The sequence below is a fragment of the Mesobacillus sp. genome (assembly GCF_047739415.1).
Taxonomy (GTDB): Bacteria; Bacillota; Bacilli; order Bacillales; family Cytobacillaceae; genus Mesobacillus.
Genome location: NZ_JBIQOE010000215.1, coordinates 1 through 43,494, shown reverse-complemented (window position 1 = coordinate 43,494; position 43,494 = coordinate 1). Strand labels below are relative to the sequence as shown.

Here is a 43,494-nt window from a genome sequence, read left to right as displayed (position 1 = left end):
TAAAATCGCGGCAGGGACGGCTTCCCATGGAAGGAAGTTTGCCCCAATTGGACTCAATCCAATCACGACAAATATGATTGAATCCAGCAGGCCGCCAACTAATCCGCTATAGAATACTCTCCAGCTCATTGGAAGCTTAAGTCTTGTGTAAATTTCAGTATCGGTTGTCTCAGCAATAGCGAAGCTCAATGCCGAAGCAAAGACGATCGTAAGTGTATCTCCAAGAATATATGAAACGATAGCTGAAAGAACGAGTGCTAAACCGATGAACATATAAGTTCTCGTACGGCCGTACTTATTCTGCACAAGGTCACGGAAAATGAAGGTGGCCCCTATCAGTAATGTTCCCATGGGCACAATGAACATGCCAAATTGCAGCGGTGCAAACGCCGCAGTAATCACGTTGGCAGTAACAATTGAAATTAAGTATAAAAAGATTCTCATGATCTTACCTCCTGTTAGTCTAAACCCCTCTTTTATTTCCCCAAACATAGACATGAAGCTGCGGAAGGACTCTTACATTGTGCATTTCCACGTCACACATAACCTTATTAATCAGCCATTCATATTTCTCGACCAACAATGACATTAACTTCATCTGGTCTTCTGTTGCAATGTCGTCATTTCCTACCTGTAAAAAAAACGCCAAGTCTGGATAACGCTGATGTACCCGTTTGGCAAATTCATAGTCAATTTCATCAAATACGACTATTTTCAGGCTGGCGTTTTTTATAGAGCCGTTCTCTTCCAGACCTTCTACGATTTGGTCCAAAACTTCAAAATCCGTTTTCATTCCTGAACTTGGCGGTTTGGGTGAAAGGGTCAGTGCGTCAATTTTCAAAAACCAATCCTGCCATTTGCTTCCCTGCGTCTCCAGGCAAATGCTGATCTGGTTTTCCTTTAATAATTCAACCAATCCAGAAAGATTTTTAATGAGAGCAGGATTTCCACCTGAGATAGTGACATATGAAAAACCCTCTCCCCCCGATGCTCTCAGTTCACTCCAGATTTCATCAGCATCCATTTGCCTGACCAAGTCCTTTCCAGATCCATCCCATGTAAAGGATGAGTCACACCAGGCACAGGAATAGTCACACCCTGCCGTACGAACAAACATTGTCTTTTGCCCGATGACCATTCCCTCTCCCTGAATCGTCGGTCCGAAAATCTCCATCACAGGAATCTTAGTCAATCTCCATCCACTCCCTTTTTGCTTCAGCATAACTAGTTGGAGTTTCATAGAGTTTCACAAACTCAACCCTTGCACCCTGGTATAAATGCTGTCTATTTGCCAACGCTTCAGCCATTTTTTCATAAATCCAAGCTACCATGTTTTCAGCAGTTGTATTCATCGGCGGCAAAGTTCCATTCAAGTATCTATGATCTAGATATATTTCTATTTCTGATTTCCAAATATCCTTTATGTCACCAAAATCAATCATCAATCCACGGGCATCGACAAAACCACTTAAGCCGAATATGACTCTATAAGTATGGCCGTGGAGGTTTTTACATTTGCCCTCATATTCATGGAGGTGATGCGCGGCATCAAAGGTAAATTCCTTACTGACAAGCACACGCTTAGAATGATATTTTAATTGCTCTCTCTGAATATCTTTATCTATTTTCTGAAGCTGGTCGACGATCCTGAATTCGTACATCAAGAAACATCTCCTTCCAGGTACTCATCCAGACCTCTTTTTCGCAACTTGCAGGCTGGGCAAATTCCACATCCATCTGCAATGATTCCGTTATAGCAAGTCAATGTCCTGGATCGGACAAATTCAAAAGCGTCCAGATCATCAGCCATCTTCCAGGTTTGTGCCTTATTCAGCCACATTAATGGTGTATGGATGACAAAGTTCTGGTCCATTGATAGGTTAAGAGTTACATTTAATGATTTTATGAACACGTCACGGCAATCTGGATAGCCGCTAAAGTCGGTTTCGCATACACCTGTTACGATGTGCTTTGCATTCACTTGACTTGCAAGCACTCCAGCAAAGGATAAAAACAATAGATTTCTCCCCGGTACAAAGGTTGAAGGCAGCTCTCCTTCTTCCCCATCCCGTACCTCGATATCTTTTCGGGTGAGTGCATTAGGCGCAAGTTGGTTAAGCAGACTCATATCGAGAACATGGTGCTTGATTCCAAGCTCGCTTGCGATTTCTTCTGCGCATTGTATTTCTGTCCGATGCCGCTGGTTATAATCGAAAGTGACTGCTTCAACTTCTCCAAATTCCTTCATGGCCCAAAACAAGCACGTCGTACTATCCTGTCCGCCGCTGAACACGACAACAGCTTTTTCGTTTTTCATAACAAATACTCCTTTGCAACAGAAAAAACAGTACCACTAAGACAGCAGTACTGTTTTCCCTTAGTTTTTTTGAGAGGGTAGCTAGAACCTCTTCCGTCAGAACGGAATATGTAATTTTGACTTTTCTATTTTACCATACATTTTATAAAAGGAAAGATTATTATATGCATCACTTTTTAAATTTTACTAGGTCCTGATGCCTGAACCTGAGAGCTGACCATTTTTCGTCCATGGAGACATTGCTGACGGCTCTATAGTCAGATAGTTCCTGAACCAGACTAAATAATGTGTCGCGATTAATGTCTGTTTTAACTTTTGAACTTTTCTTTGGGAAGGCAATCCAGAAGATAGCACCTTCTTTCAGAACCGAAAGGGCCTTCGGAAACCAATTCTTAACTTCCTCACTGCTGTTCACGAACAAAAGCAAAAATTCCATTTTATCGCTCTCACTGTCTGACTCTTCAATTAGAGACTGGTATTCGTCCGGGGCATTCATGACAATGGCAGGATCCTGTTTATATCGCAATTTCTTTAGTAATTCATTCATATTATCCTTCCTATCTCGACTTTTATTTTTTCCGCAATTGGAAATAGCCAAACCAATATAATTACTCCTTATTATAGAATACTTTACATGTTGAAGTTTACCAACAGGGCATCTTACTCATTCGAAAATCTTTTTCCGGAATAAAATAAATACAGGCACCTATTTCACGAAACTAAAAAGGAGGATACAAATGGATATTGGGGCTTATTTTTCAAGAAGCCAAGATTACTTTGAACAGAATTCTCATGAATTCCATGACTGCGACCATCCACATTGCCAGGATGTTGAGTCAGCCTTTTCATTTGGCTCACAAGCAGATTGCCCAACCTTGGAAGAGATGGAATCAAGTTCGCATCATGGATATTGCCATAGCTATAAAGATGATTGTGTCCCGGTTATTTTCGACCGTCGCTATAATTTCGCTGATCGAGATTTATGCAGCAGGCATTTCAGCGTCCGCCTGGGCGGTTTGCGTCACAAAATGGCAGCTGTATTGCGAGGATATATCGGATGCAAAGTTATCATTGGGACAGAATGTGACAGTAGGTTTAAAAAAATCAATGGAAGGATTTCCTTTGTTGGAACAGATTTTGTGGAAGTAGTCATCCACAAGAGCAGACAAAACCACTCAAAAAAGAAATATAAGATGATCCCGTTTGACACGATCAACTGGTTTGAAAAGGTTCAAGAAGAAAACGCCTAAGCTCAATATCAGGCGTTTTTTGATTGATGATCAAGTTTTTTTCAGATAGCAGAAGAAAGTTAAGGGTATACTTCTAACCGTCCCTTCCTGGTTGTCTAGATTGACATTCCCATTTTCATAGCCTTTTAATATACCTTTTTCCTTTCCTGAACTTGTATAAATCGTTAATTTTTCATCAGCAATGGTTTTCAGGTACATTGATAACTTAATCCTGAAAAAAATCTGGATCAGTTCAGGGTCATGAGCGACTGTTTCTCCAAAATTAAAGGTCAGGTCCCTCCGGAAACATGAATCGATATCGAGTAAAGGTGCTGTAGTTCTAGGTGGGTGATACGGCTTTTTAGATAAAACCAGACAAATTTTATTGAAAGGTATAATGAATGTCTCTCTGTTTTTCTCAAGCTGGACAAAATCACTGCCAACTAACTTTACAAATCCCTCCAGGAAATTTTTGCCCAACTTCTTCTTTTTATACCTATGCTTGCGCTTCTTCTTGGCAAGCCGTTTCTTTTTGGAACGCTTTTTCCTCTCTGTCTTCTTGTTTATTACTTCCTCAATTGGATCTGCTAGACTAGCTTCTGAATTGGTCTCATCATGATCTGAACAGTTTATTTTAATCTTCACCATTTGCCCTGCCAGGCCATCGAATAAAATCCTCCGGCCAAGTTCAGATTGCTCATTTGATAGACCGAGATCCAATAGCATGCGATTGGCCCCATCGATTTTTTCTTCAAGTTCGTGCAACCGACCTTCAGGCATACAAGATGTCGGCGAAGGGATTTTTGGAGTTTCGATTCTTTCAGGACAATCATCAGGGAAACAGAAATCATCTTCTGGGCTGTTTGCTGAGGAGGAACTGCTTTCCATCAACTCATGGCTTGAAGACTCCTCAACTGGCATTTCAATTTTATGCCTTTTTTTCATCGTCCCACTCCCCTTTAACTTCCTCAAGCCGTGGCAGATTTTGCTTCGTATCCTTGTGAACACGGAAGATCCCCCACATACCCAATTCTATGTCCCAACGGATATTGCCGGACCGGTACAAGTAATCACCAGGGAAATTGAAAACTCCTCCTGCGCCACCAATCAAGCGCAAGTCATCAGTATGGCCAGTAACCATATGGCCTATAAATGACTGAATACGAGAATCAAGATCTTTACTGTCGAATTTCCAATAATGTCCGTGAAGGTGGAAAGTATGAGATCTTCGCCTTTCTGCTGGAGTGGTAATCCGTATAACCACTGCCTCGCCCGGATAAGCTTCGAATAAAGGTGTCGCAGGATCCCCGAAAATTTCTGATGAAAACAGCTCGTGCAATACCGGGTGATCCTTGTAACGATTGATCAACCTCTCACTCCGGTAGTTAAATCCCCTTGAACCATAATCATACGTATCGACCTCTTCTAGCACCTCAGTATCTGGTATAACCCCATCCATCGGGTCAATGATTACCTTTCCAGCTTTGTCCTCCAGTCTTACACCATCGTGCAATATGAGGACGAATTCTCTTGTAGCAGGTAGCAAAGGGTGACGAAGGATCACATTTTCGCCTGTATTTACTTTTTCCAGGCTGTGAGGGTCCAGGTATGTTGTAAACCTGGATTCGGCAATAAAAGCACCAAATGTTCCAAACGAACGGTGATTTCGCAAATCGGCCATGTCCCACATAGAACACATTCCAAACTGGCCATCAACAAACCATCTATAAGTGATTGTCTCACCGGGACCGACAGTCTGGTCCGGATTGAAACCTACTGTATCTCCACTGGATGTCTTTACATCATAATTCAGCAGGCTAGTATGGAGTGATATCCTTAGTGAAGGCGGATAAAAAGATTGTTCTTTTACCGGAGGGTAAGGATGAATTCCATCTTCAAATGGAAAGAGTTCTTTTTTCAGCTCACTTGTCAGCGTTACCTCTACAAGATCACCGACATTTGCCCTTAAGATTAGTGGCACCGGATTCTTTTTTCCAGAGAGAATGTCTTCTATATCCTCTTTTAAAGCGAAAATAATTCCATATGGGTCATGATCGCCATAAGAATTATATTGAATCGGTGTCTGAAAGGCGACTACCTCGAACTTCTTAACTGGTGAACCCTTATAAGCTCCTGGCGGAAGACTGGCAAGAGGATTTGCTTTTTCAGGCGGTTTGCCTGTTGGCTTTGGTGTTTCAGCGGATCCTTGCGGCAGAGCTTCTCGGTCAGCCAATACGATTAAATCATCCATTTTTGAGTTATACGCCCGGATTAAACCCCATGTCCCAAGCCATACATCCTCTTCATCTTCAAAAGCCCAAAGATAATCCCCGGAGGCAGGTATCTCAGTCTCAAAAGTAAACGACTCAGAAATCCCGATATGCTGCTGCGCTTTCATGGATGAGCCAAGATCTGGACGTTCTTCTTTCCACCTTAAACCATGGATATTAAAGCTGTGCGATTCCTCATGCGCTCCCTGCAAGAGCCTGATTCTGATCGGATCTCCTTCATAGGCTTTTAGTATTGGTGTTACAGGGTCACCATGTACATAGGAACTGAAGGAATAGGCGGGATCACTATCTTCACCAAGCCTGAACTTCAAAGGTTCACATTTATAATTGACACCAAAAACACCTGGGTCATCCTCGGATCCAGGATACCTTGGCGGCTGGATTGGGAGGCCGTTCTTATCGAATAGAAGGGCAAAATCATGGACGAAAAGAGTCTGGTCACGATAATCCGGGATTAACGGGTGTTCTACTGAAATCTGCGTTCCATGGTCCACCTCATCACCTGTTCTCGAATCAAAGAATTTTGAGAATCGCGGCTGAATCACGCCTGCTCCGAAAACGCCATGCTGCTGGTGCGAGTTAGCAAATAGATGGTCATGGAAGAAAAACGCTTTTAATTCGGTTTCCGCATACCACTCATAGCGAATGGTCTGGCCAGGAAGAACAGCACTGTCATAATTCCAGCCTACATTTCCTCCATCGCAGGCAAGGACATCAAATTTTACAAAGTGAATGTGAAAACCATTTTCATACGTCCTTGTCACAAGCTGGAATGCATCACCGTCTAAAATATGAGGCATACGATTTGTATAGTTCATCCTTATACATGTACCGGCTGGAACATGGAAGACTAGCGGCTCAGGTTCTTTTTTTCCAGAAAGAATATCATCCAGATCTTCATCCATCACATAAAATCTTGCCTTCGGATCATGCCAGCCCTGTTTGTTATAGACTACGGGCATCTCAATAGCCGATACATTGAATTCGACTACCACTGGATCCTGGTCTAGGCAAGGGTCAACAAAAACTGCTCCCGGACGGGGATTTGGAATCGCTGCATTCCGTTCCAGTTCAGTCATCTCCCGGCCTCCAACAATGCCTAGTGGCGGCCTTGGAGCTTTGTAACCGACTTTTCCTGGTATGAAATTAGGGAATCCTGGCTTTTCAGGAGTTGGCTTTGGTGGTGCAGGACGGTCTGGCAGAGGTTTTAGAGCATCAATACGAACACCATTCGGATAACATTGGCTTCCATCCTGTAGTGTATTAAAAACCCTGTTGATTCCCCACATGCCTATGCCGAAATGTGGGTACAGGTGGCAATGGATGATGGAATCTCCAATGGCACCATGCAGGCTCCCTAATCCGTAAAGCGGCTGAATTGAATAATGTGTTTGCGGGCTAATGGATTGGGCATCTAGAATTTCCGCATTAATATTGCTGGAATCACCCAGCCATTGATGGACATGGTAGTGAAATACATGAGTTTCTTTTACCCCTCCATGAATCAGCCTGATGACTGCCGGGTCCCCTACATACCCCCTTAATATTGGAGTGGCGGGATCACCAAACACCCATGAGTCATGGTGGACTTCTTCTGAATCACAATCCGGGCATACAACTCCCGCCTCGATCAATCTTTTTCGGTTTGTCATAGGCTCATAGCGAAGATTCACTCCATGGAAGGATTCAGCTTCCTGATTGGTCATTGGGTTGAATGGTCGATTCCCCGTCAGATCCTTAATTTCCATTTCATCATTGAAGAACCAGGCGTACTCTCTGAATGATGGCAGAAAAGGATGGTGTATGTCAGCATACACACCACTATCGATTGGACCGCCCGTAACAGGATCAGTCCAGCTAGAGCCCCTTTTTTGGACAAGCAGCGCACCGAATAATCCCTGGACACTTGACCCTTGTTCCGTGCTTGAAACATTTCCGAGGTCGGTGAAGAAGTAGATACCTTCCTGACTAGCATTAATCCGGTAAACAATCTTCCCTCCTGGTTCTACCGTTGTATCTGGGTTATAACCTGCATCCGCTCCGTCGGATGACAGAACATTATAATCAGCTTCCTGGAAGTGCATTCCTGCTGAAAAAGGAAGCTGGTTTTCAAAAAGTATTTCAACTATATCCCCTTCGTTGGCACGAATAGCTAACGGTTGAACTAAATCAATTGGCTTATAAGGGTTCTTTCGAACGAGGTCTTTAAGCTTTGACTCATTTTCCTTCAAGACATATATTCTTCCATTAGGATTGTGATCACCGAACGTATTCACTACTATTCTCGTTGAAATTCCGACAACATGATATTTTCGTAACATGTATTTCCCCCCTTCATAGGTATCTAATAGTCCTCGAGCTTTGGTATTTTAGGCGCACCTGGCCTTTCAATATAGAAAACTTCAATATTATGAATGTGAATGTACCATTCGCGGTTTTCTAATTGAGCAAAGTGTGTGGTCTCAACATCAATCATTACAGTATTACCGATCAATTCCTTGATTATGCCAACGAACATATACGGATAGGATGGAGAAATTACCAGCGTTTTGTGGCCAATTCCATTTCTGAAGTGTTCCAAAATGGCTGAGTCATGGATTTGATTTACATCTGTCATTTTTGAATAGTCTACGGACATAAGAAATCACGCCTCCTTACCTTTATATTCAAACTAACGGTATTCTCATAGAACAATCGACATCAGTTGTAAAATGGGCAATTTTTTCAAAAGGAATAGATATTGGAATTGGAAATTTATGAAACGGTGCATTCAAGATTTTGATTGTTACGGGTATGAGCGTTAAATGGCCAGGTTCAACTTCAGCTATCTTTCCGCAAAAAATCGGCCTGAATGTTTGCCCCAATATATTTAGTTGTGATGATTCCGTAATAACCAGAATTTGCTTGCCCATATGCTTGTAAAAAAAATCAAATAAAGGGTCATTGACTTTAGCGGCATTTGAAACAGGCGATAATGATTTTATTTGAAAGTCATGCATTTTTTTCACCCTTTCTCGTAAATCAGAGGTGTTATGAAATAGGGACCTTATCGGAATAAAGTTGTTAACACGTTCTTTCCCATTAAAAGTACCCGGTTAAAAAGGCGGACAGAAATGAGATGTGATAAATCATCGAAAGCAATTTGTCTATTTGAGCTACCAGATTGTAATAAAACACTTTCTTCAGTTACCGAGACGATTTTACCCCAGACCGTTTCTTCTGGAGTAACAGCTTTGACCCATACTCCTTTCCATCTCTCAAGGTTGCCCCTAAGGGATTCTTCGAGAAATTGGTGGATTAATACATCCCGTTTGGCAACTGTTTCACCAAAATTCGTAGTCAGTTTTCGTTTTAAGTCATTATCATAGATGAAATTTTGATGGGCATTTTCATAGGTCGGCACTCCGGATGGAGAATTTGCTGATAATATCGTTTTATATGGGATCCAGATCCGGTCCTTTAAATTCGTCAGTATGACAAAATCTCTTCCAATCGCATTGACCTTCCCTGAGGTTTCCTTAGTAGTACCTTGATGTTCAATATAGACTACTACTTCTTGATTCCGTTTCATCTTAAAGAATTTCTTTAAAATCAAAGTCTTCTTAAATTCAGGAACAGCATTCGCCAGTGTGTGAAGGTTTTTTTGTTCCAGGTATTCGGCTATGATTTTATTCTCTTCTAGTGGTGTTGCACTTGGTGGAGAAGTGATTTGATTTCCGACTTCATGAATAGGATCAATGTGCCTGACTTCATTCCTTCTGTCCTCTAACAGATTTTTCAAATAATCCGAATGACGCATACCTGTTCTCAACAAATTGCCCCCTTTCGAACGAATTTTCCCATTATCATATGAGGCAAATATCATAAACGTCAAAGTAATTGGCAAAAAATTCAAACACCTCATCTTCAGTTATGAATACATTGAACAGGAGAGGTGATGTGTCATGCCGGAATGGATTGTGATTTTTTATCCAATTAATTTCTTGTCCGCATACGTTCTATATATCTTTCTCTACCATCGTAGAAAACGAATCGGATTTCATTTAGGAATGAACATAACCATGGTGGTTGCTGGAGGGGTGGCTCTCGGGACAGGGATTATTTTTATTAACTTGTATCCTTTTTACTTTTTGGAAGCGACCTTGATTTCGGTGATCATAGGTGCTATTTCAGGAATCTTGTTTGGCAACCTCTTTGACTATCAAACTTTATTGTCTGGTTATATAACTGGGCTAATGATGGGAATCATGGCGCCTATGGTCGGAGCTGCCGCATATGAAGGGGTTATGTTCTTAATCATGATCGAGATTTTCATTCTCAGCTCTTTTTGCATAGCGGCCTCCTCGGTCTACAAAACCTGATTCAGTAATCTGGAGGGGATGTCTTATGCAGATTTTATTAATCTCCATAACCTTCATCAATTTATTAATTGGAGCCTCGCTTTATTATGTAATTCTTAAATCGAGATTGCTGTTTAGTGACAGGTTCGGATATACAGTTTCCTATTTTGCCAGCAGCACACTGGGACTAGTTGCTTCACTAAATCTCATATTACTTTTCCCTAACCATTTAGAAATTGTTGGTGTGCTTAACATTTTACTGGGTCTCACGATCGGTTTTTTATTTGGCTCAATGTTGAATGCGCAATCATTGATTGCAGGGATTTATAACGGGGGCATAAGCGCAATTATGGGAACGATGCTGGGAGTGGTGGTAAAAAACCCAGCTATTTGCGGTCTTCCTGGTACCATTGCCTCAGAACAAGAAACGATGATCTTCTTTGCCCTTTTCAGTCTGTGTATCCAGGGAATATCTGCTATATTGCTCCTATTTTCTTTTAAGGCATGAATGATTAAGGGCACATTCAAGATCTTTAAGTCGCCCTTGTTGGAAGTGAAAATCCCTAGTAAAGGATAAAAGCAGCCTCAATTTAGGCTGCTTTTGTCTACTTTACAGAAAAGCCATCAAATAACCTTCCCCCGAAGGGTTCTAAGACCATTTCGGCCATTTCTACGACCAACTTTTTGTTACCTGTTCTGTAATACTGTGAAAATGCTTCTACAAATTTTCCAGAAAAAACGGGGTCATAGTGATTTAATTCCCTTACTACCCATTTTGATTTACCGACCCAACATTTGTTTGTCCTTAAAACAAATTCCTGCAACTGTTCAGCCAGTGTGCCTGCAATGAAGAGTTCTTCCGCCTCGTTGGTCGATCCAATGAAATCATCAAGCGTATCGGTAATAAAATATCGTTTAAACTCGATCTCTTTCTTGTTCCACACCTCTGGTCCTTGCTCGATTATCCTTTTAGCTTCACCAATTAATTCCGGCAAGAAATCGCTTTTCTTTATAACAGTTCCTTCTGCAACCATTCGCGGCAAGCTTGGTCTCGCCCTTTTTACATCACTCTCAAAAAAAAGCTTATAGGACTGTAAATTATGGACGAAAACCTCAATCGGCCATCCATAAGCAATTAATGACTCTCTGTACGCTGAAGGGATATCCTTACCGAATATCACGATATCCAAGTCAGATGTAACAGTTGCTTCTCCCCTGGTTACACTTCCCGCCAGCAGTGCTGCGTCACAGTCCGGGAAGCGCTCCTCCACAAACTTTTGTGCTCCTTCAAAAGCTGATAATCTAGCATGCATGTTCATGTGCAAAGTCCTCCATAAACTATTCATAAGGTTATTATTGGTTATAACACAAAATTTGTCGACACTATTGCGAATGTTTTATAAGACAACTTCAGTGGTATCCTACAGTATAAAAGCAGTTGAATCAGGAGGATATACTTATGTCATTTTCATTAAATAAATTGTTTATACCTGCAGGATTGGCAGTTTTGCTCATCACTGGCTGCAACAGTGATGAGGCAGAACAAGGTGCAAAAGAGTTAGAAGAGGAAACAAAGAATGCTGCTCAAGCGACGGAGAAAAAATCAAAAGAAGTAGTGGATAAAGTGAAAGAAGAGGCTCCGGGAATCATTCAGAACATGAAAGATACGTATAAAGAAAGTGAACAAGAAGTTAAAGACAACACTCTCCAGGCCGGCGATCAGGCTACTGTACAAAAAGATGCCTACCTCGCACTTACACCGGAAGCATATGATGAGCTCTATCAATTGATTGAAATTAACGATGTAGAAGGTGTGGACAAGATCGTACAGGATAATAAAGTTAAAGAAATCAAGCAAGGCAGTGAAGCAGAAATTTTAGAAAGAGAGATTAGACGAACCAAGGTAAAGATGAAAGATTCCAGTGAGGAAGGATACCTGCCTACCACAATGCTTGAACCTGTTAAGTAACAAGATCAAGACCCTGACTGATATCAGGGTCTTTTTTTAAGACTTTTATTTTGCTGTAAATGTATCTGGCATTACAACAGCGATAATTTCTCCTTTAGCACACAGTGTTTCCCCGGCATACACTTCTGTTTCGACTCGATATTTTTTGGGATGAATCTCATGTACAGTCCCTATTGCTTTTAATGCTGTTCCCTGAGGAGTCGGCTTCATAAAATCGACATGCAAGGATGCTGTTACAAATCTTGGCGGTTCTGCCCCGTCTCCTGGTTCATATCCATTTTTCCGATGTAGGTAGAGTGCAGCCGAACCGGTGCCGTGGCAATCAACAAAAGAGCCAATGACTCCGCCGTAGACGAAACCAGGCAGAGCCATATGTTCTTTTTTGGGATTGTAGATTGATATAGTCTTGTCCCCATCCCAGCCTGTCCGGAAATGATGCCCGTGCTCATTCATCCTCCCGCATCCATAACACCACGCAAAATCCTCAGGATATTCATCCTGGATGGCTTTCAACACTTTTTCTTCCATTGCGTTTCCCCCTTGTCAATGCGTAATCTATAATATTTTCTTCGACCAGTGTTTGAATTCCTCTAAAATAATTCGATTTCCTTGTTTTGTATAATCAATACTTGTATTTGTGCAACATAGTTTTGTTCAAAACGTACAAGTGTTAAGATAGACGTAAAATATTTTAGGGGTGATGGAATGAAGTACAGACGCTTAGGCAATACAAACCTTGATATATCTGTAGTTGGAATCGGAACCTGGCAGTATGGCGGTGAATGGGGAAAGGATTTCGGACAATATGAGGTCGATGCGATCCTGGACAAAGCAAATGAAAAAGGAATCAACTTCCTCGATACAGCCGAATGTTATGGTGATCATTTATCTGAAAGTCTTATTGGAGATTATCTGAGCCGGAACAATCGTGAGGACTGGATTGTGGCAACTAAATTCGGTCATCATTTTCATAGTAATTTTGAAAGGACACGTCACTGGAGTGCAAATGAAGTACTAAAGCAGCTGGATGCTTCTTTGAAGGCACTAAGCACTGAATACATAGATTTATATCAGGCTCATTCATGCACAGATGAGGAATTCAACAACGACGAACTATGGACAATGCTCGATAAACAAGTGGAAAAAGGAAAAATCCGCAACCTGGGAATCTCACTGCGTTCGAATGAAGAAAGTTACCAAACTGACCACGCTTCTGACGTGAACGCAGGTGCAATCCAGGTCGTCTACAACCGACTTGACCGTAAGCCTGAGGAAAACATATTCCCTTCTAGCCAAAATCAAAATCTGGGAGTACTAGCACGGGTTCCGCTGGCAAGCGGATATTTAAGCGGTAAATATAAACCAGGTGCGACCTTCAATACTGATGATGTTCGCTCCAAACATGACAGCGAAGAAACAGCGAAACTACTCAAACAAGTCGAAGAAATCCATCAAAACGAAGTCCCAGAAGGTGTTTCAATGGCCACGTGGGCATTATCATGGGTATTGAAACACCCCGCAGTCACTGCAGTAATTCCTGGCTGCAAGACACCAGAACAGGTGGAACTTAATGCAAAAGCAGCACAACTGGCTGATGATAACCATCCTCAAAGCCTAAAATAATTATTTTATGCCCCGGCATGTTGCTGGGGCATTTCTGTTATATAGGAAGCAGGCAGGCGCCAGATGAATCTCTGCCTCATCCTTCTTCATATTTTTATAAGATCTACTTATACAAATTCAACCGATAAACCAAAAACCTCTCATTTGGATTGTTTTCAGGCAGGTTCACTTCATATACCAGCTCGAATGGTGTTTGCTTTTCCAAATAAAATATATAGTCTTCAGATGGATAATATAAAATCAGATCGATTTCCCTTTGATATTGTTCAAAAGAGATCATGATGTTTTTTACGACATTGGTCAGGATTTGAACTGTAAAAGGATTAAAGAAATAAAATTTGTTTTCATCAGGTGAAATTTCATATTCTTCTGCCAGGATACAATAAAAATTGATTCTTTCTACTCTATTTCGATAGTTCTTTAAGTAATTTTGTTTATTTTCGAGAGCTTCCATGTAGAATGTTTCATTCATTTCAACACCGACGACATTTGTGTTGAAATGGTGGTTAAGATAAAAATTCAACCGCCCTTTTCCACATCCAAAGTCGACTAAATGATCATGAGTGCTTATATTGTATTCATCGAAAAATAAATCAAGCGCACTATATGGAGTGGGTTCATAGCAATGGTAATGCAATGAAGTCATGAACCCTCTTTGTTCACCAGTTGTCTTGATATTCAGCAATTTATCCATTTGTTGTTCATTCATAAAATTGAACTCCATTCATTAAGGACCCTAAAAAAATCATTGACTAATTCTGTATTTGGATTGATTTTTGTCGAACATGTACTTGTACCGATATTATAAAAGGTATCGGAGGCTCTTTTCGAGGAGACTTCTATACAATAATTGCGATAATACTCGTAAAAACCCAGGTGCCGATTTTTACTTTCCGTTGAGAAAGTAATACATTTTACGAAAAGAGCCTTGACTAAAGATCTTTGTTTTTCCGAACCCGTACTTCTAACATTTTTTCATAAAAGCTTTCTTCCAAATCTATATCAAAATAATTATAAAACTTCAATAGATATGCAAGACAATCAGCCAGTTCTTTGCCTATATCCTGTTTGATGCTTTCTTTGGCGATTAGAAACGCCTCATCTTCTTCCATTCCCTCTTGTACCTTGCTTTGCGTAAGGTTAAAGGTCTTCCTCAATTCTTCCGCCACTTCTGCTACTTCCGTAGTCAGCAGTAAATAATTGTTCAAGAGTGATTCCCTGCTCTTGGCATAGTTATCAGAATTGATTTCCCAGCCCATTTCTTTTTGATAATCCTTCGTATATGCTTGTAACTCTTTCATTTCCACACCTCTTTATGTAAAATTACCGTGTGATGCTTTTGTCATACATAGGTTTATTGTAACTTATAGGGAGATAATTCAACATATCTATTAATATGAGGAGAATAGGGGCTAAGGATGTTTTCGAAAAATATGAACAGAAATAGAGCTGTGGTAGTAGGTGGTGGTATTGCGGGCAAGATGGCTGCACGTGTACTGTCTGAGTTTTTCAAAGAAGTTATATTAATAGAAAAAGATAAGAAAAATGATCATGTCACTAATAGAAAAGGGGTTCCGCAAGGTAATCAGGGGCATGTTTTGCTGAAAAGCGGAGAGGAGATTATAGAGGAGCTTTTCCCGGGAATCTTTCAGGAATTATCTCGAAATGGAGCCAAGAAAACCGACTTTGCGCGAGATCTATTATGGTCACACCACGGTACCCAAAAAATCCGATTTGATTCAAACGTGTTCATTAGCCAGCAAAGCCGCCCTTTACTTGAGTGGCAGACCCAGCAGAGACTGGAAAAAATACCGAATCTAAATTTCAGATTCGATTGCAAGGTGCAGAATCTTAAATTCAATAACGATGAAATGAACACTATTGTCATCGAGGATAAAAACGGAGCCGTAACGGAGCTTTTAGCGGATTTAGTAATCGATGCATCAGGTGCTGCCGCACTCCATAACCAATGGCTAAGAGACTCAGGATACGGCATTCCAGCCAAAACAGAAATAAAGGTAGATTTGTTTTATGCTAGCATGATCTTTACGAAATTTTCTCATAAATCTATCAATTGGCACAGTCTTCTCGCCTATCCCAATCCACCAGAAGTCGAACGTGGCGGCATGATTTCCCCTATCGAAGGAAATCGTATGCTGGTAACACTGATTGGCTACGGTACGAAAGAAGTGCCTAAAGATTTAGATAGTTTCCTGGAATATGCACGGACACTTGAACAACCTGAATTTTATGAAGTGATAAAAAATGAATTACCACTCTCTGAGGATGTACAAGTTTACCGGTTTCCTGCCCTGCGTCGTTATCACTTTGAAAAACAAAGAAATTTTCCAACCGGTTTGTTGGTAATTGGCGACGCTTTTTGCCGGGTTGACCCTGTATTTGCACAGGGAATGAGCCTCGCTGCTATGGAAGCCAAGGCTTTAAGAGAACTATTAATGCAGGGGTTAAACAAGAACCTACTAACAAAAAGTTATCATAAAAAAGTTAGCAGGATTCTTGATATTCCCTGGCTGATCGCTTTAACAGAAGACTTTCGATTCCAAACAACTAGAGGAAGAAAACCATTAGGCCTTCCAATTTTGCAATGGTATGTAAAAAGAGTCGTGGCGGCATGCTCTCATAACGAACATGTATACAGCCGTTTCATTCAGGTGCTACATCTAAAATCGCATCCAATCAGTCTTGCCCATCCCGGTATTTTTGCTAAGGTATTAAAAAATCATAAATAACCCCAAATGAACCCTCGATTATCAGAATCGTGGGTTTTTCACATCTCCAATATTTGTAAGGGAGTCAACACCATTTACATCCCTGCATTTTATTGAATGGTTCTCTAAAATTTTGTCGTTTTACAGACCTGTACTTGCTTAGGCATTCTTAGAGGAAACGGGGGCACTGTACACCGGAATGTATTAAATAGGCTGAAGACCGAAATAAAATGATAGTACTTCATAGAAGAATTTCCCAAGTGGTATTTCGCCCTTTATGTTAAAAAGTGTGTTAGGCTTGAGAGAATGATAAATATCTAGGGTTGTTCGACTTTTCTTAGTCACCCCCCTTTTGGGAAGGAGAGCTAGAAATGAATGAAATCAGTGTTTTCCTAGATGACTACCGCCAGGCGCCTGAAGGTTATGTTTTGGCAGAAACTATAGATGAATGTCTCATTCTCTTGAAAAACTATGAAATTGACCACTTGTCGTTAGACCATGACCTTGCAAGCTATACCAGGAATGGGTTGATGCTTGTAAAAATAATGGTCGAGAAACAGCTATTCGCCAATCGAATCACGATACACTCTGCGAACTCAACAGGCGGTAAAGCCATGTATAATTGCTTTAAGCAAGCTCAAAATGAGTACCTTATGCCTCGGTCCATAAATATTTATTTACGTCCCATGCCCCTAAATCCTTTTATTTCTCCAATGTTGTCTATTTATAAAAAATAGTCAGCTGGCACTCTTCATGTGCTGTAACTTTCTTGTTTCTTATTTTTCTTTTAAGCAGCTTTCAATTCTATTAGCGCAACGAAAAATGGGCCGGAAATTCTGGCCCATTTTCCTTTATATATCGAGCGCCTTTTGTACTGCTCCATGAGCATGTATTTCCGTGGTGTCAAATAGAGTAACCGGTGCATCATCCTGCTTAATTAAAAGCCCGATTTCTGTACAGCCCAAAATGATGCCTTCTGCACCTTCTGAAACGAGATCTTCAATAATCCTCTTAAAATATTCCCTAGAAGACTGTTGGATAATTCCAAGGCATAATTCATTAAAAATTGTCTTATTTATCAATCCCCTGTCGTTTTCTTCTGGAATTAATATCTCAATATTTTGAGATAAAATTCTAGATTTATAAAAATCCTGCTCCATTGTATACTTGGTGCCAAGCAAACCGATTTTTTTGATTCCTAGCTTCTTGATTTGCGTTGCAGTCTCATCCGCTATGTGAAGAATTGGCAGTCTTGTTTTCTCTGAAATTTGGTCTATCACTTTATGCATTGTATTAGTACAAATCACAATAAAATCAGCCCCTGCCTTTTCCAGTGAATATGCCGCTTCGCCTAATATCTGCCCCGCTTCATCCCATCTGCCCTCTGATTGGCATTTTTCGATTTCATCAAAATCAACACTGAATAAAATCACTTTTGCAGAATGCAGACCCCCAAGCTGCCTTTTTACTCCCTCATTGATCTGCCGGTAATATTCAGCCGAGGATTCCCAGCTCATACCGCCGATCATTCCAATCGTTTTCAATTTAACCTCTCCTTTGATTAAAGTTCTGCCTAATACTAAAAGTTCCATGAACATCTCGATAAGCCCTTTTTAAATGTGAAATTTTCTTTACAGATAAATTGGATTAGTTAATAATTAACAAAACACCTCATTTAGTAAGGAGAAGTATGTTTGGAAACATTTTTGAATTTCAGGAAACAACTTTTACATAATTATATCCTCGGCTCAACCTTAGCTGTTTTAGGAGTGGGAGGAGTCTTTATTTTCCTCACTCTAACACTTTCTGCGATTGAATTTATTGTCATGGCTGTAATTTTAGGCATTTCATTCTTTTTTATGATTATCATAGAGTACTTTGCTTTTTCCAAGGATATCAAGCCGATTTTGAAGGTATATGAAGAAGATTCTTTGAGTTTGAACACTTTGCGAATTGCGTTTTTCAGGCTGCACAGTTTTCCCATTCTGACTTTCAAAAGAATAATGGGTCCCCATTTAATCGGCCTATCAGCTCCGGCTGTGGTTTTGTCAATATTCTTTATCCATATCGAGCTATTGAGTATTCCTTTTACATTTGTATTCTTTGCAATGATTGGGGCAATCTTGGTCGCTGGGATGCATAGTATTATTGAGTTTTTCCTGACTATTAAAGCGATACAGCCATTGTTGAAGGAGCTATCCAAGACAGCAGAAAAACGTTTTAACGAGTCTTTATCGCTTGAGGGTAAAAGTGTTATTTCAATTAAGCGGAAATTCCAATTAAGTTTTCTTTATATAAGCGTCTTTCCCATTTTATTATTTGGTCTAGCAACTCAGGTAAAGCTTGATATATTGAGGTCATCTGTCCAAAGTTACTGGAGCTGGGCTGCCTTAATTATCCTTATAGGTCTGGCTTTTGCCTATTTTGGTTCAAAATTGTTATTTTTGGATGTACATCAGCCTATAATACAACTACAGAATTCAATGAAAAATATACAGCAAGGTAATCTAACTACAAAAACAGCTGAATTATATTCTGATGAATTCGCAGGTTTAGTCAGCGGCTTCAATCACATGGTTGACGCAATCAACAGTCGGGACAAACAAAACCAATTGATGTTCGAGAGTTTCCTAGAGAGTTTATCGGCAGCACTTGATGCCCGTGATCCTTATACTGCGGGACATTCCGGAAGAGTTGCAGCTTATTCATTTTTAATAGGAGAAAAATTCGGGTTATCGGGACATGAACTTTCGTTGTTGAAGAAATCTGCAATCTTGCACGATATTGGCAAGATTGGCATTTCAGATAAAATATTGCAAAAAGACGGGAAATTGTCAGATGAGGAATTTGCCGAGATAAAGAGGCATCCTGTAATTGGTGCCAATATCGTTCAGCAGGTACAAGGGTTTACAGACATGGATGCCGTGATTGAAGGCATAATGTTTCACCACGAACGGTATGATGGACGTGGGTATCCAAAAGGTATTTCAGGAGACACTATACCTCTTTTTGGGAGAATAATAGCTGTGGCCGATGCATTTGATGCAATGACATCCAACAGACCTTATCGTAGGGGGATGGCGTTTGATAAAGCACTTACTATTATTGAAAATGGTAGGGGTTCACAATGGGATCCAGAGTTTGCCAGCATATTTGTAGAATTAATGAGAGAACCAGTCAATGTACAAAAGGTGATCTCCTAAAGAATAATTACGGACCCACTGAAATAAAGCCAAGAGCAATGTTCTCACATTGCTCTTTCTTTATGGTGTACTAAATTAAAATTTGCCTGTATACCAATCCCGGGCTGCCTCAACCTCACTTAGTGTCAATTGATGCCCGCTGTTCTCCCAGTGCATTTCTACACTGGCATTAGCGCTAGACAATAATGATTTCAATTCCTCTGACTCTCGTGCAGGACAGATTGGATCATTTTTTCCAGCAGCTAAAAAAACCTCTGTATCTGACAATTCCGGAAGCTCAATCCCTCTTCTAGGCACCATTGGATGGTGGAGGATTGCTCCTTTAAGAGCATTCTTATAATGGAAAAGTAAACTAGCAGCAATATTGGCACCATTTGAGTAACCAATCGCGACTATATTATCGCGGCTAATACCGTATTTTTCCGATGCTTCATCCAAGAACTCATGCAATTCCTGTGTGCGGAAGATCAAATCTTCTTCATCAAAGACACCATCAGCAAGCCTCCTGAAAAAACGAGGCATTCCATTTTCAAGGATATTCCCGCGAACACTTAATACAGATGCTTCCTGGTCAATCATGTTTGCCAAAGGGAGCAGATCATTTTCATTTCCACCTGTCCCATGAAGCAATAATAAAGTCGGTTTGTTTGTATTTGTTCCTTTTTTATAAATATGTTTCATTTCAACTCTCCTAACATTTTATAAAGAGCTATCTATCTAACTCGTTTACTTCAATTGGATCTAATGATTCTTCCAGCTCCGCACGATATTTCTCATACTGTTGCGGAAGCATGAGCCTTTCACCCATCCTATCATGAGATTCATCAATGGCAAAGCCTGGAGGGTCAGTTGCTATTTCGAATAAGATTTCGCCGTGCTCCCTGAAATAAATCGCTTTGAAATAATTTCTGTCCTGGACCGGGGTTACTCTAAAACCATTCGCCTCTAGTTGCCTTTTCCAATCAAGCTGATCACGATCGTCCGTTGCTCTCCAGGCAATATGGTGGACTGTACCTATTCCCATCAAGCCACGGATACCCGGAGTAGATTTCAAGTCAATGGTATTCCCGATTTCTCCTGTAGATTTAAACCTGATGAAGTCACCGTCTTCATCAAAACGGTCAAAGCCCATGATATTTTCCAACAATATTGTTGTTTGCTGTGGATTCGAGGAAAAAAGAACAGCGCCTCCAAATCCCTTGATTGCTTCTGTTTTTGAAACTCCGCCAAACTCCCAGGTATTCATTTTTCCTTCTTCTCGTTCTACAAGTTCAAGTTTAAGGCCATGTGGGTCCTCGAAGCTCAAATACTGTTCACCAAAACGGGCCGTTCTTACCCAATCAATGCCGAAGGCTGATAACCTGTTCTCCCAGAACCGAAAAGTTCCTTCTGGTACTACATAGGTCGTGATCCCAACCTGGCCATCACCGATTCTTCCTTTATATGAACCTGACCATGGAAAGAACGTAATAATGGTCCCTGGAGTTCCATTCTCATTTCCAAAATATAAATGATAGGTCTCAGGGTCATCAAAATTGACTGTTTTTTTCACTAAACGCAGGCCTAGAACACCTGCATAAAATTCAACATTTTCTTGCGGATTCCCTACGATTGCCGAAATATGATGGATCCCAGCTGTTTTTTTCTTCATCCTGTTGTGCACCTGCCTTCTGTATAATCCACTATACTAGTAAAAATATATCTCGAATTCAAGATAATTGTATAAATTAAAGCTGTTTAAGTCAAGAATCGGATATTATGTAGGCTAGCCATACGATACAAATTTTACTGTTTTATCTAAACTATTGAAGCAAATAAATTTAAATACCCGGAATTCTCGTATAAATGGGTGATTTTTATCTGCTTCAAATAGTATCAAAAGATAAAATATAAGCGCTTACCGTAACAGCGACAACAATCAGGACAGCAGCAACCCAAAAATTAACCTCTAAAAATAATATCGTTCCCAATATCGAAATCCACATCAAGCTAAGACTTAACACCTTATTTTTTAAGGTAATCCCGTTTTTCTCACGAAAATCCTTTATATAACCGCCTAACCATTTATTTCTGATTAGCTTTTGGTATAGTTTTTCTGATGCTTTTACATAACAGGCTGCGCCAAGCAGAATCAGCGGTGTGGTCGGCAGAAGAGGAACCACGATTCCGAGTACTCCCAGGGTTATTGAAAGTGTCCCTATGGTGATTAATAAAGCCTTTACTGCGATGTTCACCGATTATCCCCCCTAGAGTGTTAACATTAAGCATTTTACAAGATGTTGTCTACTCAAACTGGTTAACAGGAATTCCAGCCTCTATATAACTTCTGATAAGCTTCCAGCCAAAGTCGTACGTAAATGTCTGAAAAAAGAGATTACTAGTCTCCATGCTTTTCCCGTCGAGGACCAGCCTGGCAAGAATGATTGCCATTACCTCATGCTCCCTTATCTTTATCCTGTCTATAACTGTTAATTCCCAACTTCCCTTATTTCCTTTAACAAAATTAAAACCTTGCTCCCACCCTCTGATAGATTCATCATACCCAAAATCAGATATTTTACCATCTGTAATTTCCCTTGCCTGGTATTCACCTGAAATTATTTTCTTTAATTCTGGCAAGGAAGAATTTCTCCAAACATCTAGATATTCATCAAGAAAACGATTAAATGTCTTTTCCATTTTCACACTCCTTTTAACAACAATGACAAAATTATCCTATAATATTATGATGAATTCAATACCTCCGAATGCATAGAAGCACAAAAAGCGCAAGCGCCTCGTAAAGCCCGATAAGCGCTGCCCTCCTTAAAGCTCCACGTCCTCCCAAAAGCTACTGCTTTCGGTCGTGCGATGATTAGCTTCGAAGCTTTCCTTATCCTGTGGCTGACGGGTCTAGCACATCGTGTGCCTCAGAGGGCCGACCGGGAAGTTGTTCTTTAACTTCATTGCGCGGACCGAAATCGAATGTATTATCCACAACTAAATAATTTTATAATCTTATTAACAAACAAAAAAGCTGCTCCCCATGGAACAGCAGAATTATTTAAGAGTTATTGAATGTCTAGTATAGTAATGGCTATACCTATAGAAAAATTCTACAATCGTTTCTCTTCCTTCAACGGTAATGGTGTAAATAGTTTTGGTAGACTCCGACTTTTTATCAAAATCAATTCCATGTTCTATGGCATATTCTTCTAAATAGGACTCGATTTCATTCTTCTTAATTGTATTTGGAGTTTCCGAAAGTAATTGTTGTTTTTCTTGTACAAAAGTATCAATATACGAACCTATATCATGCTTGTTTATACTCATATTAATGAATGATCATTCCTTTCCAATCAAGTTATCCAATAATTGACAATAAAAAAAGTCAGAAAAGGATCAATCCACGTTTAATCCTTTTCTGACTTATGATTTGGTTCTATGCCCATTCATTGCTATCAGATTAATATATTTAGTTATTCAATATAAAGTACATTCTTGTTTCGAATAAGCAAGGTTAAGAGTTTTAACCTTTACCCTACTGAGTATGATAGCATTTTATCATTAGTAAATCAATAGGGCGTCATTCAGGACTTAAGTATAAACAAAGTGTAGCTTTTGTCTTTATCAAAATTCCAGTCAACAAAGTAATCTGTTATTTTTGCGTTTAGGTACCTTTCATACGAACTTTGATGCTGAGTAATCACTTTCTTTTCCAGATTTCTTTTTGCAATCTTCAGCGTTTCTTGAAACCCTAATTGAATAAATTCTTTTTCCAGGCTTATTAGTATGCCCTGGCGTACAATAATCAGTGTCCGCTCATTAAGCAACTTAGAGTGGGTTTCTTCAGGAGCTTTCTGAATTTCCATGCTCAATTCTATTGTTTCCTTCTCAACAAGTTTTTTATTGTCGTATGAATCGAAATTATATGGCTGGTCTTTATCAAAAATAAATAATAACATTCCTGTTTTTTCATCGAGATTCCAGTCATAGTAAAATTCTTTTATCTTATCTTTTGTATTTAATTCGATATAGGATTTGATTTCTTCTTCAAGGGTGTCCATCATCAAATCTCTGGTCTTTTGGACATAGACGCTTTGTTGATTAGTTAGGAGAGTATTCTCCATCGGGGACAAAAAATTGGTGATATAGATGGATACGAATGGCTTCGAGACGGTACAAAACACATTACCTGGTCCTCGGCCAAAATTCTCTCTTAATAACTTCCCAATATATCCACTTATTTCTTTTTCAAGCATCGCTACTTCCATAATATACCTCACTATGTAATTTACTCATCTTTATCTCTTCCCTAATTAAGGACATACAAAACCATGAATACCTCGTACTTAATTTAGAACTAAACTGCAGATTTATGTATAAATCAATAATGGTTTATCGTTATATTTAAAGCTGGCTTCGGGCATATTAGCTTTAGGTAAAGGGGGACATTATCTTGGATAGCACTTATAATTCCATTAAGATGACAGCTGCAGAGATTTCATACCTTTGGACAACCTATCTATCAGATACGATGTCTATTTGCATTTTAAAATATTTCCTTCAGCATATAGACGATTCTGACATCAAAGCACTGGTAAAGCATGCGCTTGATTTGTCGTATCAGCATACGGAGATTATTAATGAAATATTTGTTCATGAGGGAATAGCGGTTCCTCAGGGATTTACTGATCAGGATGTGAATCTAAAAGCTGAGAGATTGTTTTCTGATATTTTTTACTTAAAATACATAAAAAACATGGCAGGCGGTGGTTTATCCGTTTACAGCAGGATGCTGCCAAATATATATCGTAAAGACATCATGAGCTTTTACTCAAAGGCATTGACCTCCTCGATGGAGCTTGAACATGAAGCGACCTCACTTCTATTAGAAAAAGGGCTTGCTACACGCCCCCCCTTCATTCCTTATCCGGAAAAGGTGGAATTCATTCAAAAACAATCATTTTTCCTTGAGGGTCTGGGCCACAGAGGAGCCTTATCTGGCACAGAAGTAACTCACCTTCACTTTAATATTGAAACGAATCAGTTAGGAGCCGCGATTTCGACAGGTTTCAGTCAGACAGTCCAAAACAAGCAAGCACGGAAATATTTTATGAGAGGAAAGGAAATCGCTCTAAAGCATATTAAGGTTTTTAGGGATTATTTAGAAAAGCATTCTCTATCTGCGCCTGCCGGAATTGAACAAGAAGTCACTGAATCGACCGAACCAGTTTTCTCTGATAAGTTAATGATGTTTCATTTCAGCCTAATGATTTATGCTGGTATCGGTAATTATGGAGTTGCCATTTCCGAGAGTCAACGAAGCGACCTTGTGATTGATTATTCGAGATTAAACGCAGAAATCCTCAAGTATTCTGAAGACGGGATCAATATTTTGGTTGCAAATGAATGGCTCGAACAGCCACCATTATCAGTTGACAGACAAAATCTTTCAAAAAAATAAATGGAAAAAAAAGCACCCAGTGGGTGTTTTTTCTCGTTATGTATTTAATGACTAATCCGATTCTATCCGTTAATAAAGTTCAGAATCAATATGCCATAAATAGCTTTTAAGTGGCAGGGATCTTTCTGTATTAAATTGGATTCCTTCAGATTCCAGCAACAGTTTCTGTGTAATGAACATTTCTTCATCTCGGAAGCCAATTTCTCCTTTAGAATTAATCACCCTATGCCATGGAAGACCATATTTTTCTGACATCGAATGGAGTATTCGGACAACTTGTCTTGCTGATCTTGGGCTTCCAGCCGCTTTTGCTATTTGTCCATATGTCATCACTTTCCCATATGGGATTGTCTGAATTATTCTTATAACATTCTTTGTAAAATCCGTCATGGCGTCACTTCCTTTTCTACCAACCTAATATATCATAAAAATCCCTGGCCTTAGGCCAGGGATTTTTATCACTTAGAAGAATAAGATTTAAATTTTTTAATGATTGCCCAGCACATGATTCCTATTAACCAGTAAGTCGGAAATGAATAAATATGTTTCCAGGTAATTTCTTTATAAATCCCCAGGTAGACCATGAACGGTTCTGCAACAAAAGCCAGGAAAAGGGATAACACACCTGTAGCGATAAAAAACTTTTTAAATGACATACTGAATTTTTGATAGACCATCATAAAAGGGATTATCACGACTCCCACATCATATGGATATAGCTGCGGATTTAAATATGGTGTGAGCCTGACTGGATATGTCCATACCATAGCGTTGCTGCCGATTGAATCTAGGAAGATGGCTGTAACACCATAGAATAAACCAAACGCTGTATTTTCAATTAGCCTCGTTTTATCCACTCGTACCCACCAGACAATTGCCGGGATGACGGAAAGAACCAATAGAAACCACCATTTATAAGTAAGGAAGTTATTTTCATACCAGTACGTCCTTAATACCTTATGATATTTCGCTTCGGCATCTAAAAGTTCCTGGAGCGAAATGGAGTTTAAAATCATCATATAATCATTCAATTGGGATCCTATTGCACCAACCATTGTAGAAAGCATAAAATCACACCCTTTGTATATAGAGTGTGATTTTTGCTGCCAAATATGTAAATTCAGCTAATTTTGATGTTTGATTTCTTTATAAATCTCGATCAGCCGATCCGGCTTTGCATCCGTACAGTAGGAATACACTCCTCTTGTTGTATGAAGATAAAGAAAGCCTGTCCTTCCTGACATTTTCTTAAAAGTAATATCTAATATGTCACGCAGATGAAAAATGTCAGAAGCTGTGGTTATCCTGTCATGATACATTTTTATGAACTGTTCGTTTTCTTCATAAACTTGTTCATTATCTTCAATCCTGCGATCCACTCTCCAGTAACTATGCGAATAAAGCATTCACAGCTCCCTCCCTTCTGATCAATTTTGCACCATTTTTATTTTACTCATGTTGTTTAACAATAACTAATATATTTAACAATAATAACAGGACTTCATTATGAGGAGGAATTTTTTGAAATGCATCGGTGAACTTTTGGATCAGGAAAAGTACCGGGTCAATGGAAAAATTGCGATCATCGAAAATAAGGAGGCCGTTTTAAAGGTATTTGGTTTTCGGAATGGAAAATGGCTTGATTTATGGGATATAGATTCCCGGATTCTGACCCTTTTTTATAAATCTTATGAAGCTGAGTTCGATTGGTTCATCGTTGTATATGACTACCCAACTTTCTGCGCCGACAAGGATATAAAAGAAGCGATTATCTGGCATGAACTTGGTCATATTGACTACCCTGTGCTAGAACAACAATTGAGTATTGAAAGTGAAATTCAATGTGACGGTCTTGCAATCAAAAACGGGCACCAGGAAGGCATCCGTAAGATACTGAATCTTACTATGAAAATGGCTAAAACCCTTAACTATGAAATTTTAACTCATGTTACTTTCGAACGGCAAATGAAACTACCTGTCTGAAAAATGACATACCGAACCTGTTAAGTATTCTGTGTAAAAAACTTTTGCTGCGGCTTTATTTAAAGAGACCCGCCATGCGGCGGGTCTTTTTATCAACCGGTATTCCTTAATCCTGCAGCAACGCCGCTGATTGTTAATAAAACCTGAGTCAATAATTCGTCATCCGGATCCTCATCCTTGCGAAGTTCTTTAATCAATTCCACCTGAATAAAGTTAAGCGGATCGACATACGGATTTCGTCTATGGACAGAGTCTTTGATATTTGGTGTATGGTCAAGAAGTTCTTCATCCTCTGTAATTTGCAGAAGGATATTCTTGGTTCGTTCATACTCCTCTAAAATGTTGCCAAAGATACGGTCAGAAATTGCTTGATCTTCTACGAGTGAAGTGTATTCCTGTGCCGTGGTGATATCCGCCTTCATCAAAGCCATTTGCAGATTATCAATAGTGCTTCGGAAGAATGGCCATTCTTCATACATTTCCTGTAATACCTTCAAATTATCGGGACTTTCCTGTGCGAAGCTCTGCAAGCCAGTTCCAGCCGCATACCATGCCGGGAAGAGTTGTCTGCTTTGTGTCCAGGCGAATACCCATGGGATGGCACGAAGATTTTCGAATTTGGCACTGTTTTTGCGGCTCATCGGACGTGAACCGATATTCAGTTCAGCTAGTTCTTTCAACGGTGTCGCTTGGTTGAAATATGTGATGAAATCGGGATCTTCAAACACAAGCGACTGATATTTCCTTAAGGAAACAGCAGAAATTCGCTCAATGGCATCGACCCATCTTTGGTCACGCAAATGACCCTGCTCAGATTCCTTCAGTACATTCGCCGCTGCCTTCATCATCGTAGATGTAGCCTGTTCAAGGCTTCTATAGGCAATATCCTTCAACAGATAACGAGATGACAAAACTTCACCCTGCTCAGTAATTTTAACTCCTTGACCAAGGGTCTCGACAGGCTGTGAAAGCAGGCTCTTGTTCAATGGACCGCCTCCACGGCCTAGTGAACCTCCTCTGCCATGGAAAAACTTCAAACCGATTTGATATTTCTTCGCCATTTCATTGATCTCAAGCTGTGCTTTGTAAAGCTTCCAGTTGGCTGTCAATGTTCCGCCATCCTTGCTTCCATCTGAGTACCCAAGCATGATTTCCTGCTGGTCCCCCATTTTGTTCAAATGATTGCGGTAAATTGGCAACTTGAATAGTGTTTCCATAATTTTTGGACCAGCTGTTAAATCGTCGATTGTTTCTAGCAACGGAGCGACATTCAGATCGGTCTCGAAAGTACCATCCGTATGGAGTCTGTATATGCCAGCCTCCTTAGCAAGGACAAGCACTTCAAGCAAATCGCTCGCGGATTGAGTCATGCTCACTAGATAAACAGAAATTGAACGCTTCCCGAATTCATTGTGAGCGCGTTTGATCATCTCAAAAACTTGAAGCATTTCCTGAGTCTCTTTTGAATAATCCTCATGAAGAAGGAGCAATGGACGAGGGTCTTCAAGAATTTTAACAAGTAATTCCTGCTTTTCATCTTCTGATAGTGATGGATAATCCTGATTGATTCCAACCTTCTTAAGTATTTCAGCGATTGCCGCTTCATGTTCACCACTATGGTTACGAATATCCAGAGTAGCAAGATGGAATCCAAACAGTTGGACTTGCCTGATCAATTTTTGCAATGTTTTAAGTTCATGATGAACAGGATGATGCTGATAGATGCTTCGTTTTATGACAAGAAGGTCTTCAAGCATTTCCTCTGATGATTTATAGCCAATATCAGATTTCCCAGCTTCCTTTAGCCTTTGAATGATAATAGCAAATTTGCGGCGATAAACCTCGCCTTCAATATTCCATTTTTGATCATCCGTTAAATATCTTTCTTCATCTTTAATAACTGATTCGATTAACTCTTCACTAACAGCTGCTCTTGTTGTTGAATGGCTGAAACGCTTCATCAAATCAACTAATACAGCTTTATACTTTTTAAGTACCAGACGTCTTTGTCTTTGCAATGTTTCCCATGTAATATCGGGAGTAACATTTGGATTCCCATCCCTGTCACCGCCGATCCACGAACCAAATCGCAGGAAGTGAGGTACTTTCCATTCATGTTCAGGATAATGACCTTTTAGGCTAGTTTCTACTTCCTGATGGATTTCAGGCAGGACATCGAATAGTGTCTGGTCAAAGTAATAAAGTCCGTTCCTGACTTCATCAATGACAGTAGGCTTTCGGTCCCTCAATTCATCAGTCTGCCACAGGACAGAAACCTCATTGAATAGGCTTTCCTCGATCCTATCACGCTCTTTCTTGGATAAGAGTGGATTGTCCAGACTTTTAAGGATACCTGCTATCCTTTTCTGAATCTCCAGGATTGAACGTTTGGTGGCTTCCGTAGGATGGGCTGTAATAATCAATTCCAATGAAATGGTATTCAGTACATTTTGGATGATATCTGAGGATATATAATTGTCTTTCAACGAAAGGATGGCTGCTTCAATAGAACCCGGCTGTGAGCTGATTTCAGACTTGAGCAGATAGTCGCGGCGCCTGCGGATCCGGTGATTTTGTTCCGCTGCGTTAATTAAATGAAAATATACCGAAAATGCCCGGATAATATTTTTTCTCATAGGAACAGACAAGCCAGCGATTTCCTCTTTTAAAGCAGGATATGTATCGCGGTCATGTTCATTCCTTAGCGTTTTGCACATTGCTCGGATCTTTTCTACTTTTTCAAATAGTTCCACTCCGCCATGGTAGACTAGAATATCTCCGAGGATGTTTCCAAGCATCTTTACATCCCGGCGTAATGGCAAACTGCTGTCGTTCACTTCGATTCCTGATGTCATTTTGTCACCTTCCTAAAACTTGTAAGAATATTTTAAATATTAATATATCATAAAAGTACCGAGTTTGTGAAGTGATAAGCATATTGAATAAGTATTTCCACAATAACTTCCCTGTTTTATAAGTGTAAGTATTCCTTAATTATTTTCCCACTCAAAGGTCCTTGAAACTATCCCTATTAAAGAAAAGGCTTCCCTAAATGGGAAGCCAATATCAATTAGTATTCGTGTTCGTTAGCTTGCTTTATTCTTTTTCTCAGGTTTCCCTGTTACAATTACTTTCATTGTTTTTACTGCCTTTGTTTTACCCGCAAAGTTCTCTGCTTCTGCATGCAAAGTATGTGTTCCATTATCAAGATCTAACTCTACTGAGTACGTGCCGTCCTGCCCAGTTTTAACCGAATCAATCAGGAATACTTCATTGCCACGCTTTTCATAAATATTCACGGTCGTTCCCTGTGGTGCTGTGCCTTCTACTAATGCTGGCTCGCCCTTAACCATCAATTCTTCCACTTCCCAAGTTGGTGCTTCAGGGATTTCCTGTACTGTGTCCTTTGACCAGGCAAGGGCATTTACGAATAACTGTCGCCCATCTTGAGTCCAGCCATAGTCAGGTCCGATAATATTTGTAACAGCAAAAGAAGACATCAGCAAATGCATGTGCTCCTTACTCCTGAATTCAAATCCAATTGAATCCCCTTTACTCTCTCCTTCAACAGAAAGGCTCGAAATTGCTATACCTGTATAATTCTTGAACGTCGCATATGGACTTTTCGCCGTGTGGATTTTAACCCGGTCATTTTCATCCAATTGGATCCCGTTGAACATTGGATGTCCATCTGCTGCTTCAACATATATCGCTCCTTCATTATATCCCTGCTGGTCCATTTCCAGACCTCCCGTGACCTCTTTTAATCTTTGGATTGAACCCTCAGCAACGCCCCATGTACCTGTGAATACAAGGCTTGTCTTGTGTTCGTCACTTTCTTTGATCAGCTGTTCAAATTGCTCATTTGTTCCTTTATTTGTATTGACTAGGATGACATCATAATTTCCAACATTCCCGAGGATGTCCCAGCCTTTCTCTTCTGCATACAGTTCCTGTTCATTTAATAAACTTGTCAGGGTACCATTAACATCTCCCAATACTGCCACCTCGAATGCGTTGAGTTCAAGGTTGAATTCCTTATCTTCGGATACAATTTCAACCTCAAAAGCATCCTGCAGATACCCTTCTGCTATTACAAACAAAGTGTACTCGCCAGGCAGCAAATTCTTGAATACATATGAACCGTCTTCTATGCTGGAGCCTTCCATCTTAAAATCCGGCTCATCTTTTGGAACTAGTGTCATCTTAGCACCAGCCACAGGTTCTTTGTCTTTCTTGCCTATAATTACACCCTTCAAATCAGATCCATCGATAGCTTCCATTGTGAAGTTCAAATCGACACTGCTTCCAAGCTCTGCAACTTTAGCTGGCTTGGTTTGTTCAGCAAAGCCTCTTGCCTGGACCTTCACTTCGTAATCACCAATACCAATCCCAAACTTATACTTGCCAGCTGAGTTGGTTGTTGTTTTGTGGTTTGTTCCTTCAATGGTGACAAAGGCATTTGCAATTGGATTTCCCTGACTGTCCTTGACTTCTCCTTTGATCTCACCCTGGCTAGCGGTCAAGGCGTAATTGATGGCATTTAAGTATATTTTTTTAGCATTTTCAGTCCATCTGTCATTCGGATGACCATAGCTGCTAATTTGCAGGGCGGATAGAAGTATATGGACACTACTTGATGAACTGAACTTATAAGCAATGGAGCTGCCAAGTTCTCCTTTAACTGGGTTAGTCAAGCTGGCAAGAGACGTGCCGCTATAGTTATCAAACACTGAATACTGTACACTGCCTTTAGGATTGAGTAGCAGAGGAAGTACATCCCCCTTATTGAATCCCTTGAGGATTGGATGGTTCTCATCGACACGAAGATTTAGTTCCTTATCTACAAAACTATAATCAAAATCTTCAGGATCACCATATGCATCGCTCAAATCTCCAATTGTCCCTCCGTACAAGGCAGTGAAGATAATGCTGACTTCATTTTCATTTGCTTTCTCCACCATCGCCTTGAATCTATCATCCTTCATAGTATAAGATGTATCATTGACGATGATTAATTTATAGTTTGGTATATTCTCGATCAATGTTTCAAATTCTGTATAAGGATGTAAATCAATGTCATAACCATTGTTTTCAAGGAATGGTATGATCCTGTCCTGCTGATAAGGGTTTGCGAGAAGCGCTATTTTTTCAGAAACAACAAGTGAGACATTCAAGTCTGTCTGCTCCCCTGTTGTAATCTCTACAGTCTGGTAAATCGGCTTAAAGCCGGCGGCAATCACCCTTACTTCATATTGTCCTGCAGGAAGTGTTGCTTGATAACTTCCATCCTCACTTGTCTCGGCTGCCACTGGTGTTCCGATTACTTCTACCCTTGCACCAGCGATTGCATCTTTCGTAGAGGCATCGACAATTTTACCAGCCAGGATACCAGAATCGACTGCCTCAACTATGAATTCTTCATTTGTCGCTCGGCCTTTTTTAATCGAAACTGTGAATTCTTTTGGATTGTGGCCAAAAGCATCAACAGTTAAGGTGTATGTCCCTTCCTCAAACGCTGCAAAGAACTTCCCTTTCTCATCACTTTGATAGGTTTTTCCAGTTTCTTTTACAGAAATCGTCCCTTTTACGGGTCCGTTTTCATTCTGGACTATACCAATTAGTTCACCGACTAAGGCCTCTTTCTTCTCGAGTGCCCAGGTTAGGGCGTTATTCAACAGCCGTTCTCTTGCCGGGTCAAATGAATCATTCGGCTTGAATACATGGCTGACGGTCATATTGGCTAATAGAATTTCAACTGAATCAACCGTCCTGCCCTTGTAGGCGACCATGCTTCCCTGTTCCCCGGTTCCTGTATGTGAGAATTCAATGACCGTTGTACCCGAATAGCCGTCAAAACCATAATAATAGCCGGACTTTCCAGGTATTTCGATTGTATCTCCTGCCTTAAAACCTGAAGTAAGAGGATGTTCTTCCAATACTGATCCCTGTGCTCCTGGTTTGTTGTTATGTTCGAATATCGTTTTCGGATCATTATTGTATTCCTGCAAATATCGAATTGAACCGCGTCCCCCAGCCTGGCCTGTCCAGATGACTGATTTCCTGTTTTCATCCAAAGCTTTCTGGAATGCTAAAAACTCTTCTTTTGACGGTTCAAGATTCCTGGCATAATCAGAATTCGCAAAAACAACATCCACTTCATCCAATTTATCTGTATCTTTATAGTCCAGGTTAATGACCTTGTAGCCTCTTTCCTCAAGGTATTGCTTATAAGTCGTTCCTGAAGCTGTTAGGTCCACGATGATTCCCACCGTTGGTGAAGGTTTTAATTTTGCGTTCACGGCAGCTTTTTGGCCGTCAGTAATTTTCAGCTCAATATCCTGGCGTACATAGCCTTCCTTTTCAATCCTGGCTGTATAGTTCCCGGGTTCTACTTTAGAAATGTTATATTGACCCTGGACGTTTGTAATTGCTTCTTTTGGTGCTCCTAAGAGTGTGACTTTGGCGCCTTCAATCGCATTCCCATCTTTTGAATCTTCCACGGTACCTGAAATGGAGCCAACATTTTCTGCTACTGCCATTCCAATCTCCATCGGCTCACTGTCCATTTCTGCCGTCACTTTCATCGTTTTGGCGGCATAACCATAGGAACTGATTTCAATCTCGTATTCTCCTGATAGCAGCGCGATTGTAAAACTGCCATCCTCACTTCTTGACTGAGTTTGGAACGGTTGTCCCTTCACCTTGATATCTGCCTTTAATGGATTGCCTTCTTCATCGACAATCGTCCCGCTAATTATTGGGTATTTGACATTTGCTGCCCATAACACCGAATTAATGAGAAGCTGTTTTCCCTCCTCAGTATAATCCTTGGCACCATGGTAATAAGCAAAACCGTGGCCGCTCAACAGCAATTCAACACTTCCGGCAGACCTAGGCTTATAAGCAACCCCAAGACCATGGGTAACATCTGATCCTTCATGCTTGATCTCCGCCAGTGGATAGCCGCTGTAATCCTTAAAGTAACCAACATAGCTGGCTGCTGGAGTGAGAATTTCAACGATTTCCCCAGTCTTTGCTCCATTAAAAATTGGATGCTCCTCGATGACCTTGTACTGGGCAGCTTCAGTTGTCTTCCTTATCGTTTTGAGCTCTTTCGGATCCTTTCTGTAATTCACCAGCTGCTTAATGCCTCCACCCCAGACAGCATCTCCATAAATCAGGCTGGTTTGCGCATTGTCTGCCGCTGCCATCATTTCATTGGTTATAGCTGATGAGCTTGGGTCATTGAAGAAAATGACATCAAACTCTGCCATTCTCTGAACTAATTCAGCGGGCTGCACATCTAGAACATTTACTCCAATTTCATTAAAAAGAGCTTTGAAGTTTTTCTCGGAAGAATAGTAATCACCTACTACCCCTACTGACGGCATAGTGTGCATCTGAATGTCCAATTCACCCGAATGGCGCGCGACATCGACACTTTGTGTCTGAACGATGTATCCATCCTTACTGAATTTAAGTTCATACACTTCTTCCTCTAAGCCAGAAACTTCATACCGTCCGTTTGCAGCAGTCTGAACTTCTGTAATCGTTTCGCCAGTTGAGTTTTCAACTGTAATATTGACGCCTTGAAGCTCCATACCTGATATGGAATCCATAACAGTACCTGTTAGCAGTCCTTTTTCTGACTCACCTAAAGCGATTTGGACTGTTGCAGCCGCCTCCTTAGCTACAGTAACGGTTTCTGATTTAGACCCCCATCCTTTTGACCTGACTTCAAGTTTGAAGGTACCTTCATCATGAAAAAGTGTGAAGTTTCCGTTGGCGTCAGTATTGGCTTTAACTCCTGTTTCGAGCACTTCGATGTTTGCCTCGACAGGTTCTCCAGCTGCACTGGTCACAGAACCTGTTATTTTTCCGTATTCAGCTTTGTACAGGTAATCAATACTGTTAAACAGGATTTGCTGCTGTCCGCGCAGCCAGGCCTTGGAACTCTCCCAAGGTACAGTCGCATGGCTCGACAATAATAAATGGGCACTGTCCTCGGATACAGCTTTATAAGCAATCCCTGTACCGACAAAACCAAGGTCAGTGTTACCGATCTTCCCGATTGTCCTTCCGGAATACTGATTGAACCAGGCAAAATCTGCATTATTCTCTAAAACATTGATTCTGTCTCCAGGTTTATACCCCTTGAAAATAGGATGTTCTGCTTCAACCTGAATCCTTACTTCCCCGCCATCATAATCATGATCTAGCTCTTTAGGGTCCTGATAGTAGTCTTTCAAGTGGTGGATGGATCCATAATTCGAGCCCCATTGGTCTGTGAAGATAATGCTGACATTATGGACTTTTGCTCTTTCTGCCAATTCTTTGAACTGGTCCTCAGTAGGCTTGATACCATCCGAACCATAACCGCCATTTAGGTAAAGCACTTTATAGCGGCCTATGTCCTCGACAACATCCCAGCCGCGTTCTTCAGCGATAAAACCATTAACATTCAACAAAGTCGTGATTTCACTCTTATAATCATTAAGGACCGCAATATCAATTGGCTTTAATTCGAAGGTTAAGTCAGTACCTTCGCCGGCTTTGACAACGATTTTCATGCTGCCGGTCTTATAACCCTTTAATATGATATCTGCCGTGTAGGTTCCTTCATATATTTCTTCCTTTGCAAATATCCCATTATTGTCTGTCTTTCCCTCAACTGGTGACTGATTTAGGAGGACAGTAGCCCCGTCTACTGGATTTCCGGTGCGCTGGTCTTTTACAAGGATAGATAAAGAGCCTTTAGCTGCTTCCTCAAGTTGATAATCTTTCATAAATTGATATCCTGAAGAAAGCTTTACATTTTCAGTGATTTGCTTTTTACCATATGAAGAAATCCTGATTAAATAGTCACCAGGTGCATGCTTAAGCAAGAAGCCTTCATCTTCATTTGTGTCTACAGATTCCCCTGTTTCTAGCACAGAGACAGAACCTTGAACTACATTTCCATCGCTATCCTTTAATATACCTTTGACAATACCAGGTGAACTGTAGCTTTTTACGCCTGTTTGGTAAGGTACAATAACCTGACCAGGGAGAATAGGGATTCCCGATGTACTATATACCGGGAGACTGAAATCCTTCAATCTTTCACCGGTGTACACATCAATGACAGAAAGGTTTCCGCCTGTACCTGCAAAAAATAATAGTCCATTTGCAGACACAGAACCACTGTTCAAAGTCGTACCCACAGAGCGGTTGTTCCAGAGTTCCTGACCAGTCTTTGCGTCGAATGCGCGTAATACCGGCTGAACGGCTGAACCAATGACGACAATATTTTCATAGACGATTGGTGAGCCAGCTTGAGTATCACCGATCCCTTCTGCCTTCCATTTCTCTTCACCTGTCTTGCTATCCAGGGCATAAAGTGTGCCGCTTTCAGTGTTAAAGTTAGTCCCTGCAAGATATAGTGTGCCGCCAACGAAAACCGGCTTTGATGCAATACCTTCATTTACGAATGTTTTGCTCCACACTTCTGTTCCGTCTTCAATCCTGAGGGCTCTTAGCTTTTGATTATCATAGCTTCCGATAAATAACGTCCCATCTCCGGCACTAGGACCGAAATAGGTAGGTGCGCCAAGATTGACACTCCATTTCTTTTCTCCATTTTCTGCATTTAACGCGGTAACCTTAGCATCTTCTGAAAGATCAGATGAAACAAATAGTGTTCCATCAACAAGCAATGGAGATTCATAGATAGCCTTTGCCCCAACAACTGTGGTCCAAATAATGCTTCCGGATTTAAGATCCAATGCGTAAATCTTCCCGTCTTCTCCTCCTGAAAGATAGACAGTATCACCATCAATTGTCGGCGAAGACCTGTTCGTGCTTCCAATTCTTACAGACCATTGCTCCTTGCCTGTAACCGCATCAAGTGCTACAACGTAACCGCTGTCCGTGACAAGGACAACTTTGTTATTAGCTGCAGCAGGGGTAGAAAAAAGAATCTTCCCTTTACCCGAAGTGTTATACTCCCAACTTTCCTCTAAGGCAGCCAGGTCAATTGCATTTGGAGAAACAGCATTTCGTTGATTGTTGCCGTTCGCCATAGACCATTCTTTATTTAAAGTGGCAGAGTTACTTTTCACCTTAAATTCAATGGAAGTATCCGCATTAACCTCCAATTCTTTTGCCAATCCATCTATGCCTTCACCAGATAACTGAAGGACATACTGACCGGCAGGCAAATTCTTTAGTTCAAATGTTCCGTTTGCATCTGTCCGATATATTGGCAGCGGTGTGCCTTTGACTCTTATGAATGCATACGGTACAGGTTTCTCTGTGCTGTCAGTTACTTTTCCAGTTACACTAAATGTTTGGGCATTCTCCAATACCCAATTTACAGATAAAGTTTCGCCCTTTTTCAGCTCGATTTTTGTTTCAAAATCCTGATAGCCAAAAGATGTAACCTTGATTTTATGGCTGCCTTCCCTGATCTTGAATTTGAAATCTCCGCCTTTTCCAATATTATAGGAAAGGCCTTCTTCCTTTATTTCAAGTTTTCCAGCCAGCGGCTTGCCATCCTTGTCTGTCAGCTTGCCGGTAAGCTCACCAGCGAAAGAAGTTTCGGTGACAGCCTGGTAAATATTCATGATTCCTGTGCCATAGGAATCATTTGGCAAAGTTCCCATGTGAGGCTCCACTCTGGAAGTCTTCTTCAGTGTTTCTTTTATCTGGTCAATTGTCAGGTTTGGATTAGCCTGCAACAATAACGCTACTGCTCCAGTGACATGTGGAGTTGCCATGGATGTACCGCTGATTGTGTTGTACTTCCCTTCATTCCTTTTAGCCGGCCAGGCTGAATAAATTTTGTGGCCTGGTGCAGAAATATCAGGTTTTATGATCCGCTGCTCATCACCGTTTTCATCCTTCCAAAAAACCGGGCCACGGCTGGAAAAAGATGCTGTCTGGTCATACATATCAGTTGCGCCAACTGCAAACGATTCGGGGAAGCTGCCCGGTGAGCCGATTGTTTGTGATCCAGGGCCATCATTCCCAGCTGCAAAAGATGGAAAGATTCCTGCTGACACCCAGGCCTTTACATCTTCATAGAATTCAAGGTTATAAGTATTGGAATTCCCCCATGAGTTATTGACTACATGAGGAGCCTTTGATGGGTCACCACCTGGAGCCATGAACCATTGAAAAGCTTGATGAATGGCAGATAGAGTCGTAGAACCCCCATCGTTGAAGATTTTTGCAGCAATCCATTCTGCTTCAGGTGCTACTCCAATTGGTTCACCGCTGCCGCCTCCGACTGCTGTGCCAGCTACGTGGGTTCCATGGCCATGTCCATCATTCGGTGTGTCATAGCCCTGGCCTGATAAATCAATCCACGAATATTGATGATTGCCATCCCGGCCGCGATAGTTTTGTTTAAGAGCTTCATGATTTCCGTCTACACCAGAATCCATGATCCCAACAACGATACCTTCACCTTTTAGACCGTATTGACCCCATACCTTTGTAGCATAAATCTTCTCTAGTCCCCATTGAGGCAGTCGCGGTGGATTTTCTTCCACCGTCACCTCAGGCAGGCTGAGTGTTTCATCGAGCGAGATTTCCGCTATATCGTCACGGTTCTTAAGTTCTTCAAAAGCCTCTTTTGTGATTGAAGCAGTAATCCCATTGATGATCCAAAGAGAATCCTTCTTTTTTGCTTTTCCTTTAGTTTCCAAAGCAGATAGTGCCTGCTGGATTCCTTTTTGAGAATTGTTCGCTTTTTCTTTGAGGTGATCCTGGATGGCTTTGATTTTTTCTGCGCGGTTTTTCTTTGCTTTAACCTGGGGATAAATCTTGCTGAGGTCTGGTTGATCATTCATCCTGATGATGACATTAAGTTCTTGTTCCTTTTCAAAGGCTTTAAGTAGAGCAGCCTCTTTTTTGATTTCAGTAGCTGTTGCTTCATCCCCTTTCAAAGGTGGAGGATCAATTCCCAATCCATCTAAAAGCTTTGTCAATTCACCACTTTCTTCCGATGGACTTTCTTGTTCTGCTGCTTTTTCAGAAACAGCGGCCTGTTCACGCTGTTTTTCCAGTACGAGTTCTTCTTCCGAAAAACTCTTGGGTTTCTGTTCAGCTGCGAAAGACAGCTGGCTAATAAACGATGAAAAAATCATCAGTATCACTAACATGACTGCCGAGAACTTCCTTAAGGTAACCTTCTTTTTTCTAAGCATTTCTTGCACCCCCTGATAATTTGATTACCGAAGAAATACTGCATAATTTTGTAAAAACCTTTTAATTTATTGAATATTAATACTATTCAGATAAAAATGAATACAAAGTATTACTATTTTTGTAATTTATAGGAAATTAGTAGCGGTATATAAACAAGAAAAAAGACCATAAAAATGGTCTCTGATTCTAGTTTTATTTAATTATCGGAATGACTTTAGCGTTACAAGTCTTCTCATAAAATTCGATTGGTCCGGCATCATCAATGATAATATCTTTATAACCTTTTCTTTGCATGCTTTCCAGGGTTACATGCAGCAATGATTCCCCAATACCTACAGCTCTTTTTGTTTTTTGCGACACCCATTGGTCCAAAACATCCGGGTTGATGAATATCAAATGCAGCAAAGCCAACGATCTCCCCTGAGTGGTCTTCAGCGATATAAATAGACGGATGCTTGCTCATCAACGCGTGTTTGATAGAATGAGTCCAACGGTTACCAAACTCATTGTTTATGAACTGAATTAGCCTTTCGGCGTCGCCATCACTAACCATCTTAATATCACTGTAAAGTTTTTTCGGTGGACTGTAACCTGCTAGATCTAAATGCATATCCCTAGAAACTGTAGCTACACTTAGAAGGATGTTTTTCTGTTCCTGAGTCAAAAGCATTTCAGTTTGTCCGCTCTTGATTAATGCTTTCAGGACATGCCCTTCGTTTAGATAAATTTGATTGTAGTTCCTCATATAGCTAATTGCTTGTTCAATCACTAGATTTGTAGATGCACTGATTGGAATTTTAAAAGGTTCGCAGATTTCAAAAGAAAGGTTTTCATGACTCGGGATATATGGTTTCTTCATAACATCAATGTCGATACCGCTTTTTTGTTTTGCCTCTTTAATTGGGGAGGAGCCATCATCCAAGCAGCCAAGCAAAAGATGCTCAGGCATCAGGCATGGGCTACCCGCCTGTTTGCACTCCTGTTCTGCTATAGCTAAAGCTTTTGCCATTTGTTCGTAAGTTTTACATCCGTTAACTCCATTCTTTCCCCCCCTAATAGTTCTATAGGATTTATATTAATATCTAAGCTTGATGGCGCAAACCAATTCTACGCGCTGATTTTCATTTCCCCTTCTTTTCTCCTTATTGTTGAATAGCTGTGAAGTGCCATTCCGAGCATGACGAGGCTGATTCCGATCCAGGATAATGGAGTTGGCAGAGGCAGTGATAAGATAAAAACTTCCCCTGCCAAGGCAAAAAGCACCTCCGCTGCCTGGGTTGCTTCAACGGCAGCAAGCTTCTGCATATTGCCCCTCACTAAATCTGTAGCCTTAAAGAATAAAACCGTCGCTATCACGCCAGAGGTGATGGCTACTAAAAGGGTCTGGAAACTTTGGTTCATTGTAGGAGCACCCTCCGTCAAAAGACCAAATAAAGCTTAAAGTAGCCAGAATGGCAGACTGGCCAGCGTCATTCCAAGGACACGTTGATATGCATCAAGATTGCCGTTGGTTACTTCCATCATTTTTCTATTTCCCAATGGATAGGCGAAAGATGCAATAAATACTGGGATGACTCCGAGAAAAACCATTTCGATTGGTATATGCCTTGCATGCTCAAGTTGCATAAGCAGTATCCCTGCTAAAATGATTACAGACATCCCGAGTCCACTAAAAGGTATTTTTGCCCTGACAGTTACTAAACCTTCATTGGTCATTTTGGTTTCATAAAATAAGGGACTGAGCAAAGCACCTGATATAATCGTGATCTGCCATGTACCTGCAATCAACCAGCCGGGTGAAAAGGCGGCGGCATATGTAAGGGGTGCATAGAACAAGACAAAGCCAACGAAGCTCCAAAGGAACCATGGATATGGATTCTGTTTAATATTCTGGATTACTGGCTTTAAATTCCCCCTTGCTGCCACAATCGCCAAAAGAAATGGAACCATGAATATGTATCTTAGTGAGGCACTCCATATCCAGCTGCCCCCAGATAATTCCATAGATTGATTCAGGACAAAGGTGAAGGCAAAAAAGAAGGCCGCTAGAATGCCTAATAAAATTGGTCCCATTAACACAATTCCCCCTAACACACAGACTCTATTCGTAATCTTTATAGCTAGCACTCTAAAAGAACCAGCAACTTATTCAGACTTTTTGCCGCCATTCGGTTGAGCACAACAGCATTCTTTTCTTTTAAAGTACTTAATATCTTCTTCCATTCTTTTTAACAATATAACATATGAGTGTGGAAGCATCACCAAATTTTCCCACAAAAAAGACACCTGGTATTCCAGGTGTCCGAATCTTATTGTTCATACTGTATTTCATTTGGTTTTTCATAAGTTACATATGTTCCTGCAATGAAATCATGTATTGCTCTTTTATCCTGACGCATACCTACCATGAAAGCACTGACAATAGCAGCCAGCCCTAATGTAAGTACATAAACAAGTCCTCCGACGATTGTACGCATAAGCATCGTACCGAAGCCAAGTTTTTCCCCGTTAACCTTCGCGATTCTCACACCGACAATTTTCTTGCCTACTGTATATCCTGACCACACTACAGGTACAAGCACCGAGTAAAGCAGATTCACTGAGAAAGTAAAAGCATTATCTTCCGCATTACCTGTTATTAAATAACTAATAATCGCAAGAGGCACTCCGATAATTAATCCGTCTAAAATTGCTGCACCCAGTCTTACCCAAAAGCCAGCTGGTCTGTTCATTGAAATTTCCTCCTAGTTGTTCATTTATTTTAACAAATCTGCGATTTCTTGCTCACCTGCTTGCAAAGCGTGCATCCTCGCAGTCATACCCGAATAATCTTTCAACTGGATGTCTGCCCCCAGCTTTATCAATAGTTTTACTGTTTCAATTTTTCCACTGAATACAGCGTAGGTCAATGCTGTATAGCCAGCACTCATTTCTTGATAGTTTGGGTCACCGCCAGCATCATGCAGCATTTTGATCATTGACGCAGTCCCTTTTTCAGAAGCAGTCATGAATGGTGTCATGCCATAATCAGATTCGAAATTTGGGTCGGCTTTTAAATCTAAAAGCAATTGAACCATCTGGATATTGTCATCCATAACAGCCCAGTCCAGTGCTGTGTATCCATTATAGTCTATCTGGTGGATATCTTCCCCATTTTCTATTAAGTTATCAACCTTCTTCGTATTTCCACTGATAACTGCATCAATTAACGTAGATACCTCTATGTCTTCTTCATAATATTCCTCTTCTTCAAGGAATGCTGTACTGACCTCTTTAAAGACCATAACTCCGCCAACCAAGGCCAAACCAGTAAGCAAAACTGACGTAGCCAAAAAAGCAAACAGTCCTTTTGTTTTTTTGGAATGAATTATGACTGAATCAGTCTCACCAAAAAAGGCACTGACTTCATTTATTCTTTTTGGAAGCGGTGGATGCGTGGATAAGATTTCTGCCAGCCAGACCACAAATCCTTTTTCCTGATTGATTTGCTCGAGGTATTCTGTTTTATTCACACTTCTGAATAAGACTTTCCCAATTGCCAGCATAGTAAGTCCGTTTTTCGCGGCTGCAGGATTTCCAGTATAGAAGGCCGCATAGCGGTCACAAGTATACTCACAAGCGCGCAGATACATTTCTGCAATCCCTGGTATCCACATGGATGGAAGGAGGAACATCATTTTGCCAAGGTGATTCCGTTTTATATGAGCCAATTCGTGGGCCAGAACAAATTGAAGCTCATCTTCGGCATTTTGTTCAATAAGTTCGAAAATTTCGGAGTAAACAACGATCATGTTTCTTCCGAAGAAGCGCGTCGCAAAAGCGTTCATTACGCCGCCAGATTGCATTACGTATATATCAGGTGTGCGCTTTATTCCCATTTTGACACATAGACTTTCAACCGTAGAGTGGATAAGCGGAAATTGATTTCCGCTTATTTTCACTGCGTTAAGCCGAATTTGACCTATCATCAATGCATGAAGCAATAATGATATCAAGAGGAATGCAGTAATAATAAATATACCTACAATGGATAAAGCAAAGAGAATGTAAGAAGCAATACTAATACTTAATACAATCCAGAAATATTTATTCTCATTTTTATGTACCAGATTTTTCTCGTTAAAGGCTTCTTCTGTCATTTCCCAATGTCTCCTTAATCACAATTATAT

At 40.6% G+C, this 43,494-nt stretch carries 38 protein-coding genes, 1 pseudogene and 1 riboswitch; of the genes and pseudogenes, 10 read left to right on the top strand and 29 right to left on the bottom strand.

From position 1 onward, the window contains the following. The 5 genes from ACH0QE_RS17205 to ACH0QE_RS17185 form a co-directional block, all read right to left on the bottom strand. On the bottom strand, positions 1 to 444 hold a 444-nt coding region (locus ACH0QE_RS17205; RefSeq protein WP_415801796.1), incomplete at its 3' end, for a VUT family protein. 19 nt (positions 445 to 463) lie between these two features. Continuing rightward, positions 464 to 1,192, bottom strand: a complete 729-nt coding sequence (gene queE / locus ACH0QE_RS17200; protein WP_415801795.1) for a 7-carboxy-7-deazaguanine synthase QueE — start codon at positions 1,190 to 1,192, stop codon at positions 464 to 466. Then, positions 1,185 to 1,661: a 6-carboxytetrahydropterin synthase QueD gene (queD, locus tag ACH0QE_RS17195; protein ID WP_415801793.1), complete on the bottom strand. Its 477-nt coding sequence runs from the start codon at positions 1,659 to 1,661 to the stop codon at positions 1,185 to 1,187. The genes queE and queD overlap by 8 nt, the downstream gene beginning before the upstream one ends. Next, positions 1,661 to 2,317, bottom strand: a complete 657-nt coding sequence (gene queC, locus ACH0QE_RS17190) for a 7-cyano-7-deazaguanine synthase QueC (protein WP_415801792.1) — start codon at positions 2,315 to 2,317, stop codon at positions 1,661 to 1,663. The genes queD and queC overlap by 1 nt, the downstream gene beginning before the upstream one ends. A gap of 54 nt (positions 2,318 to 2,371) precedes the next feature. Continuing rightward, positions 2,372 to 2,414, bottom strand: a riboswitch (PreQ1 riboswitch). 72 nt (positions 2,415 to 2,486) lie between these two features. Next, entirely contained in the window at positions 2,487 to 2,864 is a 378-nt protein-coding gene (locus tag ACH0QE_RS17185; protein WP_415801791.1) for a hypothetical protein, read from the bottom strand. A gap of 190 nt (positions 2,865 to 3,054) precedes the next feature. Here ACH0QE_RS17185 and ACH0QE_RS17180 point away from each other — a divergent pair, with 190 nt between their 5' ends. Further along, on the top strand, positions 3,055 to 3,567 hold the full coding sequence (locus ACH0QE_RS17180; RefSeq protein ID WP_415801790.1) for a hypothetical protein: 513 nt from the start codon (positions 3,055 to 3,057) through the stop codon (positions 3,565 to 3,567). A 30-nt stretch (positions 3,568 to 3,597) separates the two neighbouring features. Here the strand turns inward: ACH0QE_RS17180 and ACH0QE_RS17175 are convergent, their stop codons facing one another. Genes ACH0QE_RS17175 through ACH0QE_RS17155 form a run of 5 tightly spaced genes read right to left on the bottom strand, consistent with a single transcriptional unit; the run spans position 3,598 to position 9,648 of the window. Further along, positions 3,598 to 4,491: a hypothetical protein gene (locus ACH0QE_RS17175; protein ID WP_415801789.1), complete on the bottom strand. Its 894-nt coding sequence runs from the start codon at positions 4,489 to 4,491 to the stop codon at positions 3,598 to 3,600. After that, positions 4,475 to 8,158, bottom strand: a complete 3,684-nt coding sequence (locus tag ACH0QE_RS17170; protein WP_415801788.1) for a multicopper oxidase domain-containing protein — start codon at positions 8,156 to 8,158, stop codon at positions 4,475 to 4,477. Before ACH0QE_RS17170 ends, ACH0QE_RS17175 begins: the two co-directional genes overlap by 17 nt. A gap of 23 nt (positions 8,159 to 8,181) precedes the next feature. Beyond that, the gene (locus ACH0QE_RS17165) at positions 8,182 to 8,475 is read right to left on the bottom strand and encodes a hypothetical protein (protein WP_415801787.1); all 294 of its coding nucleotides are present in this window, start codon (positions 8,473 to 8,475) and stop codon (positions 8,182 to 8,184) included. Between the two features lie 28 nt (positions 8,476 to 8,503). Continuing rightward, on the bottom strand, positions 8,504 to 8,836 hold the full coding sequence (locus ACH0QE_RS17160) for a hypothetical protein (protein ID WP_415801786.1): 333 nt from the start codon (positions 8,834 to 8,836) through the stop codon (positions 8,504 to 8,506). A gap of 47 nt (positions 8,837 to 8,883) precedes the next feature. Then, entirely contained in the window at positions 8,884 to 9,648 is a 765-nt protein-coding gene (locus ACH0QE_RS17155) for a hypothetical protein (RefSeq protein ID WP_415801785.1), read from the bottom strand. Between the two features lie 133 nt (positions 9,649 to 9,781). On the opposite strand from ACH0QE_RS17155, the gene ACH0QE_RS17150 reads away from it, so the two are divergent. Then, positions 9,782 to 10,198, top strand: coding sequence for a hypothetical protein (locus tag ACH0QE_RS17150; RefSeq protein ID WP_415801784.1), 417 nt, complete (start codon positions 9,782 to 9,784; stop codon positions 10,196 to 10,198). Positions 10,199 to 10,223: 25 nt separating this feature from the next. Further along, positions 10,224 to 10,685 (top strand): hypothetical protein, encoded by a 462-nt coding sequence (locus ACH0QE_RS17145; protein ID WP_415801783.1) that lies wholly within the window; start codon positions 10,224 to 10,226, stop codon positions 10,683 to 10,685. 97 nt (positions 10,686 to 10,782) lie between these two features. Here ACH0QE_RS17145 and ACH0QE_RS17140 read toward each other — a convergent pair whose 3' ends face one another. Further along, a complete protein-coding gene (locus tag ACH0QE_RS17140; protein ID WP_415801782.1) occupies positions 10,783 to 11,496 on the bottom strand; it encodes a nucleotidyltransferase domain-containing protein in 714 nt (237 codons plus the stop codon). A gap of 140 nt (positions 11,497 to 11,636) precedes the next feature. Here ACH0QE_RS17140 and ACH0QE_RS17135 point away from each other — a divergent pair, with 140 nt between their 5' ends. Continuing rightward, a complete protein-coding gene (locus ACH0QE_RS17135; protein WP_415801781.1) occupies positions 11,637 to 12,146 on the top strand; it encodes a hypothetical protein in 510 nt (169 codons plus the stop codon). 45 nt (positions 12,147 to 12,191) lie between these two features. Here ACH0QE_RS17135 and ACH0QE_RS17130 read toward each other — a convergent pair whose 3' ends face one another. Then, entirely contained in the window at positions 12,192 to 12,674 is a 483-nt protein-coding gene (locus ACH0QE_RS17130; RefSeq protein ID WP_415801780.1) for a PaaI family thioesterase, read from the bottom strand. 177 nt (positions 12,675 to 12,851) lie between these two features. On the opposite strand from ACH0QE_RS17130, the gene ACH0QE_RS17125 reads away from it, so the two are divergent. After that, the gene (locus ACH0QE_RS17125) at positions 12,852 to 13,769 is read left to right on the top strand and encodes an aldo/keto reductase (protein WP_415801779.1); all 918 of its coding nucleotides are present in this window, start codon (positions 12,852 to 12,854) and stop codon (positions 13,767 to 13,769) included. Between the two features lie 103 nt (positions 13,770 to 13,872). Here ACH0QE_RS17125 and ACH0QE_RS17120 read toward each other — a convergent pair whose 3' ends face one another. Continuing rightward, positions 13,873 to 14,478 carry a methyltransferase gene (locus ACH0QE_RS17120; protein ID WP_415801778.1) on the bottom strand — a complete coding sequence of 202 codons (606 nt, stop codon included), beginning with the start codon at positions 14,476 to 14,478 and terminating at the stop codon, positions 13,873 to 13,875. A gap of 223 nt (positions 14,479 to 14,701) precedes the next feature. Further along, complete coding sequence (locus ACH0QE_RS17115) at positions 14,702 to 15,070, bottom strand: MazG nucleotide pyrophosphohydrolase domain-containing protein (RefSeq protein WP_415801777.1); 369 nt, start codon at positions 15,068 to 15,070, stop codon at positions 14,702 to 14,704. A 117-nt stretch (positions 15,071 to 15,187) separates the two neighbouring features. Here ACH0QE_RS17115 and ACH0QE_RS17110 point away from each other — a divergent pair, with 117 nt between their 5' ends. Next, positions 15,188 to 16,519, top strand: coding sequence for an FAD-dependent oxidoreductase (locus ACH0QE_RS17110; protein WP_415801776.1), 1,332 nt, complete (start codon positions 15,188 to 15,190; stop codon positions 16,517 to 16,519). 350 nt (positions 16,520 to 16,869) lie between these two features. Next, on the top strand, positions 16,870 to 17,235 hold the full coding sequence (locus tag ACH0QE_RS17105; RefSeq protein ID WP_415801775.1) for a cyclic-phosphate processing receiver domain-containing protein: 366 nt from the start codon (positions 16,870 to 16,872) through the stop codon (positions 17,233 to 17,235). 114 nt (positions 17,236 to 17,349) lie between these two features. On the opposite strand, the gene ACH0QE_RS17100 is transcribed toward ACH0QE_RS17105, so the two are convergent. Then, the gene (locus ACH0QE_RS17100) at positions 17,350 to 18,042 is read right to left on the bottom strand and encodes an aspartate/glutamate racemase family protein (RefSeq protein ID WP_415801774.1); all 693 of its coding nucleotides are present in this window, start codon (positions 18,040 to 18,042) and stop codon (positions 17,350 to 17,352) included. A gap of 150 nt (positions 18,043 to 18,192) precedes the next feature. Between ACH0QE_RS17100 and ACH0QE_RS17095 the strand changes: the two genes are divergently transcribed. After that, positions 18,193 to 19,701, top strand: a complete 1,509-nt coding sequence (locus tag ACH0QE_RS17095) for an HD domain-containing phosphohydrolase (RefSeq protein ID WP_415801773.1) — start codon at positions 18,193 to 18,195, stop codon at positions 19,699 to 19,701. A gap of 75 nt (positions 19,702 to 19,776) precedes the next feature. On the opposite strand, the gene ACH0QE_RS17090 is transcribed toward ACH0QE_RS17095, so the two are convergent. The 5 genes from ACH0QE_RS17090 to ACH0QE_RS17070 form a co-directional block, all read right to left on the bottom strand. After that, a complete protein-coding gene (locus ACH0QE_RS17090; RefSeq protein WP_415801772.1) occupies positions 19,777 to 20,382 on the bottom strand; it encodes an alpha/beta hydrolase in 606 nt (201 codons plus the stop codon). Between the two features lie 28 nt (positions 20,383 to 20,410). After that, positions 20,411 to 21,352 (bottom strand): ring-cleaving dioxygenase, encoded by a 942-nt coding sequence (locus ACH0QE_RS17085; protein ID WP_415801771.1) that lies wholly within the window; start codon positions 21,350 to 21,352, stop codon positions 20,411 to 20,413. A gap of 214 nt (positions 21,353 to 21,566) precedes the next feature. Continuing rightward, on the bottom strand, positions 21,567 to 21,935 hold the full coding sequence (locus ACH0QE_RS17080) for a YbaN family protein (RefSeq protein WP_415801770.1): 369 nt from the start codon (positions 21,933 to 21,935) through the stop codon (positions 21,567 to 21,569). A gap of 49 nt (positions 21,936 to 21,984) precedes the next feature. Then, positions 21,985 to 22,380, bottom strand: coding sequence for a flavoprotein (locus tag ACH0QE_RS17075; protein ID WP_415801769.1), 396 nt, complete (start codon positions 22,378 to 22,380; stop codon positions 21,985 to 21,987). Positions 22,381 to 23,270: 890 nt separating this feature from the next. Next, the gene (locus tag ACH0QE_RS17070) at positions 23,271 to 23,954 is read right to left on the bottom strand and encodes a Na-translocating system protein MpsC family protein (protein WP_415801768.1); all 684 of its coding nucleotides are present in this window, start codon (positions 23,952 to 23,954) and stop codon (positions 23,271 to 23,273) included. A gap of 185 nt (positions 23,955 to 24,139) precedes the next feature. Between ACH0QE_RS17070 and ACH0QE_RS17065 the strand changes: the two genes are divergently transcribed. After that, positions 24,140 to 25,147 carry a DUF3231 family protein gene (locus ACH0QE_RS17065; protein WP_415801767.1) on the top strand — a complete coding sequence of 336 codons (1,008 nt, stop codon included), beginning with the start codon at positions 24,140 to 24,142 and terminating at the stop codon, positions 25,145 to 25,147. A 69-nt stretch (positions 25,148 to 25,216) separates the two neighbouring features. Here the strand turns inward: ACH0QE_RS17065 and ACH0QE_RS17060 are convergent, their stop codons facing one another. The 3 genes from ACH0QE_RS17060 to ACH0QE_RS17050 form a co-directional block, all read right to left on the bottom strand. Continuing rightward, a complete protein-coding gene (locus tag ACH0QE_RS17060) occupies positions 25,217 to 25,537 on the bottom strand; it encodes an MGMT family protein (protein ID WP_415801766.1) in 321 nt (106 codons plus the stop codon). A gap of 68 nt (positions 25,538 to 25,605) precedes the next feature. After that, positions 25,606 to 26,214: a CBO0543 family protein gene (locus ACH0QE_RS17055; RefSeq protein WP_415801765.1), complete on the bottom strand. Its 609-nt coding sequence runs from the start codon at positions 26,212 to 26,214 to the stop codon at positions 25,606 to 25,608. A gap of 57 nt (positions 26,215 to 26,271) precedes the next feature. After that, complete coding sequence (locus tag ACH0QE_RS17050; RefSeq protein WP_415801764.1) at positions 26,272 to 26,553, bottom strand: hypothetical protein; 282 nt, start codon at positions 26,551 to 26,553, stop codon at positions 26,272 to 26,274. A gap of 115 nt (positions 26,554 to 26,668) precedes the next feature. Between ACH0QE_RS17050 and ACH0QE_RS17045 the strand changes: the two genes are divergently transcribed. Then, positions 26,669 to 27,130, top strand: coding sequence for a hypothetical protein (locus ACH0QE_RS17045; RefSeq protein ID WP_415801763.1), 462 nt, complete (start codon positions 26,669 to 26,671; stop codon positions 27,128 to 27,130). Between the two features lie 92 nt (positions 27,131 to 27,222). On the opposite strand, the gene ppc is transcribed toward ACH0QE_RS17045, so the two are convergent. The 6 genes and pseudogenes from ppc to ACH0QE_RS17015 form a co-directional block, all read right to left on the bottom strand. Next, positions 27,223 to 29,985 (bottom strand): phosphoenolpyruvate carboxylase, encoded by a 2,763-nt coding sequence (ppc, locus tag ACH0QE_RS17040; RefSeq protein ID WP_415801762.1) that lies wholly within the window; start codon positions 29,983 to 29,985, stop codon positions 27,223 to 27,225. A 231-nt stretch (positions 29,986 to 30,216) separates the two neighbouring features. Further along, complete coding sequence (locus tag ACH0QE_RS17035; protein WP_415801761.1) at positions 30,217 to 39,324, bottom strand: carboxypeptidase regulatory-like domain-containing protein; 9,108 nt, start codon at positions 39,322 to 39,324, stop codon at positions 30,217 to 30,219. A gap of 275 nt (positions 39,325 to 39,599) precedes the next feature. Further along, entirely contained in the window at positions 39,600 to 40,334 is a 735-nt protein-coding gene (locus ACH0QE_RS17030; RefSeq protein WP_415801760.1) for a Clp protease N-terminal domain-containing protein, read from the bottom strand. 98 nt (positions 40,335 to 40,432) lie between these two features. Beyond that, a pseudogene (locus tag ACH0QE_RS17025) lies at positions 40,433 to 41,398 on the bottom strand (DMT family transporter). Between the two features lie 236 nt (positions 41,399 to 41,634). Further along, positions 41,635 to 42,057, bottom strand: coding sequence for an RDD family protein (locus ACH0QE_RS17020; protein ID WP_415801759.1), 423 nt, complete (start codon positions 42,055 to 42,057; stop codon positions 41,635 to 41,637). 24 nt (positions 42,058 to 42,081) lie between these two features. Further along, positions 42,082 to 43,464, bottom strand: a complete 1,383-nt coding sequence (locus tag ACH0QE_RS17015) for a M48 family metallopeptidase (RefSeq protein WP_415801758.1) — start codon at positions 43,462 to 43,464, stop codon at positions 42,082 to 42,084. Positions 43,465 to 43,494: the final 30 nt, after the last annotated feature.

What these genes read in the sequence shown, in the direction of transcription:
- ACH0QE_RS17050 (WP_415801764.1), bottom strand. Translation starts at nt 26,553, where the DNA reads ATGCTTTATTCGCATAGTTACTGGAGAGTGGATCGCAGGATTGAAGAT.
- ACH0QE_RS17110 (WP_415801776.1), top strand. Translation starts at nt 15,188, where the DNA reads ATGTTTTCGAAAAATATGAACAGAAATAGAGCTGTGGTAGTAGGTGGT.
- ACH0QE_RS17165 (WP_415801787.1), bottom strand. Translation starts at nt 8,475, where the DNA reads ATGTCCGTAGACTATTCAAAAATGACAGATGTAAATCAAATCCATGAC.
- ACH0QE_RS17130 (WP_415801780.1), bottom strand. Translation starts at nt 12,674, where the DNA reads ATGGAAGAAAAAGTGTTGAAAGCCATCCAGGATGAATATCCTGAGGAT.
- ACH0QE_RS17135 (WP_415801781.1), top strand. Translation starts at nt 11,637, where the DNA reads ATGTCATTTTCATTAAATAAATTGTTTATACCTGCAGGATTGGCAGTT.
- ACH0QE_RS17115 (WP_415801777.1), bottom strand. Translation starts at nt 15,070, where the DNA reads ATGAAAGAGTTACAAGCATATACGAAGGATTATCAAAAAGAAATGGGC.
- ACH0QE_RS17120 (WP_415801778.1), bottom strand. Translation starts at nt 14,478, where the DNA reads ATGAATGAACAACAAATGGATAAATTGCTGAATATCAAGACAACTGGT.
- ppc (WP_415801762.1), bottom strand. Translation starts at nt 29,985, where the DNA reads ATGACATCAGGAATCGAAGTGAACGACAGCAGTTTGCCATTACGCCGG.
- ACH0QE_RS17085 (WP_415801771.1), bottom strand. Translation starts at nt 21,352, where the DNA reads ATGAAGAAAAAAACAGCTGGGATCCATCATATTTCGGCAATCGTAGGG.
- ACH0QE_RS17090 (WP_415801772.1), bottom strand. Translation starts at nt 20,382, where the DNA reads ATGAAACATATTTATAAAAAAGGAACAAATACAAACAAACCGACTTTA.
- ACH0QE_RS17075 (WP_415801769.1), bottom strand. Translation starts at nt 22,380, where the DNA reads ATGGAAAAGACATTTAATCGTTTTCTTGATGAATATCTAGATGTTTGG.
- ACH0QE_RS17125 (WP_415801779.1), top strand. Translation starts at nt 12,852, where the DNA reads ATGAAGTACAGACGCTTAGGCAATACAAACCTTGATATATCTGTAGTT.
- ACH0QE_RS17180 (WP_415801790.1), top strand. Translation starts at nt 3,055, where the DNA reads ATGGATATTGGGGCTTATTTTTCAAGAAGCCAAGATTACTTTGAACAG.
- ACH0QE_RS17145 (WP_415801783.1), top strand. Translation starts at nt 10,224, where the DNA reads ATGCAGATTTTATTAATCTCCATAACCTTCATCAATTTATTAATTGGA.
- queD (WP_415801793.1), bottom strand. Translation starts at nt 1,661, where the DNA reads ATGTACGAATTCAGGATCGTCGACCAGCTTCAGAAAATAGATAAAGAT.
- ACH0QE_RS17035 (WP_415801761.1), bottom strand. Translation starts at nt 39,324, where the DNA reads ATGCTTAGAAAAAAGAAGGTTACCTTAAGGAAGTTCTCGGCAGTCATG.
- ACH0QE_RS17185 (WP_415801791.1), bottom strand. Translation starts at nt 2,864, where the DNA reads ATGAATGAATTACTAAAGAAATTGCGATATAAACAGGATCCTGCCATT.
- ACH0QE_RS17175 (WP_415801789.1), bottom strand. Translation starts at nt 4,491, where the DNA reads ATGAAAAAAAGGCATAAAATTGAAATGCCAGTTGAGGAGTCTTCAAGC.
- ACH0QE_RS17105 (WP_415801775.1), top strand. Translation starts at nt 16,870, where the DNA reads ATGAATGAAATCAGTGTTTTCCTAGATGACTACCGCCAGGCGCCTGAA.
- queC (WP_415801792.1), bottom strand. Translation starts at nt 2,317, where the DNA reads ATGAAAAACGAAAAAGCTGTTGTCGTGTTCAGCGGCGGACAGGATAGT.
- ACH0QE_RS17150 (WP_415801784.1), top strand. Translation starts at nt 9,782, where the DNA reads ATGCCGGAATGGATTGTGATTTTTTATCCAATTAATTTCTTGTCCGCA.
- ACH0QE_RS17055 (WP_415801765.1), bottom strand. Translation starts at nt 26,214, where the DNA reads ATGCTTTCTACAATGGTTGGTGCAATAGGATCCCAATTGAATGATTAT.
- ACH0QE_RS17030 (WP_415801760.1), bottom strand. Translation starts at nt 40,334, where the DNA reads ATGGCAAAAGCTTTAGCTATAGCAGAACAGGAGTGCAAACAGGCGGGT.
- ACH0QE_RS17160 (WP_415801786.1), bottom strand. Translation starts at nt 8,836, where the DNA reads ATGCATGACTTTCAAATAAAATCATTATCGCCTGTTTCAAATGCCGCT.
- ACH0QE_RS17020 (WP_415801759.1), bottom strand. Translation starts at nt 42,057, where the DNA reads ATGAACAGACCAGCTGGCTTTTGGGTAAGACTGGGTGCAGCAATTTTA.
- ACH0QE_RS17070 (WP_415801768.1), bottom strand. Translation starts at nt 23,954, where the DNA reads ATGGAAGTAGCGATGCTTGAAAAAGAAATAAGTGGATATATTGGGAAG.
- ACH0QE_RS17170 (WP_415801788.1), bottom strand. Translation starts at nt 8,158, where the DNA reads ATGTTACGAAAATATCATGTTGTCGGAATTTCAACGAGAATAGTAGTG.
- ACH0QE_RS17060 (WP_415801766.1), bottom strand. Translation starts at nt 25,537, where the DNA reads ATGACGGATTTTACAAAGAATGTTATAAGAATAATTCAGACAATCCCA.
- ACH0QE_RS17140 (WP_415801782.1), bottom strand. Translation starts at nt 11,496, where the DNA reads ATGAACATGCATGCTAGATTATCAGCTTTTGAAGGAGCACAAAAGTTT.
- ACH0QE_RS17015 (WP_415801758.1), bottom strand. Translation starts at nt 43,464, where the DNA reads ATGACAGAAGAAGCCTTTAACGAGAAAAATCTGGTACATAAAAATGAG.